The 57,671-nt window shown below is 43.0% G+C and carries 57 protein-coding genes and 2 tRNA genes (1 of these 59 running past the window's edge); 38 read left to right on the top strand and 21 right to left on the bottom strand.

What is annotated here, in order from left to right; genetic code table 11:
• The 4 genes in view from rpsF to rplI are tightly spaced (at most 37 nt apart) and all read left to right on the top strand, a layout consistent with a single transcriptional unit that may run on beyond the window.
• Positions 1–103, top strand: partial view of a 30S ribosomal protein S6 gene (gene rpsF, locus PR808_RS14500; protein WP_206083778.1) — the 3' portion only. The gene continues 293 nt to the left of window position 1, outside the view; only the last 103 of its 396 coding nucleotides appear in the window; the start codon falls outside the window, past its left edge; its stop codon occupies positions 101–103.
• An 8-nt stretch (positions 104–111) separates the two neighbouring features.
• A complete protein-coding gene (gene priB / locus PR808_RS14495; RefSeq protein WP_206083171.1) occupies positions 112–429 on the top strand; it encodes a primosomal replication protein N in 318 nt (105 codons plus the stop codon).
• A 4-nt stretch (positions 430–433) separates the two neighbouring features.
• A complete protein-coding gene (gene rpsR / locus PR808_RS14490) occupies positions 434–661 on the top strand; it encodes a 30S ribosomal protein S18 (protein ID WP_000135199.1) in 228 nt (75 codons plus the stop codon).
• Positions 662–698: 37 nt separating this feature from the next.
• A complete protein-coding gene (gene rplI, locus PR808_RS14485; protein WP_206083173.1) occupies positions 699–1,148 on the top strand; it encodes a 50S ribosomal protein L9 in 450 nt (149 codons plus the stop codon).
• Between the two features lie 109 nt (positions 1,149–1,257).
• Here the strand turns inward: rplI and PR808_RS14480 are convergent, their stop codons facing one another.
• Positions 1,258–1,839 (bottom strand): LysM-like peptidoglycan-binding domain-containing protein, encoded by a 582-nt coding sequence (locus tag PR808_RS14480; protein ID WP_272539542.1) that lies wholly within the window; start codon positions 1,837–1,839, stop codon positions 1,258–1,260.
• Positions 1,840–2,058: 219 nt separating this feature from the next.
• Between PR808_RS14480 and PR808_RS14475 the strand changes: the two genes are divergently transcribed.
• Together PR808_RS14475 and cysQ are read left to right on the top strand one after the other, a co-directional pair.
• Positions 2,059–2,679: a peptidylprolyl isomerase gene (locus PR808_RS14475; RefSeq protein ID WP_206083177.1), complete on the top strand. Its 621-nt coding sequence runs from the start codon at positions 2,059–2,061 to the stop codon at positions 2,677–2,679.
• 129 nt (positions 2,680–2,808) lie between these two features.
• A complete protein-coding gene (gene cysQ / locus PR808_RS14470) occupies positions 2,809–3,549 on the top strand; it encodes a 3'(2'),5'-bisphosphate nucleotidase CysQ (protein WP_206083179.1) in 741 nt (246 codons plus the stop codon).
• 44 nt (positions 3,550–3,593) lie between these two features.
• Here cysQ and mqo read toward each other — a convergent pair whose 3' ends face one another.
• The 4 genes from mqo to PR808_RS14450 all read right to left on the bottom strand — a co-directional run bounded on the left by mqo (position 3,594) and on the right by PR808_RS14450 (position 6,970).
• Entirely contained in the window at positions 3,594–5,087 is a 1,494-nt protein-coding gene (gene mqo / locus PR808_RS14465) for a malate dehydrogenase (quinone) (protein WP_206083181.1), read from the bottom strand.
• A 10-nt stretch (positions 5,088–5,097) separates the two neighbouring features.
• Positions 5,098–5,487: a hypothetical protein gene (locus PR808_RS14460; protein ID WP_206083183.1), complete on the bottom strand. Its 390-nt coding sequence runs from the start codon at positions 5,485–5,487 to the stop codon at positions 5,098–5,100.
• 358 nt (positions 5,488–5,845) lie between these two features.
• On the bottom strand, positions 5,846–6,436 hold the full coding sequence (locus PR808_RS14455; RefSeq protein WP_206083185.1) for a GDP-mannose pyrophosphatase: 591 nt from the start codon (positions 6,434–6,436) through the stop codon (positions 5,846–5,848).
• A gap of 129 nt (positions 6,437–6,565) precedes the next feature.
• The gene (locus PR808_RS14450; protein ID WP_206083187.1) at positions 6,566–6,970 is read right to left on the bottom strand and encodes a YgiW/YdeI family stress tolerance OB fold protein; all 405 of its coding nucleotides are present in this window, start codon (positions 6,968–6,970) and stop codon (positions 6,566–6,568) included.
• 177 nt (positions 6,971–7,147) lie between these two features.
• Here PR808_RS14450 and qseB point away from each other — a divergent pair, with 177 nt between their 5' ends.
• The gene (gene qseB, locus PR808_RS14445) at positions 7,148–7,813 is read left to right on the top strand and encodes a quorum sensing response regulator transcription factor QseB (RefSeq protein ID WP_206083189.1); all 666 of its coding nucleotides are present in this window, start codon (positions 7,148–7,150) and stop codon (positions 7,811–7,813) included.
• Positions 7,810–9,162 carry a quorum sensing histidine kinase QseC gene (gene qseC, locus PR808_RS14440; RefSeq protein ID WP_272539541.1) on the top strand — a complete coding sequence of 451 codons (1,353 nt, stop codon included), beginning with the start codon at positions 7,810–7,812 and terminating at the stop codon, positions 9,160–9,162. Before qseB ends, qseC begins: the two co-directional genes overlap by 4 nt.
• A 157-nt stretch (positions 9,163–9,319) precedes the next feature.
• On the opposite strand, the gene PR808_RS14435 is transcribed toward qseC, so the two are convergent.
• Positions 9,320–9,877, bottom strand: coding sequence for a YtfJ family protein (locus PR808_RS14435; RefSeq protein WP_206083193.1), 558 nt, complete (start codon positions 9,875–9,877; stop codon positions 9,320–9,322).
• Positions 9,878–10,168: 291 nt separating this feature from the next.
• On the opposite strand from PR808_RS14435, the gene PR808_RS14430 reads away from it, so the two are divergent.
• On the top strand, positions 10,169–10,375 hold the full coding sequence (locus tag PR808_RS14430; RefSeq protein ID WP_047756348.1) for a DUF1107 domain-containing protein: 207 nt from the start codon (positions 10,169–10,171) through the stop codon (positions 10,373–10,375).
• 78 nt (positions 10,376–10,453) lie between these two features.
• Here the strand turns inward: PR808_RS14430 and PR808_RS14425 are convergent, their stop codons facing one another.
• Positions 10,454–11,821 (bottom strand): hemolysin family protein, encoded by a 1,368-nt coding sequence (locus tag PR808_RS14425; protein WP_206083195.1) that lies wholly within the window; start codon positions 11,819–11,821, stop codon positions 10,454–10,456.
• 342 nt (positions 11,822–12,163) lie between these two features.
• Entirely contained in the window at positions 12,164–12,805 is a 642-nt protein-coding gene (gene msrA, locus PR808_RS14420; RefSeq protein ID WP_206083197.1) for a peptide-methionine (S)-S-oxide reductase MsrA, read from the bottom strand.
• Between the two features lie 133 nt (positions 12,806–12,938).
• On the opposite strand from msrA, the gene tamA reads away from it, so the two are divergent.
• Genes tamA through PR808_RS14405 form a run of 3 tightly spaced genes read left to right on the top strand, consistent with a single transcriptional unit; the run spans position 12,939 to position 18,805 of the window.
• Complete coding sequence (gene tamA / locus PR808_RS14415) at positions 12,939–14,681, top strand: autotransporter assembly complex protein TamA (RefSeq protein ID WP_206083198.1); 1,743 nt, start codon at positions 12,939–12,941, stop codon at positions 14,679–14,681.
• On the top strand, positions 14,678–18,454 hold the full coding sequence (gene tamB, locus PR808_RS14410; protein ID WP_206083199.1) for an autotransporter assembly complex protein TamB: 3,777 nt from the start codon (positions 14,678–14,680) through the stop codon (positions 18,452–18,454). Before tamA ends, tamB begins: the two co-directional genes overlap by 4 nt.
• Positions 18,455–18,457: 3 nt before the next feature.
• The gene (locus PR808_RS14405; RefSeq protein WP_206083200.1) at positions 18,458–18,805 is read left to right on the top strand and encodes a gamma-glutamylcyclotransferase family protein; all 348 of its coding nucleotides are present in this window, start codon (positions 18,458–18,460) and stop codon (positions 18,803–18,805) included.
• A 130-nt stretch (positions 18,806–18,935) separates the two neighbouring features.
• Here PR808_RS14405 and ppa read toward each other — a convergent pair whose 3' ends face one another.
• Positions 18,936–19,466, bottom strand: coding sequence for an inorganic diphosphatase (ppa, locus tag PR808_RS14400; protein ID WP_206083201.1), 531 nt, complete (start codon positions 19,464–19,466; stop codon positions 18,936–18,938).
• Between the two features lie 211 nt (positions 19,467–19,677).
• On the bottom strand, positions 19,678–20,685 hold the full coding sequence (fbp, locus tag PR808_RS14395; RefSeq protein ID WP_272539540.1) for a class 1 fructose-bisphosphatase: 1,008 nt from the start codon (positions 20,683–20,685) through the stop codon (positions 19,678–19,680).
• Positions 20,686–20,850: 165 nt separating this feature from the next.
• Here fbp and mpl point away from each other — a divergent pair, with 165 nt between their 5' ends.
• Positions 20,851–22,233 carry a UDP-N-acetylmuramate:L-alanyl-gamma-D-glutamyl-meso-diaminopimelate ligase gene (gene mpl, locus PR808_RS14390; protein WP_206083202.1) on the top strand — a complete coding sequence of 461 codons (1,383 nt, stop codon included), beginning with the start codon at positions 20,851–20,853 and terminating at the stop codon, positions 22,231–22,233.
• Between the two features lie 41 nt (positions 22,234–22,274).
• Here the strand turns inward: mpl and PR808_RS14385 are convergent, their stop codons facing one another.
• Both PR808_RS14385 and argR read right to left on the bottom strand, forming a co-directional pair.
• Positions 22,275–22,697: a DUF6122 family protein gene (locus PR808_RS14385; RefSeq protein WP_272539539.1), complete on the bottom strand. Its 423-nt coding sequence runs from the start codon at positions 22,695–22,697 to the stop codon at positions 22,275–22,277.
• An 85-nt stretch (positions 22,698–22,782) separates the two neighbouring features.
• A complete protein-coding gene (argR, locus tag PR808_RS14380) occupies positions 22,783–23,253 on the bottom strand; it encodes a transcriptional regulator ArgR (RefSeq protein ID WP_272539538.1) in 471 nt (156 codons plus the stop codon).
• A gap of 495 nt (positions 23,254–23,748) precedes the next feature.
• Between argR and mdh the strand changes: the two genes are divergently transcribed.
• Positions 23,749–24,687, top strand: a complete 939-nt coding sequence (gene mdh / locus PR808_RS14375) for a malate dehydrogenase (RefSeq protein WP_047756324.1) — start codon at positions 23,749–23,751, stop codon at positions 24,685–24,687.
• A gap of 77 nt (positions 24,688–24,764) precedes the next feature.
• Here the strand turns inward: mdh and PR808_RS14370 are convergent, their stop codons facing one another.
• Positions 24,765–25,739 (bottom strand): LysR family transcriptional regulator, encoded by a 975-nt coding sequence (locus PR808_RS14370; RefSeq protein WP_206083207.1) that lies wholly within the window; start codon positions 25,737–25,739, stop codon positions 24,765–24,767.
• A 172-nt stretch (positions 25,740–25,911) separates the two neighbouring features.
• Here PR808_RS14370 and PR808_RS14365 point away from each other — a divergent pair, with 172 nt between their 5' ends.
• Both PR808_RS14365 and metC read left to right on the top strand, forming a co-directional pair.
• A complete protein-coding gene (locus PR808_RS14365) occupies positions 25,912–27,198 on the top strand; it encodes an amino acid permease (RefSeq protein WP_442960065.1) in 1,287 nt (428 codons plus the stop codon).
• Positions 27,199–27,223: 25 nt separating this feature from the next.
• Complete coding sequence (metC, locus tag PR808_RS14360) at positions 27,224–28,396, top strand: cystathionine beta-lyase (RefSeq protein WP_272539537.1); 1,173 nt, start codon at positions 27,224–27,226, stop codon at positions 28,394–28,396.
• Between the two features lie 88 nt (positions 28,397–28,484).
• Here the strand turns inward: metC and PR808_RS14355 are convergent, their stop codons facing one another.
• The gene (locus tag PR808_RS14355) at positions 28,485–28,757 is read right to left on the bottom strand and encodes a helix-turn-helix domain-containing protein (RefSeq protein ID WP_206083213.1); all 273 of its coding nucleotides are present in this window, start codon (positions 28,755–28,757) and stop codon (positions 28,485–28,487) included.
• A gap of 514 nt (positions 28,758–29,271) precedes the next feature.
• On the opposite strand from PR808_RS14355, the gene PR808_RS14350 reads away from it, so the two are divergent.
• Both PR808_RS14350 and PR808_RS14345 read left to right on the top strand, forming a co-directional pair.
• Positions 29,272–29,634: a DNA-binding protein gene (locus PR808_RS14350; RefSeq protein ID WP_206083215.1), complete on the top strand. Its 363-nt coding sequence runs from the start codon at positions 29,272–29,274 to the stop codon at positions 29,632–29,634.
• 119 nt (positions 29,635–29,753) lie between these two features.
• Positions 29,754–30,116 (top strand): DNA-binding protein, encoded by a 363-nt coding sequence (locus PR808_RS14345; RefSeq protein ID WP_206083217.1) that lies wholly within the window; start codon positions 29,754–29,756, stop codon positions 30,114–30,116.
• 34 nt (positions 30,117–30,150) lie between these two features.
• Here PR808_RS14345 and ispB read toward each other — a convergent pair whose 3' ends face one another.
• On the bottom strand, positions 30,151–31,122 hold the full coding sequence (gene ispB / locus PR808_RS14340) for an octaprenyl diphosphate synthase (RefSeq protein ID WP_206083219.1): 972 nt from the start codon (positions 31,120–31,122) through the stop codon (positions 30,151–30,153).
• Between the two features lie 335 nt (positions 31,123–31,457).
• On the opposite strand from ispB, the gene rplU reads away from it, so the two are divergent.
• The 3 genes from rplU to cgtA all read left to right on the top strand — a co-directional run bounded on the left by rplU (position 31,458) and on the right by cgtA (position 33,383).
• Entirely contained in the window at positions 31,458–31,766 is a 309-nt protein-coding gene (gene rplU / locus PR808_RS14335) for a 50S ribosomal protein L21 (RefSeq protein ID WP_004905925.1), read from the top strand.
• Positions 31,767–31,785: 19 nt separating this feature from the next.
• The gene (rpmA, locus tag PR808_RS14330; RefSeq protein WP_004905922.1) at positions 31,786–32,043 is read left to right on the top strand and encodes a 50S ribosomal protein L27; all 258 of its coding nucleotides are present in this window, start codon (positions 31,786–31,788) and stop codon (positions 32,041–32,043) included.
• A gap of 164 nt (positions 32,044–32,207) precedes the next feature.
• A complete protein-coding gene (cgtA, locus tag PR808_RS14325) occupies positions 32,208–33,383 on the top strand; it encodes an Obg family GTPase CgtA (protein WP_272539536.1) in 1,176 nt (391 codons plus the stop codon).
• 60 nt (positions 33,384–33,443) lie between these two features.
• On the opposite strand, the gene dacB is transcribed toward cgtA, so the two are convergent.
• A complete protein-coding gene (dacB, locus tag PR808_RS14320; protein ID WP_206083223.1) occupies positions 33,444–34,892 on the bottom strand; it encodes a serine-type D-Ala-D-Ala carboxypeptidase in 1,449 nt (482 codons plus the stop codon).
• Positions 34,893–35,137: 245 nt separating this feature from the next.
• Here dacB and greA point away from each other — a divergent pair, with 245 nt between their 5' ends.
• Positions 35,138–35,614, top strand: coding sequence for a transcription elongation factor GreA (gene greA / locus PR808_RS14315; RefSeq protein WP_206083224.1), 477 nt, complete (start codon positions 35,138–35,140; stop codon positions 35,612–35,614).
• A 118-nt stretch (positions 35,615–35,732) separates the two neighbouring features.
• On the opposite strand, the gene yhbY is transcribed toward greA, so the two are convergent.
• A complete protein-coding gene (gene yhbY, locus PR808_RS14310) occupies positions 35,733–36,026 on the bottom strand; it encodes a ribosome assembly RNA-binding protein YhbY (protein ID WP_047755891.1) in 294 nt (97 codons plus the stop codon).
• A 135-nt stretch (positions 36,027–36,161) separates the two neighbouring features.
• On the opposite strand from yhbY, the gene rlmE reads away from it, so the two are divergent.
• The 16 genes from rlmE (at position 36,162) to PR808_RS14230 (ending at position 54,338) form a co-directional block, all read left to right on the top strand.
• Entirely contained in the window at positions 36,162–36,791 is a 630-nt protein-coding gene (rlmE, locus tag PR808_RS14305; RefSeq protein WP_004905912.1) for a 23S rRNA (uridine(2552)-2'-O)-methyltransferase RlmE, read from the top strand.
• 57 nt (positions 36,792–36,848) lie between these two features.
• A complete protein-coding gene (gene ftsH / locus PR808_RS14300; RefSeq protein ID WP_206083779.1) occupies positions 36,849–38,834 on the top strand; it encodes an ATP-dependent zinc metalloprotease FtsH in 1,986 nt (661 codons plus the stop codon).
• 66 nt (positions 38,835–38,900) lie between these two features.
• A complete protein-coding gene (folP, locus tag PR808_RS14295) occupies positions 38,901–39,737 on the top strand; it encodes a dihydropteroate synthase (protein WP_272539535.1) in 837 nt (278 codons plus the stop codon).
• A gap of 4 nt (positions 39,738–39,741) precedes the next feature.
• Positions 39,742–41,079 (top strand): phosphoglucosamine mutase, encoded by a 1,338-nt coding sequence (gene glmM, locus PR808_RS14290; RefSeq protein ID WP_206083226.1) that lies wholly within the window; start codon positions 39,742–39,744, stop codon positions 41,077–41,079.
• Positions 41,080–41,299: 220 nt separating this feature from the next.
• Complete coding sequence (secG, locus tag PR808_RS14285) at positions 41,300–41,644, top strand: preprotein translocase subunit SecG (RefSeq protein WP_206083227.1); 345 nt, start codon at positions 41,300–41,302, stop codon at positions 41,642–41,644.
• Positions 41,645–41,759: 115 nt separating this feature from the next.
• Positions 41,760–41,849 (top strand) — tRNA-Leu (locus tag PR808_RS14280).
• Between the two features lie 59 nt (positions 41,850–41,908).
• Positions 41,909–41,985: transfer RNA gene (locus tag PR808_RS14275), tRNA-Met, on the top strand.
• Between the two features lie 260 nt (positions 41,986–42,245).
• The gene (gene rimP / locus PR808_RS14270; protein WP_206083228.1) at positions 42,246–42,698 is read left to right on the top strand and encodes a ribosome maturation factor RimP; all 453 of its coding nucleotides are present in this window, start codon (positions 42,246–42,248) and stop codon (positions 42,696–42,698) included.
• Positions 42,699–42,721: 23 nt separating this feature from the next.
• Positions 42,722–44,230: a transcription termination factor NusA gene (nusA, locus tag PR808_RS14265; protein ID WP_206083229.1), complete on the top strand. Its 1,509-nt coding sequence runs from the start codon at positions 42,722–42,724 to the stop codon at positions 44,228–44,230.
• Positions 44,231–44,253: 23 nt separating this feature from the next.
• Positions 44,254–46,992, top strand: coding sequence for a translation initiation factor IF-2 (gene infB, locus PR808_RS14260; RefSeq protein WP_206083231.1), 2,739 nt, complete (start codon positions 44,254–44,256; stop codon positions 46,990–46,992).
• A gap of 86 nt (positions 46,993–47,078) precedes the next feature.
• Complete coding sequence (gene rbfA / locus PR808_RS14255; RefSeq protein ID WP_047755882.1) at positions 47,079–47,489, top strand: 30S ribosome-binding factor RbfA; 411 nt, start codon at positions 47,079–47,081, stop codon at positions 47,487–47,489.
• Positions 47,489–48,442 (top strand): tRNA pseudouridine(55) synthase TruB, encoded by a 954-nt coding sequence (truB, locus tag PR808_RS14250; protein WP_206083233.1) that lies wholly within the window; start codon positions 47,489–47,491, stop codon positions 48,440–48,442. The genes rbfA and truB overlap by 1 nt, the downstream gene beginning before the upstream one ends.
• A 112-nt stretch (positions 48,443–48,554) precedes the next feature.
• Positions 48,555–48,824: a 30S ribosomal protein S15 gene (gene rpsO / locus PR808_RS14245; protein WP_004905890.1), complete on the top strand. Its 270-nt coding sequence runs from the start codon at positions 48,555–48,557 to the stop codon at positions 48,822–48,824.
• A 275-nt stretch (positions 48,825–49,099) separates the two neighbouring features.
• Positions 49,100–51,226, top strand: a complete 2,127-nt coding sequence (pnp, locus tag PR808_RS14240; protein WP_272539534.1) for a polyribonucleotide nucleotidyltransferase — start codon at positions 49,100–49,102, stop codon at positions 51,224–51,226.
• A 94-nt stretch (positions 51,227–51,320) separates the two neighbouring features.
• Positions 51,321–52,238: a lipoprotein NlpI gene (gene nlpI / locus PR808_RS14235; protein WP_241016799.1), complete on the top strand. Its 918-nt coding sequence runs from the start codon at positions 51,321–51,323 to the stop codon at positions 52,236–52,238.
• Between the two features lie 171 nt (positions 52,239–52,409).
• On the top strand, positions 52,410–54,338 hold the full coding sequence (locus PR808_RS14230) for a DEAD/DEAH family ATP-dependent RNA helicase (RefSeq protein ID WP_206083237.1): 1,929 nt from the start codon (positions 52,410–52,412) through the stop codon (positions 54,336–54,338).
• A gap of 81 nt (positions 54,339–54,419) precedes the next feature.
• Here the strand turns inward: PR808_RS14230 and PR808_RS14225 are convergent, their stop codons facing one another.
• From PR808_RS14225 to PR808_RS14210, 4 genes are all read right to left on the bottom strand, one after another.
• Entirely contained in the window at positions 54,420–54,764 is a 345-nt protein-coding gene (locus PR808_RS14225) for a type II toxin-antitoxin system RelE/ParE family toxin (protein ID WP_272539533.1), read from the bottom strand.
• A 15-nt stretch (positions 54,765–54,779) separates the two neighbouring features.
• Positions 54,780–55,049, bottom strand: coding sequence for a hypothetical protein (locus PR808_RS14220; protein ID WP_094961647.1), 270 nt, complete (start codon positions 55,047–55,049; stop codon positions 54,780–54,782).
• Between the two features lie 153 nt (positions 55,050–55,202).
• The gene (btsR, locus tag PR808_RS14215) at positions 55,203–55,919 is read right to left on the bottom strand and encodes a two-component system response regulator BtsR (RefSeq protein WP_206083240.1); all 717 of its coding nucleotides are present in this window, start codon (positions 55,917–55,919) and stop codon (positions 55,203–55,205) included.
• A gap of 18 nt (positions 55,920–55,937) precedes the next feature.
• Positions 55,938–57,623: a sensor histidine kinase gene (locus tag PR808_RS14210; RefSeq protein WP_206083781.1), complete on the bottom strand. Its 1,686-nt coding sequence runs from the start codon at positions 57,621–57,623 to the stop codon at positions 55,938–55,940.
• Positions 57,624–57,671 lie beyond the last annotated feature (48 nt).

Here is a 57,671-nt window from a genome sequence, read left to right as displayed (position 1 = left end):
AGCTTCTCCAATGGTTAAAGCTAAAGACGAACGTCGTGGCCGTGACCTTTCTGATGAATATCAGGATGAAGAAGTAGAAGAAACTGGGGATTCTGAAGAGTAATTGCGCAGGTGTCCACTAATCGTTTGGTGCTAACAGGCACAGTCTGTAAAGCATTGATTCGAAAAGTGAGTCCGTCAGGCATTCCACATTGTCAGTTTGTTTTAGAACATCGTTCACAACAACTGGAAGCGGGATTGTCAAGGCAAGCATGGTGCAGAATGCCCATTATTGTTAGCGGACAAACCTTACAAGCTCATACTCACAGTTTAACGGTCGGCAGTTGGATTACAGTTAGCGGTTTCATTAGTACCCATCAAGGGCGCAATGGAATTAGCAAAATAGTCCTCCATGCCGAGCAGATTGATTTGATAGATTCTGGAGACTAGCCATATGGCACGTTATTTCCGTCGTCGCAAGTTCTGCCGTTTCACAGCGGAAGGCGTTCAAGAGATCGACTATAAAGATATCGCAACGCTGAAAAACTATATCACTGAAAGTGGTAAAATTGTACCAAGCCGTATCACCGGTACTCGTGCAAAATATCAGCGTCAGCTCGCTCGTGCTATCAAGCGCGCTCGCTACCTGTCTCTGTTACCATATACTGATCGTCATCAGTAATTGGTACAGTCCATTAACGACTTAAGAGGATAAGGTAATGCAAGTTATTCTGCTTGATAAAGTAGCTAACCTAGGTAGCCTGGGTGATCAGGTTAACGTTAAATCGGGCTATGCTCGTAACTTCTTAGTTCCACAGGGTAAAGCTGTTCCTGCAACTAAGAAAAACATCGAATTCTTCGAAGCTCGCCGCGCTGAACTGGAAGCTAAATTAGCTGACGTTCTGGCAGCAGCACAGGCTCGTGCAGCAGCTGTTACTGCACTGGGTTCTGTTACTTTAGCTTCTAAAGCTGGTGACGAAGGTAAACTGTTCGGTTCAATCGGTACTCGTGACATCGCTGATGCAGTAACTGCAGCTGGCGTTAAAATCGCGAAAAGCGAAGTTCGCCTGCCAAACGGCGTTCTGCGTACTACTGGTGACCACGAAGTTCACTTCCAGTTACACAGTGATGTTTTCGCAGAGCTGAACGTTATCATCGTTGCTGAGTAATCAATAATGATGGTAGGTATTGTCGACTTATCGGCAATACCAATAAAAAACACCGGCTAAGTCCGGTGTTTTTTGTTTTCTAGTATTCCATTTTAGCGATGATTAGCGCCTAAGGTGTACGATAGTAACTGCCGTCGCTTAACCGTGCAAAACTATATGTTTTTCCATCAGAAGCCGTAGTTTCCAGCAACTGAACTTCCCCTTTCTCATTTGCTTTTAAGCGAATTTTTTGCCCCTGACGTAAATTACTTAGCGGTTTTTCAACCCCTTCAACGCGAGCCATGATAAAGGCATCGTTAGCCTGTAAATTATTATCACGGAATAATTGCGCCAGTGTTTTCCCTTTTTGAACGCGGTAATTTTGCCACTTATTTGCCGATGGGCTTGTGACCTGAGGCTCTTGTGTCTTTGGTGTTGTTGTTGGTGGCTCTGTTGGCACAGGTTCTATGGGCTCAGGCACAATTTCAGGTTCTGTTGGTATTTCCTCTATATTACCTTCAGGTTCTTGACCAGATGGCGTCTGAATAGGATCAGGAATGATCTCAGGTGTTGTTGGTGGGGGAATGACAATAGGCTGATTTTGCGGCGTATTATTCAAAGGTTTATCGCCTGTTGGCCAAAACAGGGCAACCACAACAATCAGTGCTAATACGGCGATACCATAGCGATGAAATTTAGACAGTTTAACCATCACTCCTCCTTGATGAGGCAATGCATTAACTTGGGCGTATTTATACGCATACTAACACTGTTTTTGGGTAATTTAAGTGCTTGATATGATTTTTCGGAGAACACTGAGCAAATTTATACGCTATCGGGATAATTTATTATTTAGATTGACGGTTTGGGTTTACCCATAGCAGGGGGGCTGTTATTCTTGGTTTTTATCAAAAACCATATGGGTATTTTAATGGCAAACCAAAATTTTGATTCAGTAGAAGCTCAAGCGAGTTACGGTATTGGTCTACAAGTTGGCCAACAATTATTAGAGTCAGGGCTAGAAGGCTTAGTACCAAACGCAATTTTAGCGGGTCTGGTTGATGCTTTAGAAGGCAACATGCCATCAGTGCCTGTTGAAACCCTGCACAAAGCATTACGTGAAGTTCATGAGCGTGCAGATGAAGTCCGTGTTGCTCGCCAAGCTGCAATGGCAGAAGAAGGCCAAAAATTCCTCGATGAAAACCAAAAACGTGAAGGCGTTTCAACGACTGAATCTGGTTTGCAATTTTCTGTGATCAACCAAGGCGAAGGTGCGATCCCATCTCGCTCTGATCGTGTCCGTGTTCATTACACTGGCCGTTTAATTGATGGTTCTGTGTTTGATAGCTCTGTTCAACGTGGCCAGCCAGCTGAATTTCCAGTTAGCGGCGTGATCCCTGGTTGGATTGAAGCATTAACGCTGATGCCTGTTGGTTCGAAATGGGAGCTGTATATCCCTCATGAATTAGCTTATGGTGAGCGTGGTGCAGGTGCATCAATTCCACCATTTAGCACACTCGTTTTTGAAGTTGAGCTGTTAGAAATCTTATAAGAATAGCGGTTTTAATCACTATTTGAATTGATGCCTTGGTGTTTTTATTCACTAAGGCATTTTTTATGGCGTAAATTTTACACACTTGCTACTCTTGCTGTAAAGGTCAACGGGAGAGAGGTGAATAACATGCTACAACAAATTTGCGAACTTGCTCAAGAAGCGGGTTATGCCATTATGGAAACCTACAATGCGCAAGAACCGTTGCGGGTTGATCATAAAAGTGACAACTCCCCTGTCACGGAGGCGGATATTGCCGCACACCATATTATTGCAGCTGGCCTCACCCGCATTGCCCCTGATATTCCACAACTTTCTGAAGAAGATCCTCCGGAGTGGTCAGTAAGACAGCACTGGCAACGCTATTGGTTGATTGACCCTCTTGATGGCACCAAAGAATTTATTAACCGCAATGGGGATTTTACCGTTAACATTGCGTTAATTGAAAATGGGGTACCCGTTATGGGGGTCGTGTATGCTCCTGCAAAAGGGTTGCTTTATTATGCAGAGGGAAACCAAGCGTGGAAAGAAGAAGGCGGTCATAAGCAGCAAATCCATGTGTATGATGGAAAACCTCCTGTCATTGTGATAAGCCGTTCTCATCAAGACAGCGAGTTAATGGATTACTTGGCGCAAATGGGGGAGCATACGACCGTAGAAATTGGTTCATCACTGAAATTCTGCTTTGTCGCGGACGGAAAAGCGCAGCTTTACCCACGTTTTGGACCGACGAATATTTGGGATACTGCAGCGGGTCATGCGATTGCGATTGGGGCAGGTGCGAAAGTGGTTGATTGGAATGGAAAAACTTTAGACTATACACCGAGAGAGTCATTTTTGAACCCTGGCTTTCGAGTGATTTTATTCTAATAATCAGATAAGGTTGGGAAGTCATTTCCCAACCTTATCTGTAGCTAATTATCTAATTGCAGCACTTTAGCGGTTGCAGTACGAATATCTAAACACGCTTTTGCGTCCTGTTTTAAATCAATACCATAAGTTGGAATAATGTCTTTTAACTTAGTTTCCCAGCCATCCGCTTTAAGTTGATTGGCAAAACAATCTTTTAGGACATTTAGCGCAATAAAGGCGGCGGTTGATGCCCCTGGCGAGGCTCCCATCAATACAGTAAATGACTTATCTGCACTGGTAATCAGCTCGGTACCAAATTCTAAAATACCTTTTTTATCATGATCAGGTTTGATAATTTGCACACGCTGGCCTGCAACGACTTCTTTCCAATCCTCATGTTGTGCATCTGGGTAAAATTTTTGCAGTGTGGCAAATTGGTGTGCAGAGGTTTGCAGCACTTGCCCGACAAGGTACTCAGCTAACGACCAATTATCTTTTGCGATAGCCAGCATCGGCTCAATATTATTGAGGCGAATAGATTCAAACAGGTCTAAATAAGAGCCGTGTTTTAAAAATTTACTGGAAAAGCCTGCATATGGGCCAAACAGTAAGGAGCGTTTGCCGCCAATAATACGAGTATCTAAATGTGGAACTGACATCGGTGGAGAACCTTTGTCTGCTTTGCCATACACTTTTGCATGGTGCCTTGCAGCCACTTTTTCATCATCGCAACGTAGCCAAATTCCACTGACAGGGAAGCCGCCATAGCCTTTTCCTTCAGGAATACCTGATTTTTGCAGTAATTCAATAGCACGTCCTCCTGCACCGACAAACACAAATTTTGCGGATGTGACGTGTTTTTCATGGGTCAATAAATTTTTGACTTCCACATTCCAGCGACCATCAGAGGTTTGAGTGACATCAACGACTTCATGTTTATAGTGAAGAGTAAAACCAGACTGTTCGCTGAGTTGTGCCATTAATAAATGCGTCAATGCACCATAATCGACGTCTGCCCCTGTAACTACACGGGTGACAGCAATATTTTTGTCATCGTCACGACCTTCCATCAACAACGGTGCCCAATCATTAATTTGTTTTGGGTCATCACTGTATTCCATGTTGTGGTAGCAGTGGTGAGCTGACATTTGCTTAAAGCGTTGTTGTAAGAATTTGACATTGTCGGCGCCCCAAACAAAGCTCATATGGGGGCAAGGGTGAATAAAATCGCGTGGATTTTTAATTTTTCCTTTCGTGACAAGGTATGACCATAACTGGCGAGATAAATCGAATTCTGTATTAACTTCAAGGGCTTTGCTGATATCGACCGTGCCATCAGGATTCGGCGGGGTGTAGTTCATTTCACAGTTTGCAGCGTGGCCTGTTCCTGCGTTATTCCACGGATGTGAACTTTCTTGTGCACAATCATTTAAGCGTTCAAAAACCGTAACCGTCAGTGATGGGTCGAGTTCTTTTAATAAAGTACCGAGTGTCGCACTCATAATCCCTGCACCGATCAGCGCAATATCAACGTTTTCTGCTATAGGTTTAGTCATAAAAAAGCCTCTATTTTTTGGTCGGTATGAAGCACAGATCAGTGCCTTCTTGATAGACAACATAAGCACGTCGCCATGGGTCGTCACCGATCAATCGCCACTTATGGCCTGTTCCAGTATTATCCTGTGCGAGTAAAATATCACCTGGATTAATGATAAATTTTGAACCATCTTTGGTTTCAAATTCTAAGGTGCCAGTGAGGGTGATCACATAACGAGGGACAGGATCTTTATGCCAATCCCAAGATCCACCTGAGACAGTTTCACGGAAAGTCAGTTCGCTGACTGAAATGGCTGGGGTTTGACTATCTCCACGGGCAACACTATCCAGTTCCAGTGTGCCTTCTTCAAACAGGGAATTTCCATCTTCACCTGTCCACATACGAACACAACGTATCATCTTATTTAGCTCCTTAATGAAAATGGTATGACTTGAAATTAATTTAGATTCATTAGTGATAAAATTAGGGTTCGTAAAATGACAATATTAAAACGGCGAAAATATATAATGTTTTTAATTTAAGGTTTTTTAAGTGGCAGGTCAAAGTTAAAGTGTCTTTATTTATAGTAAAGATGGAATGTTTGTATTTAATTGAATTATAAGGTTTATTTTTCTCTTGTTTTGATTGTCGTTTATTGATTGGCGTGAGCCAAATACCTCTTTTAATGAAGGAAATAAATAATTAGGTTGTTAAAATAGAGAATATAAAATAAAACTCACCGTAATGTAGTTCAATTACAGTGAGTCGATAAAATAATTAGCTTTTAAGAATTGAATTTAAGGCGAGGTGCTGTATTAACATAATTGTCTTACCATCGACGATTTCTCCTGTTTTGATAGCTTCGAGTGCTTTAGGGAATGGCCACTCTAATACTTCAATATCTTCGCCCTCTTCTACCAGCCCTCCGCCTGCATTGCTACGGTTATTATCGTTATACTCGGCGATATAAAAATGCAGTTTTTCTGTGACAGAGCCTGGACTCATAAAGGCTTCAAAGACTTTTTCCAGTTTATCAACTTTAAAGCCCGTTTCTTCTTCTGCTTCGGCAATAATACGTGCATCTGGAGAGGCATTTTCAAGTAAGCCTGCGGCAGCTTCGATTAAAAATTTCGGGTAGCCACTGACATACATCGGCATACGGAATTGGCGGATGAGAATAATGCTGTTTTTAATTTTGTTGTATAACAAAATAACGGCGCCGTTTCCTCTGTCATACACTTCGCGTTCTTGTTGTTGCCAACTTCCATCGCGTCTTTGTAATTCATAGGTGTATTTTTTTAAAATATACCAATTATCTGAAAGGAGTCTTTCTTGAATATTACGCAGTTTCGGTTGTTTAACAGTCATTGTATAGCCTTAGCGACAATTGTATTTAAGGCTAATTTAGCACTGTTAAAAATAGCAAGAAATAAGATTTTGAGGAAAGCCAGCTTTTTGCTAAGGGCTGAAAGCTGGCGATATAACTGGTGAGCTCAATTATTTGATTAACTGGATTTGTTTAACTTCAACTTCCCTTGAGTTCCAATCCTTATCGATTTTACCGCGAATTTCGATTTTATCTTTTGGCGTGACATTAATGCCATTCCAGCGTTTTTCGCTGATCTCAAGGTTAATGGTGCCTGTACCGTCAGTGAATTCATAATGTTTATGATCAAGCTGTTTAACAATATTACCGCGTAGGATAACCCAGCTATCATCTGACATATCAAGTGCTTTTGCGACAGTCATTTCCCCGCTATTTGGGCCAATAAAGCCACCTGCTTGGGTATTCTGTGTGGCTGTATTGGCAACAGCACCTGGGCCATCAAAACCGCCATTAGCAGCAAAAACAGGTGCAGAAGCAAGAGCGGCAACTAAAGCAATTAAAGGTAATTTTTTCATCGTCGTTATCTCCAAATAAAGCATTAACTGGTTCGTATGGAGGGTATTAAAGCAGGTAAATCTTAACAGGATCTTAAGAAATTCTCATAATGCATTATATTTTTAATTTGCTTAATAATAGCTAGTCATCTTATTGCGTATGGGATAAATATAATAATATTCCGATATGGGGGAATTATGCGTATTTTATTAATTGAAGATGACAGACTCATTGGTGACGGGCTAAAAGTCGGTTTAACGCAGCTTGGGTTTACGGTTGACTGGTTTATGGACGGTAAACAGGGGCAACTTGCGTTATTTGATGCGCCTTATGATGCAGTCGTTCTGGATTTATCCCTACCAAATATTGATGGTATGGATATTTTAAAGTACTGGCGTACAGAAGGGCGGGATGAACCCGTGTTAATTCTGACCGCGCGAGATGCCCTTGACCAACGAATTCAAGGCTTGCAACAAGGTGCAGATGATTACCTATGCAAACCTTTCGCATTGATGGAGGTGATGGCGCGTTTGCAAGCATTGATCCGCCGTAGAAGTGGACAACTCACTCCCAAACTTAGCCATGGTGTGGTTGAAATGGACCCTGTTGCGATGACAGTGACGGTGAATGGCGAATCCGTTCAACTCAAAGGCAAGGAACTGGCGTTATTGTCCCTCTTTTTACACAATCCAAACAAAGTGTTGTCCCGCGCGTTGATTGAAGAAAAGCTTTATAACTGGGATGAGGAAGTATCGAGTAATTCCGTCGAGGTACATATTCATCATTTAAGGCGCAAATTGGGGAATAAGTTTATTCGAACAATTCACGGTGTCGGTTATCGATTAGGTGATAATGAACAATGAAAACGTTTAGTTTGCGGCTAAAACTCACCTTAACATTATTATTTCTTGCGTTGCTGACGTGGGGAGTTGCCAGCTCGTTAGCATGGTACCAAACCTATAAAACAATCAATGAGTTATTTGATACACAGCAGATGGCTTTTGCCAAGCGGTTATCGGTATTGCCTTCAGATCTTGAGTTAACGAAACCCTCACTAACCAAAACAAAAAAATTATTACGGAAGAACCGCGGGTCTCAAGACGATGATGCGCTGGCGTTTGCTGTGTTTACTCCTGAAGGGGAACAGGTGCTCAATGATGGCGATAATGGTCGTGATATTAGTTTTGAGTTCACACGAGAAGGTTTTTCAGATGGCATGATGAAGGGGAGTGATGACCCTTGGCGATTTGTCTGGTTAAAATCTCAGGATGGACAATATGTGATTGCAGTAGGGCAAGAGTGGGAATATCGCCAAGAGATGGCGACAGATATTATGGTTGCCCAATTTATGCCATGGTTAGTGGCATTACCTGCGATGTTATTGATATTTTTATGGTTATTAACTCGTGCTTTGCGCCCGCTTAAAGATGTTGCCAACCAGTTGTATCGTCGAAAGCCCAATGAGCTAACACCAATACAAGTGACACGGATCCCCAGTGAGGCGAGGCCTATTATCGACTCAGTGAATGGGTTGTTTGGTCGCATTAACCAAATGTTTATGCGCGAACGGCAATTTACGTCTGATGCAGCCCATGAGTTACGTAGCCCTCTTGCTGCGTTAAAAGTACAGGCAGAAGTTGTTCAAATTGCAGGAGATAACCGTGAAATACGTCGTCATGCTGTTGAAAATTTAACGGAAGGTATTGATAGAGCCACTCGGCTTGTCGACCAATTGCTGACCTTATCACGATTAGAATCTTCTGCGCAGCTAGAAGATGCCAATGAACTTACGTGGGAGGCATTAATTAACGCGGCAGTGAAAGAGATTGAGCCAGATGCGATGCGCCACGAAACTCACATTATTCAAACAGTTGTTTCAACGCCAAAGCCTTTTCAAGGGCAAGCACTGCTCCTGAGCGTGTTATTACGCAATTTACTTCATAATGCCATTCGTTATGGTAAAGAAAAAGGCGAAGTTAAACTTTCATTATATGCGGATCGCCTTGAAATCCAAGATGATGGTGAGGGTGTAACCCCAGATGTGTTACAGCGTTTAGGGGAGCGTTTTTATCGCCCGCCAGGGCAAGAAAAAACAGGAAGCGGGCTGGGATTGTCTATTGTTAAGCGCATTGCTGAGCTGCATAATCTGCACGTTATTTTCACCCATAGTGAACTGGGTGGTTTCTGTGTCAAAATTCGTTGGGCACACTAAAATACCCTTAGTTAGAGTGATTGATTATTAGCAAAATGAAAATAATTATGCATATTTACTATAAGGGCATTTTAGAATAACTCACTATTTTTGAAAAATACCATGATAAGTTAATCCCTTCATTTATCTGGGCTAAGTGAAGGGATTAATTGCGCGACTATTTTAAAGCGGAAATGAGTAAGCCAATGACTTTCTCAATTTCTTGCGAATTTAACTCACCATCTTTGAAAAATAGCACTTTTCCTTGGTTATCCAATAGGATAATCGCAGAACTTTCAGGTTTTAATCCCCATGCTGTTTTGACTACACCATCGCTATCGACAATAAATTGAGAATAGGGAAACTCTTTTTTGCTGTCTTCGACACTGTTTTTAACGAAAACGCCCGTTCCAAAAATTGCATCATCCGTATTAATAATCGTCGTGGTTTGATAGGTATCGTGCGGAAATCTAGCATTTTTAATGGCTTCGATGAGAGGTGCGTTGAGTTCTTTTGCGGATGAACGCCCAGCAATATGCTGAATAGTGCGCACTTTACCCACTAATTGCTGGCTTTTCCATGGCTGGTAATCGAGTTTGTTTTCTTTATTAAGAATTAGTTCGCCTTTATCTGTGACTGAAACTGCAGGAACAGATTGATTTATTTGAATATTAGCAGCTGCCGCTAGCGTGGATAAGCTGAGTAAGCAAATGGAAATGAAGACGTTTTTAAACATAAAAGCCCCTTGAATTGTAATGTGGTTTGAGCCCGAAGATTATTTTTCTTCGTGTATTTATAGCATAGCTCATCGGATGAGTTTCAATGTGAAATTTAACAATTTTTTAAAATTCAGAATAAATACACCGTTTAAAGGGGATTTAACAGTTATTTGACAGTGTCATGTTATGTCAGCAAATTGAATAAAACTGCAATTTTAGAACCAAAGTCGAAATTTCTGGTCTATGATTATTGTACGGTATGCATTATGAGATGCCGTACGTAAGAACAAAGGGGAGGAAAAGTTCTAATGAAAATTTTTAACCGTTATAACCCATCTAAAATTGCTCTTTATGTTAAAACACTTTTCAGTGGTCGGCTCTATATAAAGGATTTTGGGGCATTCGAGTTTAATTATGGGAAGATTTTACCGCCAAAAGTCAGTGATAAACGCCATTACAGTGTGATGAGTGAGGTTAACAAACACGTTTTATTACTACAGGCTGAATTAGGATAGGTTAATCAATATTGTTTATTGATTAACAAAGCGCCACAGAAGGTGGCGCATTGAAAGAAACGGCTTCGCGAGTAAGCACTAGTGGCCAGTATTTTTTGTTTGCTGTTTTGCGTCAGCCGTTTCAATGGCACTTTTTCCTGGCTGTACAACGACGGGGGAAGGGGTAGAAGTAATCCGTGTGACAAGCAACTGGTCAATTTTGTAGTTGTCGATATCCACCACTTCAAACTTATAGCCTGCGTATTTCACGTAATCCGTACGTTTTGGCATTCTTCTCAAACGGTACATCATAAAACCAGCGATAGTTTCATAATTACTAAAGTCTGGAAAATCATCAATATCTAAAATACGTTGTACATCTTCGATAGGGGTTCCCCCATCGACTAGCCACGAGTTTTCATCACGAACGACGATTTGTTCTTCCTGTCCTGATCCGACTAAATCCCCCATTAGGGTAATCATAACGTCATTGATGGTAATGACCCCCATCACTAAGGCATATTCGTTGAGAATAACAGCAAAATCGACACCGTTATTTTTAAAGGCTTCTAGTGTATCTGATAGCGAGAGTGTATCTGGCACCATCAGAGTGCTACGGATATGTACGCCATCATTTAAGTTTAAACTTTGCCCATTCAGTACACGATTAAGTAACTCTTTGGAATCGACATAACCAATAACATGGTCAATATCCCCTTCACAAACGAGGAACTTTGAATGTGGCTGAGTGGAAATTTTATGTTTAATACTGTCTTCAGTTTCGTTTTTATCGAAGTAAATAATGCTTTCACGCGGTGTCATTGCCGATGGTACGGTGCGCGATTCTAATTCGAACACATTTTCAATTAATTCATGCTCTTGTTTACGCAAAACACCTGCAACGGCACCCGCTTCTACCACCGCAAAAATATCATCAGAAGTAATATCTTCATTACGTGCGATAGGTAGTTTGAATAGTTTAAAAAATAGGTTAGCTAGGCCATTAAAGAACCAAACAAGGGGGCTTAATACCACTAAACAAAAGCGCATTGGATTAACAATGCGGATTGCGATGGCTTCTGGTTTCACCATACCAACGCGTTTTGGGGTTAAATCAGCCACTAAGATAAATAGGCTGGTCACGATAGTAAATGAGAGGACAAAGGCAATTTTTTGTGCCCACTCAGGGGATAAAAACTGAATGAAAACATCATATAAAGCAGGGGAAAATGCAGACTCGCCAACAATACCAGCAAGGATGGCAACTGCATTTAAGCCAATTTGCACCACGGTAAAAAACATACCAGGCATTTCTTGTAATTTCAGAACACGAGCCGCATTAATGTTACCTTCATCGGCCATTAACTTGAGTTTTATACGGCGGGAAGCAGCCAGTGAAATTTCTGACAAAGAGAAAAATGCGCTAATAGCACATAATAAAAGGACGATCAGTAAACTGTTGAGCATAAGTTATCCAGCCTTTCAAAGGGTGAATTTATAAAATTCAGAAATCTTTAAAGGCATAGTCTCGAATATTAAAATATATTGAGTAAGCAAATATACGGTGCGCGACATGCGCAAATTGTTGATATGTGTCGTTAGTATAGATGGCTGGCGAGATATTCGTCAATATTCTTCATTCTTCGCGCTGTAGGGGGGGTTGGCTTCTCTCAGCTACTCGGGTCACATACTTGTGTATGCTCCCCGAGATATCTTCGTTTGCCGCCGACCTACAGCACGAATAATTTTGAATATATTTATTGTTGCGGCATTAATTAAAGAATAAATAAAAGATAAATCAGTTATGTGCTAAATAGTTAAAGACGGTGGCATGCAAACACCGATACCGCCTAAGCCACAATAACCATTTGGATTTTTATACAGATACTGCTGGTGGTAATCCTCAGCGAAATAAAAGGTTTCCAATGGCGTGATTTCTGTAGTGATTGGGCGAATATCGTTTTGTGCCTTCATGGCTTCTTGGTAGGCCTGCAACGTTTTCATCGCTTGCTGGTCTTGTTCTTCTGTTAATGTATAAATGCCTGAACGGTACTGGCTACCGATATCGCCCCCTTGGCGCATGCCTTGGGCGGGGTCGTGGTTTTCCCAAAATAGCGTTAATAGTTGAGCGTAACTGATAACTTGTGGATCAAAAACAACGCGTACAGCTTCTGCGTGGCCTGTTCGGCCTGAACAAACTTCTTCATAGGTTGGGTTAGGTGTCACCCCCCCGCAATAGCCTGCAGAGGTCGTGTAAACCCCCGGTTGCTGCCAAAATAATCGTTCTACTCCCCAAAAACAACCCATTGCAAAATAAGCTATTTCCATATTCTTAGGAATAATCTCAATCGAATGATGGCTAACAGCGTGATATGGTGAATAAGAAAGTGCGCTGGTTCTGCCATGCAGAGGCTGTGAAATATTTGCAGAGTGAAATTTATTAAAAGGCATAATGATTCCTATTGGTCTTGACCACACAAATAAGCTAAAAATTAGGATAAAAACTTGTGTCTCGCGCTAATTTTACTCAAAATAAATTGATATGAAGCCTTTAGTCAATCTTTTTACCACCTTAGGAGCAGGCGTGTCGAAATACCCTCTAATCTGTTTTCTCTGCTTAACTGCGGCTGTGCCAGTGGTATATGCAGCTAATCTTCGCCTTAATATAGAAGGACTTGAAGGACAACTGAATCAAAACGTTCGAGTACAGCTTTCTAATATATCCCAAGACGAAGTGGTGCCCAATGGCCGTTTTCGAGCGCGTGTCGAGAAAGCAATTCAGGAAGGTTTAAAGCCGCTGGGTTATTACGAACCGACTGTTGAATTTAGTTATGAAGAAAAAACACCGCCCGCACGCTCGATATTAACCGCAAAGGTGAATCCAGGTGAGCCTATCTTACTGAAAGGCGTGAAGGTCGAACTTCAAGGTGGGGCAAAAACAGATCCAGATTTTAAAGAGATGGTGTGGAAATTCACACCAAGGCTCGATATCGTGCAAAACGATGGTCACTATGAAGATTTTAAAGGCCGCTTTAGTAGTTTAGCGATTCGTAAAGGCTATTTCGACGCAGTGATGGAAAAGAGCCAGCTAGGGATTTCCCTCGATCACCATGCCGCATATTGGGATTTTGATTTTAATAGTGGCGAACGTTATCGGTTTGGCTCTATTTCTTATCAAGGTTCGCAAATTCGCTCAGATTACCTCAATAACCTCGCACCCTTTAAAGAAGGGGAATATTACACGTCAGAGCAACTTGCTGAGTTTAACCGTCGCTTAGCGGAAACAGGTTGGTTTTCTTCGGCGATTGTGACGCCAAATATTGCTAAAGCACGCGATGATGGTTCAGATGTATTGCCAATGGAAGGGGTTATGGTGCCTCGAGCGAGGAACTTTATCGAGCTTGGTGGCGGCTATGCAACGGACGTTGGGCCTCGCGTGAAAGCGACATGGAATAAACCGTGGGTTAATTCACGAGGCCAAAGTTTAACGTCAAGTATCAGCTTGTCCCAGCCTGAGCAATTGATTGATGCTAGCTATAAAATTCCCTTAAAAGCCAATCCACTTGAGCAATATTATGCAGTGCAAGGTGGCTTTAAACGTACGGATTTGAATGATACCCAAGCGAATACGACGACGCTGAATGTATCTCGTAACTGGGAGTATTCATCGGGTTGGCAGTATGGCGTGAATATGCGCTGGATGCTGAGTAACTTTACTCAAGCTAACGTCACTAATACCACCATGCTGTTATATCCAGGCGCTTATGTTAGTCGCATTCGTCAGCGGGGTGGTGTTATGCCGACGTGGGGCGATAGCCAGCGTTATTCCATTGATTACTCAAATAAAATTTGGGGTTCTGATATCGACTTTGCAGTTTTACAAGCCAAAAATGTGTGGATCAGAACGCCGTGGGAGGGCCACCGTTTCGTTGTGCGTGGTAATGTAGGTTGGATTGAAACCAATGACTTTGACAAAGTGCCACCTGACTTACGTTTCTTCGCAGGGGGGGATGGTAGTGTTCGTGGTTATGGTTACCAAAAAATCTCACCAGAGGATAGTCGCGGTAAGCTCACAGGGGCATCAAAGCTAGTCGTTGGGTCAATTGAATACCAATATAATTTTACGGGAAACTGGTGGGGGGCGACCTTCGTGGATAGCGGCGAAGCCGTCAATGACATTAAAACCAGTGACTTCAAAACGGGGGCTGGTGTTGGTGTGCGTTGGGTTTCTCCTGTTGGGCCGATTAAATTTGACCTCGCAACACCGATTGGCGACTCCAATAATGACAAAATACAGTTTTACATCGGCTTGGGGACAGAATTATGAGGTGGTTGAAGTGGTTAAAATGGGTCAGTCTTGCCATTTTATTCATTCTGGTTCTGGTGATTGGTGCGCTTAGCTGGGTAATTGGCACAAAATCAGGTTTTCACTTTGCCTTAAATTCGGTAACACGCTTTGTCCCTGAATTAACTATTGATGGCATTGATGGTGATATTCGTGACCTCACCTTAACGGGTGTGAAATACCAAATGCCGGGTATAGATGTGAATGCAGGGAAACTGCATTTGGCCGTGAAACTAGGGTGTTTGACTAGTCGTGAACTGTGTATTAACACATTAGGTACGGAAAATGTCACGGTTAACGTTGATACCTCACAGCTTCCGCCATCGGAAGAGACTCCGCCTTCTGAGCCGTTGACAGAGCTAAAAGCGCCTTTAACTATCCGTTTAAGTCAGCTGTCATTTGTGGAAACGCATGTCATTGTGGATGGCATGGCTATCGATTTAGCAAAATTTACCACTGGGGCAACATGGGAAGGGAAGGCGATTACCCTCGCTCCAACGGATATTATTAATCTGGCAATTAATATTCCTGAAAGCTCGGATGTGAAGCCTGAAGAAGAAAAACAGCCAGACTTGACACCAATCAATGAGCAAAAATCCCTTGCGGATGAGCTTAAGGCGTTATTTTCGAAGCCATTACTAGCCGAATTACCAGAAGTTATTCTCCCTGTTGATTTAAATGTGGAAGGGATTAATGCCTCGAATTTCCAATTAACGGGCAGTACTGACGTTAAAATCAACCAATTGCACCTCAGTTTATCCAATCAAGGGCAGCAAGTATTGGTTAAACAGCTCAAAGTGGATGCGCCGCAAGGCAATGTGTCGTTATCGGGTACTGCAACGCTGCAAGATAAATGGCCAGTTTCATTGTCGGTTATTGGGGAAAGTCGTTTAGATGATTTGGATGGGCAGAAAGTCGATTTATCCCTTAAAGGTGGGTTGATTGATGAATTGAAATTGGCACTTAATTTACAAGGGCCAATTAATGCTACGCTTGATGCAGAAACTGACTTATCCCAAGCAGATTTGCCAATTTTACTCACCCTTGAAAGCGATAAACTTGCGTGGCCGTTAGTTGGGGATGCGCAATATCAATTAGATGGCACGCGCCTGCGTTTAAACGGTCGTCCATCAGCTTATGATTTGTCGTTGCGTTCTGCAATCACGGGGCAAGATTTACCCCCATCGACCTTGATGCTAGATGCAAAAGGTAACGAAGCGCAAATCAATTTAACGCGTTTACGCCTTGCCGCGTTGCAAGGAAATGCGGATATCACGGGTGTTGCTGATTGGAGCAAAGCCATTAGCTGGAATGCAATACTGACTTTGTCTGGGATCAATACAGCAAAACAGTATCCAGAATGGCCTGCAAAAGTGGACGGTAAGATTGCTACCCGTGGTAGTTTATACGGCGGTAGTTGGCAGTTAGATATCCCTGAAATTATGCTCGATGGTAATGTTAAAAATAACTTACTCAAAGCCCGTGGGCAGGCGAAAGGTAATGCCGCAGGCCAATGGGATATCCCTCATTTTAATTTAGCCTTAGGCAAGAATAATGTAGACGTTAAGGGCTCTCTTGCCGAGAAATGGAACCTTGATGCCAAAATTAGTGCGCCCGCACTAAACGGGTTATTGCCAGGGCTTGGTGGCGTGATTGCAGGGGATGTGAAATTACGCGGTAATTTACAAACGCCAGAAGCGTTGGTTGACCTGACTGCACGAGGCGTGAAATGGCAAAATGATCTCGCTATCGAAAATGTTGCTATCAAAGGTAATGTTGCGACTGGTGAGCAAATCAAAGGGGATTTATCTGTTGTTTTACGTCAGTTAAGACAAGGGGATTTAGTCGTTAGCAACTTGACGTTAGATGCCAAAGGTAGCGAAAAACAGCATACCCTGAAATTAAATATGAAAGGTGAACCTGTTTCTGGCCAGTTAGCATTAGCGGGTGGGTTTGATCGCCAAACTGAGGTGTGGAAAGGCACGTTATCAAATACGTTATTTGATACGGTGGTTGGCGAATGGCGCTTAAACCAAGCTATGTCACTCAATTATGCAAACCAAACGCAAGAAGTGACGATTGGCAGCCATTGCTGGGTAAATCCAAACGCGCGTTTGTGTGTGCCAAAACCTATTAAAGCAGGAAAAAGCGGCAGTGCGGACATTGTGTTAGAGCGTTTCGACTTAGCAATGATAAAACCGTTTATGCCAAAAGATACCCGTGTTAGCGGTGTGTTCAGTGGTAAAGCGAACGCGAGCTGGAAAGCGGATGGTAGCATGCCGCAAGTGCAGGTCGATCTACGTGGCAATGATGTGAAAGCGACCCAGTTTGTTGAAGGAACGCGTTTACCCATCGCATTCGATACGTTAACTCTCAGCGCCGCCTTGAAAAATGGTAAAGCAGACCTTAATTGGTTATTTGGCCTCGCCAATAACGGGCAGATGCGCGGAAACTTGCAAGTTTCAGATATTGAAAAACGCCGTTTGTTATCGGGAAATGTTGAAATCAACTCGATTACCTTGGATTTAATCAAACCGTTACTTGGTCAAAAAGAAGTGGCGAATGGCCGTTTAAATGCAAACCTTCGTTTAGGTGGTTCAGCGAATAACCCGCTGTTAAATGGGAACTTATCACTTTCTAGCTTAGAAATTAAATCTGCTATGATCCCGTTTGATATTAAAAGCGGTCATTTAGGCATTAATTTCAATGGCACGAGTTCGGTAATGAATGGGCAGATCAATACCCCTGAAGGGTATCTGAACATTGATGGTGATGCGGATTGGCGAAATATCAATGCGTGGCGTGCGAAAGTCATGGCGCGCGGGAACAACCTGCGTGTGTCCATGCCACCGATGATTAAAATTGATGTGCAACCTGATATTGTGTTTAATGCTTCGCCATCGCTCTTAACGTTAAGTGGTTCTGTGACTATTCCATGGGCAAGAATTACGGTTCAAGAGCTGCCTGAGTCAGCAGTTAGTGCGTCTTCTGATGTGGTGATGTTGGATAACAACTTGCAGCCGATAGAAGAAAAAGCGCCTTCTATTCCGATTCAAACCAATTTAGATATTAAAATTGGTAATGATGTACAGCTAGATGCATTTGGTCTAAAAGCGCGGTTAACGGGCTTACTGAAGGTATTGCAGAATAAGCAAGGGCTCAGCTTGAATGGGCAGATTGACATTCCTGCGGGGCGTTTCCGTGCTTATGGTCAGGACTTAATTGTCCGTAAAGGGCAAATTCAGTTCTCAGGACCTGCGGATCAACCGTTCTTAAATTTAGAGGCGATTCGTAATCCAGAGAACACGGCAGATGATGTTATTGCAGGTGTTAAGGTCACAGGGCTTGCAGACAAACCGAAAGTCGAGATATTCTCTGAGCCAGCCAAGACACAACAAGAAGCGCTTTCCTATCTGTTAAGAGGGGAAGGCTTAGAAAGTGGTGACGCAAATGGCTCCCAAATGACATCGATGATTATCGGCTTAGGTGTGGCTCAAAGTGGGCAACTGGTAGGTAAGATAGGTGAAACATTCGGGGTTTCTGATCTGGCACTCGATACTCAAGGTGTGGGCGATGGTTCCCAAGTTGTGGTGAGCGGTAAGATAACCAATGATTTACAAGTGAAGTATGGAGTTGGTATCTTTGACTCATTGGCAACCTTGACCTTACGCTATCGGTTAATGCCAAAATTGTATTTAGAAGCTGTGTCTGGTGTGAACCAGGCCTTGGATCTCCTTTACCAATTTGAGTTTTAGATTATGCGTGTAATTGTTTATGGCAGCTTAAGACAAAAGCAAGGAAATCATCACTGGATGACTTATGCTCAATTGTTAGGCGAGCACAAGCTAGAAGGCTATGAACTGTATGATCTTGGATTTTATCCCGCTGTGGTGAAAGGCGATGGAGCCATTGAGTGCGAAGTGTACCGCATCAACCCATCGATTTTGACCGAGCTAGATGAGCTAAAGAAAAACTCCCAGGATTATGTAAGAGAGTTGATCCCAACGCCATATGGCAACGCTTGGATTTATCTGTATAAGCATTCGGTTGATGGCTTGCGCCAAATTAAAAGCGGCGACTGGCTCAAACGTGATGAAGAAAAATAACCACACACTATTTTGTTGAGTGGACAATGTGCAGTACGCCGGCAATATTGCCGGCGTTTTTACATTTAAAGGCATAAAAAAAGCTCTGGGGTTAACCAGAGCCTTCAATAATATTTCCTGAAGGGGAAAATTATTTTTTCGCAGCGCGCTCGAAAGAGGCGATAATTTCCGCTTTAGCAGCTTCTGCGTTATCCCAACCATCAACTTTAACCCACTTACCTTTTTCTAAATCTTTGTAATGTTCAAAGAAGTGAGTGATTTGTGCTTTCAGTAACTCAGGGATATCGTTCACATCTTTAATGTGGTCGTATTCTTTGCTCAGTTTAGTGTGTGGAACAGCCACTAATTTCGCATCTTCACCTGATTCATCGGTCATTTTCAGGACGCCAACTGGGCGACAACGAATAACAGAACCAGGTTGTAATGGGTATGGTGTTGGGACTAACACGTCAACTGGGTCGCCATCTAAAGACAGTGTGTTGTTGATGTAACCGTAGTTGCATGGATAGAACATTGCTGTTGACATGAAACGGTCTACAAACAGCGCGCCAGATTCTTTATCAACTTCGTATTTGATAGGATCTGCGTTAGCTGGAATTTCGATGATAACGTAGATATCTTCTGGCAGATCTTTACCTGCCGGTACATTGTTCAGGCCCATTTAAATGTATCCTTTGTGTGAATAATGAATTTACCCGTTTACTATTAACGTACTGATTAAATAGTGTTAGTTATCGACTTTCAAGCCGCTCACATTTTCGGGTAGATAGCGTGGGGGACATTATAGCCGCAAAAAGGGGAAAAACTCACTAGTTGGCGAAAAAAAGGGACAAAAAAGGCGGGAAATCCCGCCTGAGCATTAGTGAATTAGATTATTCAGCGTCTGGGAAGTCACGCATGAATGATTCAGCTTTTTCCACCATAGATTCGGTTCCGACGAAGAACGGAGCACGTTGGTGTAATTCACTTGGAATAATATCTAAAATACGGTTCGCACCATCGCTTGCTTTACCGCCAGCTTGTTCAGCTAAGAATGCAATTGGATTGCACTCATACAGTAGGCGCAGTTTTCCATTTGGGTGACTTGCTGTGCTTGGGTAGATATAGATACCCCCTTTGAGCAAATTACGGTGGAAGTCTGCCACTAAAGAGCCAATATAGCGCGTGGTATAAGGGCGGTTAGTTGCTTTATCTTCTTCTTGGCAGTATTTAATGTACTTTTTAACACCCATAGGGAACTTGATATAGTTACCTTCGTTAATGGAGTACATTTTGCCTTCCGATGGGAACATGACTTTCTCATGAGATAAGCAGAATACGCCTAATGATGGGTCGTAAGTAAACGCATGCACACCAACCCCTGTGGTATAAACCAACATAGTTGATGAACCGTAAACAACGTAACCCGCAGCAACTTGGCGGTTACCTGGTTGCAGGAAGTCTGCTTCAGTCACAGGTTGGCCAATTGGTGTAATACGGTGGTAAATTGAGAAAATTGTCCCGACGGAAACGTTTACATCGATATTCGAAGAACCATCTAGTGGGTCCATTAATACGACATATTTTGCGTTTTCTGCTCGGTCTCCTTCGAAAATGACAATTTCGTCTTCTTCTTCAGAGGCGATACCAGCGACTTCTCCGCGTGCTTTTAGGGCCGCTTTCAGTTTTTCGTTTGCATACAGGTCAAGCTTCATCTGGACTTCACCTTGAATATTCGAAACACCATTAGTGCCAAGAATATCGACGAGTCCAGCTTTGTTAATATCACGGTGGATAATTTTAGCGCCCAGTTTAATTGCTGACAGCAGTGACGTCAGCTCACCTGTTGCATGAGGAAAATCTTGTTGCTTTTCGACGATGAATTCGCCTAATGTTTTCATGACGAAGGTCCTGAATAAAATTGACAAAGGTTTTGCGGGACGATTATACCCCGCGCGGGGGAGAGTTTAACTAAATAAAAAAAAGATTAATAGGTTAATGCATTTATAAACCTGCTATTGATGGGTAGAATAGTGACAAACCTCATGCTAATTGGATGAAAAAGAATGCACATACATATTTTAGGTATATGCGGTACCTTTATGGGAAGTTTAGCAATATTGGCGCGATCTTTAGGCCATAAAGTGACGGGATCAGATGCAAATGTTTATCCACCAATGAGCACATTGCTTGAAAATCAAGGCATTGAGCTTATTCAAGGTTATGATCCTGCTCAGCTCGAACCGATCCCAGATATGGTGGTGATTGGCAATGCCATGACGCGTGGTAACCCGTGTGTTGAAGCTGTATTAGAACGAGGTTTACCTTATACTTCAGGCCCTCAATGGTTACATGACCACGTATTACCTGAGCGTTGGGTACTTGCTGTGGCGGGAACACATGGTAAAACCACGACAGCAGGAATGTTAGCGTGGATCTTAGAAGACTGCGGTTATAAGCCAGGCTTCTTAATTGGTGGTGTGCCAGGCAATTTTGATGTGTCCGCTAAACTTGGCGAAAGCCCATTTTTTGTGATTGAAGCCGATGAGTATGATTGTGCATTCTTCGATAAACGCTCAAAATTTGTGCATTACAGTCCAAAAACCTTGGTTTTGAATAACCTTGAGTTCGACCATGCGGATATTTTCGAAAATCTCGAAGCGATTCAAAAACAATTTCATCACCTTGTTCGTATCGTCCCTGCCAGTGGAAAAATCTTTACCCCAGACAATGACAATCATTTAAAACAAGTGATTGGCATGGGGTGTTGGAGTGAGCAAGAGCTGGTGGGCGGTGAACATGGCGAATGGCAAGGGGTGAAGCTAAACCACGATGGTAGCCACTTTGAAGTGTATTTTCAGCAAGAAAAAGTGGGCGAAGTCTCTTGGTCACAAGTGGGTAATCACAATATCCAAAATGGTTTGATGGCGATTGCAGCTGCTCACCATGTTGGTGTACCTGCTAAAGAGGCTTGTATTGCATTGGGTAAATTTATCAATGCACGTCGTCGCCTTGAATTGCGTGGTGTGGAAAATGGTGTCAGCGTTTATGATGATTTTGCGCATCACCCAACCGCAATTTTGGCAACACTCGAAGCGTTGCGTAGCAAAGTGGGTGGGACTTCACGAATTATTGCTGTGTTAGAGCCCCGTTCAAATACCATGAAAATGGGGGTGAATAAAAATGACATTGCGCCTGCTTTAGGCCGTGCAGATGAAGTCTTTTTATTCCAACCAACCAATATTCCGTGGATGGTCACTGACATCGCTGAAAAGTGCGTTCAGCCCGCTCGCTGGAGCGCGGATATTGACACACTGACGAACATGGTGATTGAAGCTGCACAGCCTGGTGACCATATACTTGTTATGAGCAATGGTGGCTTTGAGGGCATCCATGGGAAATTGCTAGCGGGTTTGAAAGCGAAAGCGGAAACTGAAGTAGATGAGTAATTAAGCCTACTGATAATAGTCTAGATAGACCCCAGTGTTCATTAAGATTGCTGGGGTTTTTTAATGTCTGATGTATCGAATGGGCATTGGTCTATCACCCAGCTTAATGTTACTGGGTTATTCATTTCTTTTTTTAGGCTGCCCATATAGCAATCGAGTGAATCGGTAAAAAGATGGAATAAGCACCCTACAGCCACAGCTTTAAGCTTCCAGGATGGCATAAACAGTAAAATGACATAGGCAATCGCGGCCCAAAGGGAATGAAGGGGATGGAAGCCAATGCCACAGCGATCAGGGTCAAAAATAGGGTCTGCTAATAAGTGGTCTAAATCGATAGCCATTGTTGCAATCATAATCAATGCGGCTAACTTCCAATTTTTTCGCCAAAATAGATAGGCGAACAAAATTGGCATCAAAAAATGAAAGCCGTAATGCACAATATTGCGAAAAATTTCGAATAGCACGGTAAAGCCCCTAATCTTTGGCTTAAATAAAAAAGGGAAAGTCGATACTTTCCCCCTTAGTTTGGCATCAAACGATTGATGTCAATTAGAGCTCTTGCTCGAACAACACTAAAATCGCTTCGTATAGCTCTTTCGTCGTGAAGTTATTCGCTGGTGTAGAGAAAATCGTATCATCCCCTGCAATACTCCCTAAAATACCTTCGGCTTTACCTAATGAGTCTAGTAAGCGAGCAATTAATTGAGCTGCGCCTGGGCTAGTTCTAATTACCACAACTGATGGGTTGTAATCGATATCCAAAACGAGGTTTTTCAATGGACTGGTGGCGGTTGGCACACCAGGCTCACTTGGCAAGCAATACACCATTTCCATTTTCGCATTACGAGTGCGAACAGCGCCAAACTTGGTGAGCATTCTGGAAATTTTAGATTGATTAATGTTTTCGTAGCCTTCTTCCTGCAAAGCCGTGACAATTTCAGCCTGAGAGCTAAATTTTTCTTCTTTGAGTAGGGCTTTAAAAGCCTTAACTAAGTCTTCTTGTTTAGACGGAGTACGCATAATTAACCCATTCATCGGCATTAAACTAAGTTGTATTATCCGTAAAAGTGCATTTTTATGCAACAAAATTGCGTTATGATGATTTAATAATCAATGATAATGGCATCTTTTAGGTTTTATGTTGTTTTATTTGCAGCGCTAAAAGTCAATTTATCTTAAATTGTTGGTGTGGAAAATTAGCATAATATATCAATGAATTTAGCTTATTAAAGTTGTAAGTTTATTGTTAATAAAAGGGTTTGTGCTTGAATAATGAACAGTAAAAACAACTTATTGTGCGAAAAGCAATAGTGAGAAAAACTATTTGTTAAAAAAGTGCCCGTTATCTCATTAACAGATAAGGAATTTGTTTAGAATAGGGGGAATTAGTCAACAAATTCTCTAGCGTTAAACTCTCTCTCTATCTGTTAAGAAATTGTTTTTTATACGTAATGCGTTTAGTGCATAACCAAATAAAGTCATATTTTTTTAAAGTACAAATTAAGGAGTTTCAGAATGAAAGTTGCAGTCCTAGGTGCAGCAGGTGGTATCGGTCAGGCTCTCGCCCTTCTTCTCAAAAATCAGCTTCCAGCTGGTTCAGAACTCTCCCTCTACGACATCGCACCCGTTACTCCAGGTGTTGCTGCTGACTTAAGCCACATCCCAACAGACGTTAAAGTGGCTGGTTTTGCTGGTGAAGATGCGAAACCTGCACTGAAAGGTGCGGATATTGTTCTTATCTCTGCGGGTGTTGCACGTAAACCTGGCATGGACCGTTCAGACCTGTTTAACATTAACGCAGGCATCGTTCGTAACCTTGTTCAACAAATCGCAGAAACTTGCCCGAAAGCATTAATTGGTATTATCACTAACCCAGTGAACACAACTGTTGCAATCGCTGCCGAAGTTCTGAAAAAAGCAGGTGTATACGACAAAAACCGTTTATTCGGTGTGACAACATTAGATATCATCCGTTCTAATACTTTTGTTGCGGAATTAAAAGGCAAAAACGTCAACGATATCGAAGTTCCAGTTATCGGTGGTCACTCTGGCGTGACGATCCTGCCTCTGTTATCACAAATTGAAGGTGTAAGCTTCTCTGATGACGAAATCGCAGCATTAACTAAACGTATCCAAAATGCAGGTACTGAAGTAGTTGAAGCAAAAGCTGGTGGCGGATCAGCGACACTGTCTATGGGACAAGCAGCAGCACGTTTAGGTTTATCTTTAATTCGTGGTCTGCAAGGTGAAAGCAACGTGGTTGAGTGTGTTTACACTGAAGGTGAAGGCCAACATGCACGTTTCTTCGCACAACCTGTTGTTTTAGGTAAAAACGGTATCGAAAAACACCTGCCAATTGGCAAATTAAGCGCATTTGAAGAAAAAGCGCTGAAAGACATGTTAGATGTCCTGAAAGCGGATATCGAATTAGGTGAAAAATTTATTAATGGCTAATGCTAATTAATTTTTCCTAATCGAAAAGGTTGAGTTTCTTTTTATAGAACTCAACCTTTTTAATTTCTATGAGACGACTACGAGGCATGCTGTCGCATCCAATGATCCCAGTGTGGATCTGACGGTATTTTTTCCACTAAAAAATCAATAAATGTTCTGATTTTCGGTGAGTGTGTATGAGCTGGGTGATATAACGCATACAGTGCAAATGGTGTCGATTTGGGGTCATAATCCAGCAAGACAGGGATCAGCTCGCCATTTTCAATATAATTGCCTAACATATATGTGGGTAAGCAAACAATGCCCTGGTGGCAACGTGCAGCTTCTAATAAACCTAAGCTACTATTCACCTCAATCATATTATTAATTTCCAAAGGATAAGCGCTACCATCTTTATCCGTCATTCGCCATGTGTCAGGAATATTCGGGTTAATTAAGCAATTATGTAATGCAATATCGGCGGGGGACTGAGGAATACCATAACGCTCAAAATACGTCCGACTACCACAATATACCCAGTTAATGTTGCAAATTTTTCGCAGCGCAAAATTCTCAGGCGGGTGACTAGTAATACGTAATGCAATATCAAAATCCACTTCATTTAAATTAATTAGCTCATCATTAAGGTCAACGGATAAACTGACTTTGGGATTCGTTTCGCGGTATTCACTGTAGATTTGCATTAAATGGCAGACACCAAATGCAATGGAACAGGTGATCTTTAATTGCCCTTGAGCATGTTGGTAGAAACTTGCGGTATTGATCAGAGAGTCATCAAGATCAGCCAATAAGTTTTGCGATCTCTGCAATAAATAGCGCCCGGCATCGGTCAAAATAAAATTTCGGGTTGTTCGTTTTAGCAAGACTACACCCAATTGATCTTCTAGCTGCTGTAGCCCTCGGCTGACGGATGACGGCGTTACATTCAGCTTCTTCGCCGCTAGGCTAAAGCTATTACATTCGACGATTTTGATAAATAACTCTAAATGTCGAAAAATCGCGTAGCTGTCAATTTTTGCTTTGAACGCAAAAGTGTTTTTATTTATTAGCATTGTCCCGCCCTATCAAACCCATTTATTCCAGCATACTATAATTGTGAATTTATCGCAGTTTGCTCGAGCCACACCAGTATTAAAAAACGGCGATAATGAAAAATTAACGCCTACAAATAATGTTGTTCCTAACTTTTTTAATAATTAAATCTATAACGTTGAGGAATAGACTATGTCTAATAGTATTCAGGCAAGTGCAGGTAATCCTATTGATACCAAAAAGATCCCTTTTACAAAATATGATGTAGGTTGGGTGATTTTATGTATAGGGATGGCGATTGGCTCAGGAATTGTATTTATGCCTGTGCAAATTGGTATTAAAGGCATCTGGGTGTTTATTGCCGCAACCATGCTTTCTTATCCAGCCATTTATTGGTTACAAAACTTATATCTTAGAACGCTATCTGAATCTGAAGAATGCAATGATTATGCGAGTGTTATTACGCAATACTTGGGTAAAAATTGGGGGATAGCATTAGGGATAGCTTACTTTTTAATGCTATTGCACGGTATGTTTTCTTATTCATTAGCCGTGACCTTTGACAGCGCCTCGTATATTAAAACCTTTGGATTAACCGAAGGGTTATTATCTGACTCTATTTGGTATGGGTTGATTATTATTTCCGTATTGGTCGCGATAGCGGCGCAAGGAGAGAGGCTACTGTTTAAAGTGTCAGGCCCAATGGTTATTGTGAAATTTGGGATTATTGTGCTGCTTGGTGTTGTCATGGTGCCATATTGGAACTTTGCGAATATCGCTGCCTTTCCTGATTTTCTCCCATTTATGCGAGATGTTTTCTTAACATTACCATTTACGTTGTTTTCTATTTTATTTGTGCAAATTTTGAGCCCAATGAATATTGCTTATCGTAAGTTAGAAAGCGATAAACGCATTGCGACTTACCGTGCAATACGGGCTAACCGCGTTGCCTATATTATTTTAGCCGTCGCCGTATTATTCTTTGCATTTTCGTTTACCTTTTCAATTAGCCATGAACAAGCGGTATCCGCTTTCGAGCAAAATATTTCTGCATTAGCGATTGCTGCGCAGGTGATACCAGGTGCTGTGGTGAAAGTGATGACGGCATTATTGAATATTTTTGCAATCTTAACGGCATTCTTAGGGATTTACTTGGGCTTCCAAGAAGCGATAAAAGGCATTGTGGTGAATATTCTCACTCGATTCATGCCTGAAGAGCGCATTAACCAAACGGTACTGCACTATGGCGTATGCTTAGGCGTGATTATCGCACTGTGGTTCTGGGTTTCAACACGATTCTCAATCCTGTTTTTTATGCAGTTAGGTGGTCCATTGTTTGGTATCGTTTCTTGTTTGATCCCATGTTATCTGGTTTACAAAGTCCCAGCACTGCACAAATTTAAAGGCCCAACAGTGTGGTTTATCATTTTCTTTGGTGTGCTGTTGTGTCTGTCACCATTCTTTAAGTTTTTCGAATAAATAATGATGTTGATGAGAGGATCTCATGAAGAAAAAAGTAGTTTCTGAGTTTCATGTTGATACACAAGTGACCCAGCTTGGAAGAGACCCTGCGAAGCAATCAGGGTTCGTGAATGCCCCAGTTTATCGTGGTTCGACGGTGGTGTTCCCAACGGTTGATGCCTTAATCAACGATAGAGCCGAATTTAACTACGGTACAGCGGGCACGCCAACCATTAAGCAACTTGAACAGGCGTGGTCTGTTCTCGCAGGGGCAGAGGGGACGGTGTTGTCACCGTCAGGATTAGGAGCAATAGTCCTAGCCTTGTTAACGACACTGAAATCGGGTGATCACCTACTGATGCCAGACAGTGTTTATCGGCCAACCCGTAAGTTTTGCCACGGGTTATTGGATAAAATGGGGATTGAGACCACTTATTACGATCCGATGATCGGTACAGAGATTGAAACACTTGTGCAGCCAAATACCAGCACCATTTTTTTAGAGTCTCCAGGTTCTCAAAGTTTTGAAATTCAAGATGTTCCTGCGATTGTTGATGTTGCGAAACGGCATAATATTGCCACCATCATCGATAACACATGGGCTACACCGTTGTTTTTTAAAGCGCATGAACTGGGCTGTGATATTTCACTCGAAGCAGGAACAAAATATTTAGGTGGCCACTCTGATTTGCTGATGGGGATTGTGTCTGCAAATCAAGCATGGTGGCCAAAACTACGTGAAACTTATGACTACATGGCGATGTTGCCTGGAGCGGAAGACTGTTTTCTGGCTTTACGTGGTATGAGAACGTTGCCTATTCGCTTAAAAGAAGCCCAAGAAAGAGCGCTAAATATTGCTCACTGGTTACAGCAACGCCCTGAAGTTATTAGAATTTTACACCCCGCATTTCCTGATTGTCCTGGGCATGAAATATGGAAAAGGGACTTTACAGGGTCATCAGGGTTATTTTCCATCGTGTTAGACCCGAAATACACCCAGACTGATATTGCGAACATGTTAGATGGGCTATCCATTTTTGGTATGGGCTATTCATGGGGTGGCTTTGAAAGCTTAATTATTCCATTTAATTGCGCTGAATACCGTACAGTCACACATTGGGAGCCAGGTGGCCCAACACTGCGACTTCAGATTGGTTTAGAAAATCTGGATGATTTAAAGCAGGATCTGTCTGACGGTTTTGCGCGTATGAAATAATATTTTCTTTATTGAGTAATGATAAAAAGATAAAGCCGTGGATCAATAAAGTTATTATTCACGGCTTTATAACTATTTTCATTCGATTTTAATCTTCCATTGGTGTTTTTTCTCTCACTTTCCTTTCTAATAAATTACCTGTTATCGGGTCGTAATATCGGCTTGGCCAGATTTCAGATGGGTGAATTCCTAAAAAATTGGCAATAATCCATTCTCCTTTAGGCCATGGACGTGAAAGGGCATTCGCGAGAGTTGAAGAGCTCAGCCCTGCTTCACGTGAAATAGCAGCAAGTGTTGTTCCACGCTTACGTAATGCTGCGATGATGTCTGCTGGGTGCCAGTCTGACTTCCGTAAAATCATTTTTTAGTCCTTTTTTCATTCAGAATCATGTAGAGTTAATGGTACGAGTAACGGGATATTGTGATACATTCAATACAATCTCCCTGTTATTGGAAATAAAATAACAGAAATTTTCCAAAATAATTTCTGGTTTTTTCTAAAAATTCTATTTTATGAAACTATCGTGGTTTTTGTGAAATTAAATGGAAAGTTAGAATTAATAACTGTGAATTAAGATAAAACTTTGAAAATAAAACTAACTCTTTCGAGTTAGTATTGGGAATGGCGTATTTACTGTTACCCGTTACTTGTATTGGTAATATATCTAAATTACTCAACAAAATTACTTAAATTATTAGCGAGTAAATTATTTAATTATCTGTTATTAAAAGAAATTAAAATGCAAATAACATATATGATTTGTATATTATTATTTCCTGTTATTAATAAAATGAATGATTTAACTGTTTTTAAGAAAGTATAGATAGTTTTCAGCAACTGAAAGTGCGTTGTCATCAGGACTAGGAGGGTCAGTATGTACAAGGAATGGCTAACAGCAAAAGAGTTAGTTGGGTTGCAAGGGCTTCCAATGACGACTCAGGGTATTAATGCCATGGCTAGGCGTGAAAATTGGACTTGTCGCAAAAGGAAAGGTATCCAAGGAAAAGCGTTGGAATACCACATTAGTTCGATATCGATAGATATTTTTGACGGTCAATTTGTTAGCGAAGCTTTGCCAAGCTATCAGGTAAAACGAAATGACAATTCGTTTATTTGGCAAGAAGCTTATAACCAACTCTCTAATGATGAGCGTGAGGTGATCTTGGCATTCATTATACGGGAAGGGGCTTTAGCACTAATTGATTTAATTAATAAAAAGTCGTTTACAAATACTTAAGTTGTGAATAATTAATTATATAAAAATAATATTATATTCAGTCTAAATCTTTTTTAACAGATGACGATTCGGTAAAGCTGCAATAGCAGGTTTCATAATATAAGCGTGAAAGTGAAGATATGAAAAAATTGTGGTTCACTGCGAAAGAGCTCGCAGGGCTAGAAGGACTGCCAACCTCGCCACAGGGTGTTAACCTGATGGCAAGAAGAGAGGGCTGGAAACATCGGCGAAAGCGAGGTGTCCAAGGTAAAGCTGTTGAATATTATATTGAAAGCCTACCAGGAGAGATCCAAGGCCAATTAAGCTTATGCGAGCCGTCAGTGCCTTATCAAAGCCAAAGAACAGATGCATTACAGATCTGGTCAGAAGCTTATTATCAACTGACAGAGACTGAACGTAATAAAATCGTAAAATACATTTTGCGTTATGGTCTATCTTCACTACTTGCACAGATAGCTGAAGACGAAAAAGGGGAAAAATAATTTTCCCCTTTTCTTAAACAGCCTATAGCGAGTTTTAGGAATGACGTTGGATGGCGATGTGAGCAAGTCCAATTAAAGCTTCTTTATAAATAGAATCATCAATGACATTTAGCGCATTAATCGCTTTTTGTACTTCTTCTTGTGCACGAATATAAGTGTACTCAAGTGAGCCACAGCGCTTCATCGTTGCTAAAACGGTCTCTAACAAATGGCGGCCGTTACCTTGTTCTATCGCTTGGCGAATCAATGCTGATTCTTCTTCATTCCCATTTTGCATGGCGTGAAGAAGAGGAAGCGTGGGCTTACCTTCATCAAGGTCATCACCTGTATTTTTGCCTAACTGGGCGTTATTAGCATCGTAATCCAGTAAATCATCGATCAGCTGGAAGGCTGTGCCGATATAACGACCATAATCTTGTAATGCCTTTTCTTGCTCAGGTGTTGCATTCGCTAAAATAGCGGATGCATGAGCCGCTGCTTCAAACAAACGTGCTGTTTTGCTGTAGATCACCTGCATATAGTTTTCTTCAGTAATATTAGGATCATTGCAGTTCATGAGTTGTAAAACTTCACCTTCTGCAATCACGTTAGTGGCTTCGGACATGAGTTTAAGGACTCGCATCGAATCAAGATCCGTCATCATTTGGAAGGATCGAGTATAAATAAAGTCACCCACCAATACACTTGCAGCGTTACCAAACACGGCATTTGCGGTTTGTTTTCCACGACGCATGTCCGATTCATCAACAACATCATCATGCAATAATGTTGCGGTATGGATGAACTCGATCAATGCCGCGACTTGGGTATGTTTATGCCCCGCGTAGCCTAAGGATCTTCCTGCCAGTATCGCGATCATTGGGCGGATCCTTTTGCCTCCACCACTGACAATGTAATAACCAAGCTGGTTAATTAGTGCAACATCTGAATTCAATTGACTGAGGATGGCTTTGTTTACTGCTGACATATCCTCAGTTGTTAGTTCAATAATAGATTCTAAATTCATCGTAATTTATTCATATTATTAGTTTTTGGTTCATTCCCTGAATAACAAAATGGGAGACCGAATAGAACACTTATACCATTAGCATAACATTATTAATAATAAGATTATCAGGTGTGATGCAAAAAATGTTTAAATAAGTAACAATTTGAGTAATTAGTACCAAATCAGTACTAAAAAGAGGTTGTTGAGAAAAAAGTCGTATTTTTTGTCATCTAACCGCATTATTGGCTTGTGTTCTGATGCTTTTTTGCGTAGAATTCGCGCCCTATTGTGAATATTTTATAGCGTGCTCTGGAATTGAAATATTTAGCGAGTACGCGGAAAGCGGAGTTAATATGTACGCGGTTTTCCAAAGTGGTGGTAAACAACACCGAGTTAGCGAAGGTCAAACTGTCCGCCTAGAAAAGCTGGACATCGCAACAGGTGAAACTGTTGAATTTGATCAAGTTTTAATGGTTGCTAATGGCGATGAGATCCAAATCGGCGCTCCTGTCGTTGAAGGCGTTAAAGTGAAAGCGGAAGTGGTTGCACACGGTCGTGGCGAGAAAGTAAAAATCGTCAAATTCCGTCGTCGTAAACATAGCCGTAAACAACAGGGTCATCGTCAGTGGTTCACTGATGTTAAGATCACTGTCATCGCTTAAGATTTAGGAGAGCAGATTAATGGCACACAAAAAGGCTGGTGGTTCGACTCGTAACGGTCGTGACTCAGAAGCAAAACGTTTAGGTGTTAAGCGTTTTGGTGGTGAAGCTGTATTAGCAGGTAGCATCATCGTTCGTCAACGTGGTACTAAGTTCCACGCAGGTAACAACGTAGGTTGTGGCCGTGACCACACTCTGTTCGCATTAGCGGATGGTAAAGTGAAATTTGAAGTTAAAGGTCCTAATAATCGTAAATTTATCAGCATCGAAGCTGAATAAGTTTTCTGATCTTTAATTCAGACTTAAAGCCCTGCAAAACTTTTTGCGGGGCTTTTTATATTCAGATATTTGATCTTTAATGAACTACACACATATTAAAGATACACCATCTCTGAGTAGAACAGCCATCCAGCGTTATGCGGCTCAGAAGCGGAGAGAGAAATATGAAATTTGTAGATGAAGCCAAAATATTGGTCGTGGCAGGAGATGGTGGCAATGGTTGTGTCAGCTTCCGCCGTGAAAAATATATCCCGAAAGGGGGGCCAGACGGTGGTGACGGTGGCGATGGTGGGGATGTTTACTTACAAGCAGACGAAAACCTCAACACGTTAATCGATTACCGTTTTGAAAAATCATTCCGTGCAGAACGTGGTCAAAATGGCCAAAGCCGTGAATGTACAGGTAAACGTGGTCAAGATATCACAGTGAAGGTGCCCGTCGGTACGCGTGTACGCGATCTTGGCACTAATGAAGTACTTTGTGATATGACGCGCCATGAACAGCGCCACATGGTCGCTAAGGGCGGTTTCCATGGCCTTGGGAATACTCGCTTTAAATCATCAGTAAACCGTGCTCCACGCCAACGTACTATGGGTACGAAAGGTGAGACTCGCGAAATACTGTTAGAATTGATGCTGTTAGCAGATGTTGGGATGTTGGGAATGCCTAATGCAGGGAAGTCCACATTCATTCGCTCTGTCTCCGCGGCAAAACCAAAAGTGGCAGATTATCCGTTTACCACATTAGTACCAAGCCTAGGCGTGGTGCGTATGGACAACGAACAAAGCTTCGTTGTGGCGGATATTCCTGGGTTGATCGAAGGCGCTGCGGAAGGTGCAGGGCTTGGGATCCAATTCCTAAAACATTTAGAACGTTGCCGCGTCTTGCTGCACCTGATCGATATTTGCCCGATCGATGAGTCAGATCCTGTTGAAAATGCGCAGATCATCATCAGCGAATTAGAAAAATACAGTGAAAAATTGGCAGCGAAACCACGTTGGTTAGTCTTCAATAAGATTGATATCTTAGGCGAAGAAGAATCTGCAATGCGTGCAGCCGAAATTGCCAAAGCAATGGGCTGGGAAGATAAATTCTACATGATTTCAGCGGTTAACCATGAAGGTGTGAAAGCACTGTGCTGGGATATCATGGAATTTATGAATACTCAACCTCGTGATATGGCAACGACTGAAGATGTCCAACAGCCAGAGAAAGTCGAGTTTATGTGGGATGATTACCACAAAGAGCAACTTTCAGGTGCTGAAGACGTTGACGATGACTGGGATGATGATTGGGATGAAGATGACGATGAAGGTGTCGAAATCATTTACCAAAAATAATTTATCTTAGAAATACAAAAAGGCGCAAAAGCGCCTTTTTTAATGAATGAAACTTAGCAATTAGTTGTTTTTATACAGGTCTTTATATAACCGGCTCTCGAAACGAACTAATGGTACTCGGCGGCTACGTTGCTGGCTTTGTGGAACCGCATAAGCAGAGATAAACTGCACAAATGCAACGCGTTGCCCGCTCGCGGTGGTAATAAAGCCTGCGAGGTTATACACCCCTTGTAATGCACCTGTTTTCGCTGAAACTTTTCCATTTACGCCTGCTTCATCGAAGCCTCCACGGTAGCGTAATGTGCCATCATGTCCAGCGAGAGGGAGCATGGAAATGAAATCAAGTTGTTGATCATTTTTGGCTATAAACTGAAGGATCTCCATCATCGTTGCTGGCGTGATCAAGTTATGGCGCGAAAGCCCAGATCCATCCACCATCACTGTATTACCAAGGTCGATCCCTGCCTTTTGTTTTAACACTTGTCTAACAGCATCGGATCCTGATCGCCATGTACCTGGAACGCCATAATATTCGCGACCAATCGTCCGAAAAACAGTATCGGCGATCATATTGTCAGATTTTTTAAGCATCACCTTGAGTAAATCATGAAGAGGCTTAGATTCCGTTTTAACCAACACTTGTGACTGTGTGGTTGGCTGCGTGCGTTTTTTCACATTACCAGTCAGTTCAATACCCGCAGTTTTTAATTCATTTTTAACAATTGCCCCTGAATAGCTCGCCCCATTTTGTACGGCAAAAGCAAGAGGAAGTGGTTCACTACGTTGAGTCAGGCAGCCTGTTAGTGTGTAGCGGTTTAACTCCCCAGGTACGACGTCCAACTCACAGTAGCGCGCCTCAGGTGAGCCTTTAGCGAGCGTTTTGACCTCACTAAACATATTCACAGGGTAAAAATTGGCAGTTTTGATAAACGCCATATCGCCAGCACGCTCAGCAGGGTAAAGGGAAACAGAAAAACAGTTTCGGTCAATAATTGCGGCTGCTGGAGGAGCACTAAAACACTGAGTCATATCATTCCACACCCAGCCAGGTGCTTTATCGTGGCTAGCGAATGCAGAAATATCGACAATTAAGTCCCCGTCAACTTTATGGATCCCAATTTGTTTCAATGCATTCGCCATATTGCGAATTTGTTGGCGGGTCAGTGTTGGGTCGCCACTAAAGCGAATGACTAAATCCCCCGACAATGTATTATTATTCAATTTGGCGCTGGTTTCGAAATTGGTGACAAAACGGTAATCAGGCCCTAATTGCAATAAGGCGGCGAGTGCAGTAACCACTTTTTGTGTACTTGCAGGGAGCGCCATTTGTTGTGCGTTATAATCAATTAATGGGGTGTTACTTCCCACTTTCTGCGCAACCAGAGCGAGGTTAGTGCCGTCTGGCAGGTGTTGCTTGTACTCATCAATGGGGATAGCAAGAACTTGACTACTGGCTAAGGTAATCCCGAAAGTGAGTATCCATTTTCTGGTTAAGTTAAGTAATGACATAGATTTCACGCATTAAAGTGGACATACTGCACATACTAAAGTGTAATGCCTTATAAAGTAAACGATGACCCGTTATTAAGTCTCAGTTAAAATAACGTACATTATGATAAGATAAATGAGTACATGAGTCTGATTGAGTTATTTACTTGGAGCCCCCCTGGTATTCAGAGGTGCTCGGTGTACTGTTGTTACAAAATCAGGAAGATACTTGTTTTTAGATAGGATTGAAACCGAGGTATTTATTAATGAAACAGATCCCGATGACGGTATTTGGTGCGGACAAACTAAGAGAGGAACTTGAGTTCCTGAAATCGGTCCGCCGTCCAGAAATCATTGCGTCAATCGCTGAAGCGCGTGAACATGGTGATTTAAAAGAAAATGCGGAATATCATGCAGCTCGTGAGCAGCAAGGCTTTTGTGAAGGCCGTATTCAAGAAATCGAAGGGAAACTTTCACACGCACAAGTCATTGATGTGACCAAAATGGTCAACAATGGCCGTGTAATTTTCGGTGCAACAGTAACGGTATTGAATGTTGATACTGATGAAGAGCTGACGTATCGTATTGTGGGTGATGACGAAGCGGATATCAAAGTGAATTTAATTTCTGTTAACTCACCAATAGCGCGTGGTTTGGTTGGGAAAGAGGTCGATGACGTGGTCTCAATCAAAACCCCAGGCGGAGACGTTGAGTTCGAAATTCTTAAAGTTGAGTATATCTGATTCCTATTTCCCTGAATTAGCTATATTATTTCCCTGATTTAACGAAAAAGGCCGCAGGCGGCCTTTTTCTTCATATAAAACGTGCTTTCAATGGCATTTTTATATAAATGATGGGTTATTATTTAGGTAAAATGATTTTGCGATCTGCCGACGGGCGATAGATAACAAGAATTTTACCGATAATTTGTACATTTACTGCACCAGTTTCGCGAACAATCGCATCAGCGATCAAATTTTTAGTATCACGATCTTCGCCTGCGATTTTGACTTTGATAAGCTCATGATGTGCTAGTGAGATTTCAATCTCAGCCAAGACACCTTCGGTTAATCCGTTGTTGCCAATCATAACAACAGGGTTTAAGTGGTGAGCGAGACTTTTAAGGTGCTGAATTTGTTTTTTATTAAGATTCATCGATTTTTTGCTTGGTTAGTATTGAAAATGGCTTATTCTACCGCCATCTGATATCTATCACCATCAATTATATCTGTTCGATGGTAAAGAAGCAGCAATATCGTTGTAGATCTTTTAGTATAGTTGGAAAGCACAATGGCCAATAAAAAACGTTCGGCAAGCTCAAGTCGCTGGTTGCAAGAGCATTTTAGTGATAAATATGTTCAGCAAGCACAAAAGAAAGGGTTACGCTCACGTGCATGGTTTAAACTGGAGGAAATCCAGCAAGGTGATAAAATTTTTAAACCAGGTATGACCGTTGTTGATTTAGGTGCCGCCCCAGGGGGTTGGTCACAATACGTTGTTAGTCAAATAGGTCATAATGGTCGAGTGATTGCATGTGACTTATTACCGATGGACCCAATCGTTGGCGTGGATTTCCTTCAAGGGGATTTTCGTGACGAAGCAGTGCTCGCCGCTTTGCTCGAACGAGTTGGCGACAAAAAAGTACAGGTGGTCATGTCTGACATGGCGCCAAATATGAGTGGGACACCGGCTGTTGATATTCCTCGCTCTATGTATCTGGTTGAATTAGCATTGGATATGTGCCGTGCAGTATTGGCACCTGGAGGAAGTTTCATTGTCAAAGTGTTTCAGGGAGAAGGCTTTGATGACTACCTTAGGGATATCCGTTCCCTGTTTACGAAAGTAAAAGTTCGTAAACCTGAATCTTCGCGGGCTCGATCGCGTGAAGTATACATTGTAGCGACAGGACTAAAACTATAGTACCCTGAGCGTTATTTGTTAACACAGTTGTAATATGAGGTTAATCCCTTGAGTGACATGGCGAAAAACCTGATTCTCTGGTTAGTCATCGCAGTTGTTCTGATGTCCTTGTTCCAGAGTTTTGGCCCAAGCGATTCGAATAGTCGCAGAGTTGATTATTCTACGTTTATCAATGAGTTAGCCCAGGATCAGGTACGTGAAGTTCGTATCACAGGTCGTGAATTGAACGTCAGAAAGGCTGATAATAGCCGCTATACAACTTATCTTCCTATGCAGGACGAGAAGCTGTTAGACACCATGCTGAATAAGCATGTGACTGTCGTTGGTGAACCACCAGAAGAACCTAGCTTACTGACATCTATTTTCATTTCCTGGTTCCCAATGCTTCTGTTGATTGGTGTCTGGATTTTCTTTATGCGCCAAATGCAAGGTGGCGGCGGCAAAGGGGCAATGTCATTCGGCAAAAGTAAAGCCCGCATGCTGACAGAAGATCAGATCAAAACAACATTTGCAGACGTTGCTGGGTGTGACGAAGCCAAAGAAGAAGTGGGTGAGATAGTCGAGTTCCTGCGTGAACCCGCTCGCTTCCAAAAACTGGGTGGTAAAATTCCTAAAGGCGTCCTGATGGTAGGCCCTCCAGGTACAGGTAAAACCTTACTTGCGAAAGCTATCGCAGGCGAAGCAAAAGTGCCATTCTTCACTATTTCGGGGTCCGATTTCGTCGAAATGTTCGTGGGTGTGGGTGCTTCTCGTGTTCGTGATATGTTCGAACAAGCGAAAAAAGCAGCGCCTTGTATCATCTTTATTGATGAAATCGATGCCGTGGGTCGTCAACGTGGTGCTGGTTTAGGTGGTGGTCACGATGAGCGTGAACAAACCCTGAACCAGATGCTGGTTGAGATGGACGGCTTCGAAGGCAACGAAGGGATTATTGTTATCGCGGCAACTAACCGTGCAGACGTTCTTGACCCAGCGTTATTACGTCCAGGTCGTTTTGACCGTCAAGTTGTGGTTGGTTTACCAGACGTACGTGGCCGTGAACAAATTCTGAAAGTGCATATGCGTCGTGTGCCTATCGACCCAAGCGTAGACACATTCATTCTTGCGCGTGCAACACCAGGTTTCTCTGGTGCTGAATTAGCAAACTTGGTTAACGAAGCAGCTCTGTTTGCGGCTCGTGCAAATATGCGTGTCGTTTCCATGGTTGAATTTGAAAAAGCGCGTGACAAAATTTGGATGGGTGCAGAGCGTCGTTCTCTGATGATGACCGAAGAGCAAAAAGAATCAACGGCTTACCACGAAGGTGGCCATATGATTATCGGTCATTTGATGCCAGAACATGACCCTGTTCATAAAGTAACTATCGTTCCTCGTGGTCAAGCATTAGGTGTGGCATTCTTCTTACCAGAAGGTGATGAAGTGAGCCGTAGCCGCTTGAAACTCGAAGGTATGATTGCAACAGCTTATGCAGGTCGTATTGCTGAAGAACTGATTTACGGTCGTGAAAAAGTCACCACAGGTGCTTCTTCCGATATTCAGTTTGCCACCAATACAGCACGTAACATGGTCACGCAGTGGGGCTTCTCAGACCGTTTAGGCCCAATGCAATACTCGAAAGAAGAAGGTCCTGCATTCTTAGGTCGTTCTTCTGGTAATGGTTCAGGAATTTCTGATGAAACAGCGCGTATTGTCGATGAAGAAATCAAGAAAATCTTAGATCACTGTTACCAATTGGCATACAAAACATTGGAAGACAATATTGATATTCTGCATGCAACGAAAGATGCATTACTGAAATATGAAACTATCGATATGCCAATGATTGATGATTTAATGAATCGTCGTCCAGTACGTGAACCTGCGGGTTGGGATGAGGACAAAAAAGTCAGCAATGTGACAGGAACATTTGGTAAAGGTCCATCAAATGTTGAGAAAACAGCTGAAAAACCTCAATCTGAAGAACCACAGAACAGTGCTGAAGAGCCAAGTAATAATTCTGGTGAATCAAACCCATCAGATAATAACGATAACAAGCCACAATAAGCTGTCGTTAAAATAAATCATAAAGCCCCAGTTCGCTGGGGTTTTTTTCGTTAAGGAAAAATAAATATGCATATCAAAGCCAGAGGCCGCCTCCTTGACTTATCTACTGTGCAAGTGATGGGGATTTTGAATGTTACTCCTGATTCATTTTCAGATGGTGGCACCCATAATCTTTATCATGATGCGCTAGATCATGTTGCTAAAATGGTACAAGAAGGTGCAACGATTATCGATATCGGTGGCGAATCAACACGCCCTGGTGCCGCTGAGGTATCAGTGAATGAAGAATTAGACCGTGTTGTTCCTGTTGTGGAAGCCATTGCTAAGCAGTTTGATGTATGGATTTCTGTTGATACTTCGAAAGCGCAAGTCATGGCTGAAGCAGCAAAAGCAGGTATGCATATCATTAATGATATTCGTTCACTTCATGAACCAGACGCATTACGCGTGGCGGCGCAAACGGGGTTGCCCGTGTGCATTATGCATATGCAAGGTCAGCCAAGAACGATGCAAGAAGCACCTAATTATGAAAATGTGGTACACGAAGTACAAACCTATCTTGAAGGCGAAATTGCCCGTTGTATGGCCGCGGGAATTGAGCGGCAGCAAATAATCCTTGATCCAGGCTTTGGATTTGGGAAGAACTTGTCGCATAATTACCAATTATTGGCAAACTTAGAACAATTTCATAATTTCGGACTACCGCTATTGGCAGGGATGTCACGTAAATCTATGATTGGACAATTATTGAATGTTCCACCGCAAGAACGCCTCGCGGGCAGCCTCTCTTGTGCAGTGATTGCAGCAATGCAAGGGGCACATATCATTCGTGTCCATGATGTGAAAGAAACCGTACAAGCGATGCAAGTGGTACAGATGACTCTGTCAGAAAAGGAAAAATAAGCGTATGAGCTCTCGTAAATATTTTGGTACTGATGGTATTCGTGGCAAAGTGGGTGACAGCCCAATTACCCCTGATTTTGTTTTAAAATTAGGTTGGGCTGCAGGAAAAGTGCTAGCTCGTCACGGTTCACGTAAGATTATCATCGGTAAAGATACGCGTATTTCTGGCTATATGTTGGAGTCTTCCTTAGAAGCAGGTTTAGCTGCCGCGGGTTTATCGGCCTCTTTTACGGGTCCAATGCCAACCCCTGCTGTTGCTTATTTGACTCGTACTTTCCGCGCTGAAGCGGGGATTGTTATTTCGGCTTCTCATAATCCTTATTATGATAATGGCATTAAATTTTTCTCTATTGATGGGACAAAACTTCCTGATGAAGTAGAGGAAGCTATTGAAGCCGAAATGGAAAAACCGATTACTTGTGTTGAATCTGCCGAATTAGGCCGTGCAAACCGTATCGTGGATGCGGCGGGGCGTTACATCGAATTCTGTAAAGGGACGTTCCCGAACGAACAAAGTCTCTCTAGTTTAAAAATTGTCATCGACTGCGCAAATGGGGCGACTTACCATATTGCACCAAACGTATTTCGCGAATTAGGTGCTGAAGTTATCACGATTGGTTGCGATCCAAACGGTATCAATATCAACGAAGAATGTGGTGCAACAGATGTTCGCCAGTTGCAACAAAAAGTGTTAGAAGAAAAAGCCCATGTTGGCTTAGCGTTTGATGGTGATGGTGACCGTATTATTATGGTTGACCACCTCGGCGAAAAAGTTGATGGCGACCAGATCCTCTTTATTGTTGCTCGTGAAGCACTACGCCAAGGTCAATTAAAAGGCGGTGTTGTTGGTACATTGATGAGTAATATGGGGTTAGAAATCGCCCTGAAACAGCTTGGCATTCCATTTGAACGTGCAAAAGTGGGTGACCGCTATGTACTCGAAAAACTACAGGAAAAAGGCTGGCGCATGGGGGCTGAAAACTCAGGCCACGTGATTTTGCTGGATAAAACGACTACAGGTGACGGGATCGTTGCGGGTTTACAGGTGCTGAGCGCCATGGTTCGCAATCATATGAGCCTTCACGACTTGTGCAGTGGTATGAAATTATTGCCACAGGTGTTAGTCAACGTACGCTTTAAAGGTAAGCACGATCCTTTACAAAGTGATGCCGTGGTTGCTGCTAATGAAGAAGTTGAAAAACAATTGGCAGGCAAAGGCCGTGTATTGCTGAGAAAATCAGGAACTGAACCGTTAATTCGCGTCATGGTTGAAGGCGAAAATGAAGCTGATGTCACTGCGATGGCAAATCGTATTGCTGATGCGGTAAAAGCGGCAGGTTAATTGCGGTTAAGTTAGGTTGAGCAATATTTCACTGATTTGTTGTTTTTTTCTGCAAATAAGCAAATGAGCTCAAAATAGACTTGCTTGTCGGCTCAGCTTTGGTTAGTATTCGCACCTGCTCAATCCTGTAAGGGCTTTCCTTTATCGCAGTGAATGAGTAGGTGTGCAGTAATAGAGGTCATAGCAAAGGCTATGCACCGCAACTGAATAGGTAACTCAAATGTACGTAGCTCTTTTAATTATCCTCTTGATAGCAGCTATCAGCCTAATTAGTCTGATTATGTTACAGCAAGGTAAAGGTGCTGACATGGGTGCATCATTCGGTGCGGGCGCTTCTGCAACACTGTTTGGTTCATCGGGTTCAGGTAACTTCATGACCCGTATGACTGGAATCTTGGCTGCTGTGTTTTTCATCGTCAGTTTAATACTTGGCAACATGACTGCGAATAAGTATGGAACTGGTAGTGGTAGTAAGTGGGAAAACATTAGTGAACCTACAAAAGTCGAGCAACCAACAGACGTTCCGGCAGCACCAGCTACACCAACGAGCGACATTCCTCGTTAAGTGTTAAAGATTCCGAATGAAGGCAATTATGCCATCATTAAGCAGTAAACTCAGAAATGAGTAAGAAGTTAAAAATTTGAGGTTATTGATGTCCCATTGGTAACCTCACCTCAGTGCCGAGGTGGTGAAATTGGTATACACGCTACCTTGAGGTGGTAGTGCCTACAAAACGGGCGTACGGGTTCAAGTCCCGTCCTCGGCACCATTATTTTAGATAGCTTGTGATTTACAGGTTATCTGTGTAGAATATGTCACGTTTTCGAACGCGGGATGGAGCAGCTTGGTAGCTCGTCGGGCTCATAACCCGAAGGTCGTTGGTTCAAATCCAGCTCCCGCAACCATTTCTTATTTAACATACCTTGTTAGTATCATAGTCAATAACAGTTATCCGATGTAGTCATCATGCAGTAATAAGGTTTATTATCAAACCTAGCGCTCAAATTTCTCATCGATTTCTCTAGACTTTAAAGGTATAATAAGAACATGGTGAACCCGTGCACTACAGGGTCCAGTTACAAAAGCCCCGAATTTCGGGGTTTTTTGTTATTTGACAATCGAATTAACTGGGCTATATGCCCTTTTTTTATGTCTGGGGGTGGGCTTGTCCACATTAGAACAGAAATTAACAGAGATGATTTCAGCACCGGTGGAGGCACTAGGCTTTGAATTTGTTGGCTTAGAGTTTGTCCGTGGTCGCACATCGACACTGCGTGTCTTCATCGATAGTGAAGAAGGCATCACTGTTGATGATTGTGCTGATGTCAGCCATCAGGTGAGTGCGGTATTGGACGTCGAAGACCCAATTTCCGTGATTTATAACCTGGAAATATCGTCACCAGGGCTTGAACGCCCATTATTCACCGTTGCTCACTATGAGCGTTTTATCGGTGAAGAGGTTGCTCTGGCTTTACGTATAGCGATGCAGAACCGCCGTAGATGGCAAGGTATTATCAAATCCGTAGACGGTGAAATGATTACGGTTACTGTAGATGGTAAGGATGAGGTGTTCGCCCTCGGCAACATCCAGAAAGCTAACTTGGTACCCCACTTTTAATAAAGTTCAATGAGGCAACTAGGATGAATAAAGAAATTCTGGCTGTTGTAGAAGCGGTTTCTAACGAAAAATCCCTCCCTCGTGAAAAAATCTTCGAGGCTCTGGAAACTGCATTAGCGACGGCGACCAAAAAGAAATACGAGCAAGAAATCGATGTCCGTGTTGAAATTGACCGTAAATCAGGTGATTTCGACACTTTCCGTCGTTGGTTAATTGTTGATGAAGTGACAATGCCAACGCGTGAAATCACGTTAGAGGCAGCACAATTTGAAGATCCAGAACTGCAATTAGGCGGTTATGTTGAAGATCAAATTGAATCTGTTGTGTTCGACCGTATTACGACGCAAACAGCAAAACAAGTTATCGTACAGAAAGTACGTGAAGCAGAACGTGCGATGGTTGTTGACCAATTCCGTGAGCATCAAGGTGAAATCATCACCGCTCAAGTGAAGAAAGTTAACCGTGAAAACATCACATTAGACTTAGGTAACAATGCTGAAGCGGTTATTTTGCGTGAAGATATGTTGCCACGTGAAAACTTCCGTCCAGGTGACCGCATCCGCGGAGTCCTGTATGATGTACGTCCTGAAGCTCGTGGCGCACAACTTTTCGTTACGCGTTCTCGCCCTGAAATGCTGGTTGAATTATTCCGTATTGAAGTGCCAGAAATTGGCGAAGAAATTATTGAAATTAAAGCTGCCGCGCGTGATCCAGGTTCTCGTGCCAAAATCGCAGTAAAAACCAACGATAAGCGTATTGACCCAGTGGGTGCTTGTGTTGGTATGCGTGGTGCGCGAGTTCAAGCCGTTTCAAGTGAATTAGGCGGCGAGAGAATTGATATTGTGTTATGGGATGATAACCCAGCTCAATTCGTTATTAATGCAATGGCTCCGGCTGATGTTGCATCTATCGTAGTCGATGAAGACAAATGTACGATGGATGTTGCCGTAGAAAGCAGCAACTTAGCCCAAGCAATTGGACGTAACGGACAAAACGTGCGTTTAGCGGCTCAGTTACTGAAGAAACACCGTGGTGATGACAAATGGGAACTCAACGTCATGACCGCAGAAGAGCTGCAAGCAAAACATCAGGCAGAAGCACACGCTTCTATTGACACATTCACCAAGCATCTTGATATTGATGAAGAGTTCGCCACTGCACTTGTTGAAGAAGGCTTCTCGACGTTAGAAGAACTGGCTTACGTGCCTATTAATGAACTTCTGGAAATTGACGGTCTTGATGAAGATACCGTTGAAGTTCTACGTGAAAGAGCGAAAGCGGCCCTCACCACCATTGAATTGGCTCAAAAAGAGAGTCTTGGTGATAATCAGCCAGCAGAAGAATTGTTGAATCTTGAAGGTATGGATCGTACTCTGGCCTATAATTTGGCAACTCGTGGTATCTGTACACTGGAAGATCTTGCTGAGCAGGGCATCGACGACCTGATTGATATTGAAGGTCTGGATAATGAGAAAGCAGGTACGCTCATTATGGCCGCACGTAATATTTGCTGGTTCGGTAACGATGCGTAAACACTGTAGCAGGAAGGAACGGCATGACAGAAACTGTAAAATCATTGGCAACGGAAATTCAAACTACTGCTGATCGCCTGGTACAGCAATTTGCTGAAGCAGGGATCACAAAAAGTGAGAATGACTCTGTTAGTCAGTCTGAAAAAGAAGCTTTACTGAACCACTTAAACCGTGAACAAGGCGGAGCAGCGGGTCAGCCAAGCAAATTGACACTACAGCGTAAAACTCGTAGTACGCTGAGCGTCCCCGTCACCGGTGGCAAAAGCAAATCGGTAAATGTTGAAGTCCGCAAAAAACGCACTTATGTGAACCGTGATGCTGAAGAAGCTAAAGCGGAAGAACAGGCGCAGCGTGAAGCGGAAGAGCAGGCACAGCGCGAAGCTGAAGAACTGGCACAACGTGAAGCACAAGCTAAACGTTTAGCAGAAGAGACTGCAAAACGCGAAGCGGATGAATTGGCAAAACGTGACGCCCAAGAGAAAGCAAAACGTGAAGCAGCAGATAAAGCGACGCGCGAAGTAGCGGAAAGAGAAAAAGTGAAACCAAGCGAAAATCAACAAAAAGCAGGCAAAGCGCCAGAAAGCAATGCCGACAAACAACGCCGTGAAGCCGAAGCTGCGGAATTAAAACGCAAAGCGGAAGAAGAAACTCAGCGTAAAGTTGAAGCAGAAGCGCGCCGCGTTGCTGAAGAAGCTCGTAAAATGGCTGAAGAAAACGGCGAAAAATGGACGGCTGAAACGAAAACTGAAGAAGACAGTGATTATCACACAACCACCTCTACGCACGCTCGTGCCGCAGAAGATGAAAGTGATGAGAAAGAAGAAGGCCGTCGTTCACGTAACCGTACAGCGAAAGCACCTCGTCAGAAAAAAGGTAACAAACTTTCTGAGAAAGCTGATCGCGAAGAAGAGCGTGCAGCAGGTCGTTCTGGTCGTACGAAAGGTAAACAGCGTAAAGGGAGTTCTTTACAGCAAAGCTTTACTAAACCAGCCGCTGCCGTAAACCGCGATGTCATTATCGGTGAAACCATCACTGTTGGCGAATTGGCTAACAAAATGGCGGTTAAAGGTTCTCAAGTCATCAAAACGATGATGAAGATGGGTGCAATGGCAACCATCAACCAAGTTATTGACCAAGAAACTGCACAATTAGTGGCAGAAGAAATGGGTCATAAAGTTATTCTGCGTCGTGAGAACGAGTTAGAAGAATCGGTAATGAATGACCGTGACACTGGCTCTGCGGCACAAGAACCACGTGCACCCGTTGTGACCATCATGGGTCACGTTGACCACGGTAAAACCTCTTTACTTGACTACATTCGTTCAACGAAAGTGGCATCAGGTGAAGCGGGTGGTATTACTCAGCACATTGGTGCTTACCACGTTCAAACTGACAAAGGTATGATTACCTTCCTAGACACCCCAGGTCACGCCGCGTTTACATCTATGCGTGCTCGTGGTGCTCAGGCAACAGATATCGTTGTTCTGGTTGTTGCAGCGGACGATGGCGTAATGCCACAAACTATCGAAGCTATCCAACACGCGAAAGCAGCGGGTGTGCCGATCGTTGTTGCTGTGAACAAAATTGATAAGCCAGAAGCTGATATTGACCGCGTAAGAAATGAACTGTCTCAGTACGGTGTTATTTCTGAAGAGTGGGGCGGCGACACCCAATTTATCGGTGTCTCTGCGAAAGTGGGTACTGGTATTGACGATTTACTTGATGCGCTGTTACTGCAAGCAGAAGTTTTAGAGCTGAAAGCGGTTTATACAGGCATGGCAAGCGGTGTGGTTGTTGAGTCATACTTAGACAAAGGTCGTGGCCCAGTGGCAACAATCCTTGTTCAAGAAGGGACTCTGAATAAAGGTGACATCGTACTTTGTGGATTTGAATATGGCCGTATTCGTGCAATGCGCAACGAACTCGGTAAAGATGTTCAATCTGCAGGTCCATCAATGCCTGTTGAGATTTTAGGTCTGTCTAGCGTTCCTTCTGCTGGTGACGAAGCGACTGTTGTTCGTGACGAGAAAAAAGCGCGTGAAGTTGCTCTGTATCGTCAAGGTAAATTCCGTGATGTTAAATTAGCACGTCAGCAGAAATCTAAACTGGAAAACATGTTTGCTAACATGGAAGATGGTAAAGTTTCTGAACTGAACATCGTACTGAAAACGGATGTTCAAGGTACGTGTGAAGCGATCACTGACTCTCTGATGAAACTGTCAACAGATGAAGTTAAAGTGAAAATCATCGGTTCTGGCGTTGGTGGTATCACCGAAACAGATGCAACACTGGCTGCGGCATCTAATGCAATTATCCTTGGCTTTAACGTTCGTGCAGATGCATCGGCTCGTCGCGTCATCGAAAGTGAAAGCGTTGATTTACGTTACTACTCCGTCATCTATAGTCTGATTGATGAAATCAAACAAGCGATGAGCGGTATGCTGGCGCCTGAATACAAACAGCAAATCATTGGACTTGCAGAAGTTCGTGATGTGTTTAAATCACCGAAGTTTGGTGCAGTTGCTGGTTGTATGGTTACAGAAGGTACCATTAAACGTAACAACCCAATCCGTGTCCTGCGTGATAACGTGGTTATCTACGAAGGTGAGTTAGAATCTCTGCGTCGCTTTAAAGATGATGTCAGTGAGGTTCGTAACGGTATGGAATGTGGTATCGGCGTTAAGAACTACAACGACGTCCGCGTCGGCGATATGATCGAAGTCTTCGAAGTCATTGAAGTTAAACGTTCTATCGACGGTTAATTTTGTGAGAGCCCACGAAGTATCGTGACTACAAAATAGTGTTAATAAGGGGGCGATTGCCCCCTTTATTGTCAGGAGACATAACGATGGCAAAAGAATTCAGTCGTTCTCAGCGCGTTGCGCAAGAGATGCAAAAAGAAATTGCGATCATTTTACAACGTGAGATTAAAGACCCACGTATTGGCATGGCGACCGTTTCAGGTGTCGAATTATCTCGCGACCTTGCATACGGTAAAGTCTTTGTCACTTTCTTCAATATCGCTAATGATAAAAGCGAAGAGGAAATGGTGGCAGATGGTATTAAAGCATTAAATGAAGCCGCTGGTTTTATTCGTTCGTTAATTGGGAAAGCAATGCGCTTACGTATTATTCCTGAATTAACGTTTGAATATGACAACTCCCTTGTTGATGGCATGCGGATGTCTAATTTAGTGTCAAACGTGATCCGTGATGATGAAAAACGTCGTGCGGATGTTAGTGATAAAGAGGAAAAATAATGGGGCGTCGTCGTAGCGGCCGTAATATTGACGGCGTAGTGCTGCTGGATAAACCCACGGATATTTCTTCAAATGATGCGCTGCAAAAAGTGCGGCGCTTTTTTAATGCTAACAAGGCTGGACACACGGGGGCACTAGACCCACTTGCGACAGGTATGCTGCCTGTTTGCCTTGGTGAAGCAACGAAATTTTCCCAATTTTTACTCGATTCAGATAAGCGTTATCGCGTGATTGCTCGTCTTGGGCAACGTACTGACACGTCGGATTCACACGGCGAAATTATCAGTGAGCGTAACGTAGAGTTTACACAGCAGCAACTGGATGATGCCTTAGAATTTTTCCGTGGTGATACATTGCAAGTTCCTTCAATGTATTCGGCGTTGAAACACCAAGGTCGTCCATTATATGAATATGCACGTAAAGGCATTACTGTCGAACGTGAAGCGCGTCCAATTACCGTCTATGAATTACTGTTTATTCGTTTAGAAAATAATGAGTTAGAACTTGAAGTTCATTGTTCGAAAGGCACGTATATTCGCACTATCATTGATGATTTAGGTGAGATGTTAGGTTGTGGTGCGCATGTCACTTATTTGCGTCGATTACAAGTGGCGAACTACCCTTACGAACGCATGGTAACATTAGAACAATTGGCGGCATTGAGAGCGAAAGTGGATGCAGAAGAAGGGTCATTTGAATCCTTGCTGGATGCCTTATTGCTACCGATGGATACCGCAGTTGTTCATTTTCCCGCGGTGAATATTACAGAGGAAACAGCGGCTTATTTCAAGCAGGGGCAACCTGTGCGAGCTGCAGTTCAAGGCCTTGAAGCTGGTTGCATGATTCGTGTCACTTGTGGTGAAGAGCAACGGTTTATTGGTATTGCGCTTATCAGCGAAGATGGCCGCCTTGCACCGAAGCGTTTGGTCGTGGAAAATGAACAATCCGCATAGTGGCTCTTATTGCTTTGCGGCGTTAAGCAGCGTAGAATAGCGGCGCTTAATCTTGAGATGCTAAATTAGAGATTGGCTCTCATCACTTACATTAATCATTTTGGAGTTTATTATGTCTCTAAGTAATGAAGCGAAAGCTAAAATCGTTGCTGAGTTCGGCCGCGGTGAAAATGACACTGGTTCAAGCGAAGTTCAAATCGCTCTGCTGACTGCACAAATCAACCACCTGCAAAGCCACTTTGCAGAGCACAAAAAAGATCACCACAGCCGTCGTGGTCTGCTGCGTATGGTTGCTCAGCGTCGTCGCTTACAAGCTTACTTGAAAGGTAAAGATATCGCACGCTACACAGCTCTGATCGAGCGTCTGGGTCTGCGTCGTTAATCTTGTCAGTTTCAGAGGAAAGGGGCCAAATGGCCCCTTTTCTTCTAAAAGTTATTTTGAAAGTTGAAGTAATACTCGAATTGTACTTAACTTAAATGTTAAGCTATAAGTCGTAATTAACTGTTTTAGTATGCCTCTTCGCTACATCCGATTCGCGCGGCTAATGAGAACGTTGATGACTGGAATATCAATCTTCTCATTAGTCGCGAGGCTGTAGGAAGAATAAGCCAATGCTACCCGAGATGCTCAGGTAGCCTTACAAAAAGGGTATTATTGTGTTAAATCCTATTGTTCGTAAATTCCAGTACGGTCAACATACCGTCTCGATTGAAACAGGCATGATTGCTCGTCAAGCATCAGCCGCAGTTATGGTTAACATGGATGACACCGCAGTATTTGTGACTGCCGTGGCACAGAAAAAAGTTAAAGAAGGCCAAGATTTCTTCCCTTTAACGGTTAACTATCAAGAGCGTACTTACGCTGCCGGCCGTATCCCAGGGAGTTTCTTCCGCCGTGAAGGTCGTCCTGGTGAAGGTGAAACGTTAATCGCTCGTTTGATTGACCGTCCACTGCGTCCTCTGTTTCCAGAAGGTTTCTTGAACGAAATCCAAATTATTGCAACCGTTGTGTCTGTTAATCCACAAGTTAACCCAGATATCGTTGCGATGATCGGTGCATCTGCAGTATTAGCACTGTCAGGTGTTCCATTCAATGGCCCAATCGGTGCTGCGCGTGTTGGTTTTATCGATGACCAATATGTTCTGAACCCAACGGCTGATGAACTGAAAAAAAGCCGCTTAGATTTAGTCGTTGCAGGTACTGACAACGCAGTATTGATGGTTGAATCTGAAGCTGAGCTGTTAAGTGAAGAGCAAATGTTAGGTGCAGTGGTATTTGGCCATGACCAACAGCAAGTTGTTATTCAGAACATCAATGAATTAGTTAAAGAAGCGGGCAAAGAGAAATGGGATTGGCAGCCAGAGCCAGTTAACCAAGCCCTGCATGATCGCGTGGCTGCATTAGCAGAAAGCCGCATGGGTGATGCTTATCGTATCACTGAGAAACAAGAACGTTACGCACAAGTTGATTTAATCAAAGAAGAAGTCACTGCAGTATTAGTTGCGGAAGACGAAAACGTTGATGTATCTGAAGTGTCAGCTATTTTAGCTAACTTAGAAAAGCAAGTTGTTCGTACTCGTGTTATCCGTGGTGAGCCGCGTATCGATGGTCGCGAGAAAGACATGGTTCGTGCACTGGACGTTCGTACGGGTGTTTTACCACGTACTCACGGTTCCGCACTGTTTACGCGTGGTGAAACTCAGGCGCTGGTAACGGCAACCCTGGGTACTGAACGTGATGCGCAAGTTATCGACCAATTAATGGGCGAATACACTGATCGCTTCTTGTTCCACTACAACTTCCCTCCATACTCTGTTGGTGAAACAGGCATGGTAGGTTCACCTAAACGTCGTGAAATCGGTCATGGTCGTTTAGCGAAGCGTGGTGTGTTAGCGGTGATGCCAGATCACGCTGATTTCCCATACACAGTCCGTGTTGTTTCTGAAATTACTGAATCTAATGGTTCATCATCAATGGCGTCTGTTTGTGGTGCATCATTAGCACTGATGGATGCAGGTGTACCAATCAAAGCCGCTGTTGCTGGTATTGCAATGGGCCTGGTGAAAGAAGGTGACGATTTCGTTGTTCTGTCTGACATCTTAGGTGACGAAGACCACCTAGGTGATATGGACTTTAAAGTTGCAGGTAGCCGTGAAGGTATCAGTGCACTGCAAATGGACATCAAAATCGAAGGTATCACACGTGAAATCATGCAAGTTGCTCTGAACCAAGCAAAAGGTGCGCGTCTGCACATTCTTGGTACAATGGAACAAGCGATTAATGGTCCACGTGAAGAAATCTCTGAATTTGCACCACGCATTTATACAATCAAAATTAATGCAGACAAAATCAAAGATGTCATCGGTAAAGGTGGTTCAGTGATCCGTGCATTAACGGAAGAAACTGGCACAACGATTGAAATCGAAGATGATGGTACTGTGAAGATTGCAGCAACTGATGGCCTGAAAGCGAAAGAAGCAATTCGTCGTATTGAAGACATCACCGCTGAAGTTGAAGTCGGTCGCATTTACCCAGGTAAAGTGACGCGTATCGTTGATTTCGGTGCATTTGTTGCAATCGGTGGCGGTAAAGAAGGTTTGGTACATATTTCTCAAATCGCGGATAAACGCGTAGAGAAAGTGACTGATTACCTGCAAATGGGTCAAGAAGTTCCTGTTAAGGTATTAGAAATCGACCGTCAAGGCCGTATTCGCCTGAGCATGAAAGAAGCCGTTGCACCAACTGAAGAGTCAGGTGCACAGCCACAGGACTCAGCAGAGTAAGCTGACCTAAAAAACAGCACCCTACATTGTAGGGTGCTATCGGCCAATTGGCTGAAACCATAATTTGTAAAGCGTGGTAATGTAAGGACGGAGTATGCTGAACAGTATCTGTCTTCGGGTGAGAGATTATCGCACGCTCCCGCGTGTGCTCTTGGCGCTTATCTTTTTTGTTATTATTGGATGTAGTAGCAAAGATTGGCGAAAGAACGAGGTATTTGCCGTTCCTCTTCAACCTTCATTACAGCAAGAAGTGATATTGGCTCGTATGGAACAAATCCTTGCGAGCCGATCTTTAACCGATGATGAGTACGCACAGCTTTTATATGAGCGCGGTGTGTTGTATGATAGTCTCGGTTTAAGGGCGCTGGCACGTAACGATTTTTCGACTGCGTTAGCCATACGTCCTGATATTCCTGAAGTTTTTAATTTTTTAGGGATATATTTTACGCAGGCAGGCAATTATGATGCTGCCTATGAAGCGTTTGATTCTGTTTTAGAGCTTGATCCAACTTACAATTTCGCGCGGATGAATCGTGGCATCGCATTATATTACGGTGAACGGTACAAACTAGCGCAGGATGATCTGCTGGCGTATTATCAGATAGATCCAAATGATCCTTTTCGTACTCTGTGGCTTTATCTCGTCGAGAAAGACATAGACCCGCGTATGGCGCAAGATAATCTTGCTGCCCGCTACAACCAAGCGGAGAAAGGGCAATGGGGCTGGAATATCGTAGAATTCTATCTTGGCAATATCAATGAAAATACATTGATGGCGCGTTTGAAAGAAACATCTACGGATAACACTTCGCTCGCTGAGCATCTCAGTGAAACTAACTTCTATTTAGGTAAACATTACCTAAGTCTGGGGGATAAGGATAGCGCACTTGCGTTATTCAAACTGACGGTAGCTAACAACGCTCACAGCTTTGTTGAACACCGCTATGCATTGTTGGAATTGGCGCTGTTAGGCCAAGAACAAGACGACCTTTTAGAATCGGGCCAGCAATAGCTGACGAACATTTCATTGAAAAATTTTTAAGTCATCATCCCTCGGGGTGAAGGCCTATTTGTTCGTTTAATAAACACAATTTGAGCCAGTTCACATTTTAAATGAAAATGACCGAAATGATTTTCCGATGGTTATGTAAACTGGCTGCCACTATGTATGAGGCACCTTTACATGACTACTGAGACCGATATTTCTTTTGCTGAGTTAGGTTTATCAGCATCTATTTTGACAGCACTGAACGACCTGGGATACGAAAAACCCTCTCCAATCCAGCAACAATGTATTCCATTGTTAATGGATGGCAACGATGTATTAGGTATGGCACAAACGGGTAGTGGTAAAACCGCTGCATTTAGCTTGCCATTACTGCAAAACATTGACCCAGACTTGAAAGCTCCGCAAATTTTAGTGCTTGCACCAACTCGTGAGTTGGCTGTACAAGTTGCTGAAGCAATGAGCGATTTCTCTAAACATATGAACCGCGTGAACGTTGTTGCCCTGTATGGTGGTCAACGTTATGACGTGCAATTACGTGCATTGCGCCAAGGGCCACAAATTGTTGTGGGTACACCAGGTCGTCTGCTTGATCACCTGAAACGTGGCACGTTAGATTTATCTAAATTAAAAGGCTTAGTCTTAGACGAAGCTGATGAAATGCTGCGTATGGGCTTCATTGAAGATGTTGAAAACATCATGAGCCAAATTCCAGCAGAACACCAAACTGCGCTGTTCTCTGCAACAATGCCTGAGCCAATTCGTCGTATTACACGTCGTTTTATGAAAGACCCGAAAGAAATTCGTATTCAGGCTAGCATTACAACTCGTCCAGATATTGCTCAAAGCTATTGGACTGTGTACGGCATGCGTAAAAATGAAGCGTTAGTACGTTTCTTAGAAGCAGAAGACTTTGACGCAGCGATTATTTTCGTGCGTACCAAAAATGCAACATTAGAAGTCGCTGAAGCGTTAGAACGCAATGGCTACAACAGTGCGGCACTAAACGGTGACATGAACCAAGCACTGCGTGAACAAACTTTAGAACGCTTAAAAGATGGCCGTTTGGATATCTTGATCGCGACTGACGTTGCAGCGCGTGGTCTGGACGTTGAGCGTATTAGCTTAGTGGTTAACTACGACATCCCAATGGATGCAGAGTCTTACGTTCACCGCATCGGTCGTACTGGCCGTGCAGGTCGTGCAGGTCGTGCATTACTGTTCGTTGAGAACCGTGAGCGCCGTCTGCTGCGTAACGTTGAACGTACCATGAAGCTGACTATTCCTGAGGTTGAGCTGCCAGATGCTGATCTGCTGAGCCAACGTCGTCAGGCGAAATTCGCTGAGAAAATTCAACAGCAATTAGAAAGCAGTGATTTAGACCAATACCGTTCACTGTTAGCGAAAATGTCTCCATCAGAAGATGTGGATATGGAAACGTTAGCTGCGGCGTTATTGAAGATGGCTCAAGGTGAACGTGCTCTGATCCTGCCACCAGATGCACCGCGTCGTCCACGTCGTGAATTCAATGACCGTGATGACCGCCGTGGTGGTGACCGTCGTGACCGTAATAGCAATGGCAACGGTTTTGACCGTGCAGAGCGTGGCGAACGTGGTGGCCGTCGTGAGCGTCGTGATGTTGGTGACATGGAAATGTACCGTATCGAAGTTGGTCGTGATGATGGTGTGGAAGTTCGTCACATTGTTGGTGCGATTGCTAACGAAGCGGATATCAGCAGCCGTTATATCGGTAATATCAAATTGTACGGAACTCACTCGACAATTGAATTACCAAAAGGTATGCCAACAGATGTGCTAACTCACTTAAGCCGTGCGCGTATTTTGAATAAACCAACGCAAATGCAACTGATCGGTGATGCACAGCCATTCGAACGCCGCGGTGGCGGTGAGCGTCGTGGTGGCCCACGCCGTGAAGGTGGTAGCGAAGGTGGTTTCGGTGCAGGTCGTCGTAATGACCGTGGCGGTGAGCGCCGTGGTGGTGGTGAACGTCGTGGTGGTGGTAACCGTGACCGTGGTAATTCCGCTCCACGCCAAGATGGCCCGAATGCGGCACCTCGTCGTCGTAGCAGCAGTCATAACGCGTAATTGCTAGGTTTTAGGGAAGTTATTCCCTAATAAAATGAAAACCCGCACTTCTTGGAAATGCGGGTTTTTTGTTAGCCATTTTTACCTAAGTATGTAGTAGCGATAAAGCGTTTTTTCTAAATCTTGTGCTGTGCTGATAAAAAGTAGGATAACAACGTGATTTGTTTGCATATCAAATTCATATAAACAACGATACTGGCTAGTTATATCGATTCGCTCCCGAATTAGTAGACCATTATCGGCTAACATTTGATTTGGGCGATAACACTTAGGATCTTCTGATATTGCTCTAACGGATGATAAAAGTAGCTCATCAACAAACGCGGCTGCTTGAACACTGCTCATAAAATTGATTTTAAACGATTCTACATCCTGTAGTGACCATAATGCAGTTTCTGCGAGGGTGACCGTATAGGGGTGTTCCATCACAATTTCCTTTCATTATTTTCTTGCTGCACGTAATTTTTCTAGCGCTTCTTCTGGTGATAAGGTTCTTTTATTTTTAACATCATCTTTTGCTGCCATCACCAATTTTAGCAGCGCATTTGCTTGGCGCTCTCTTTCCCTTTCTTTTAGCTCTATTTCACGTTCTTCACTTGTTTGGATAAACAGCTCAGATTGCCCATTTTTTGTTACAAAAACGCCGCCCTTAAAGAGCTCAGGGTTACCAAGGCCTTCACGTGCTGCTTTTTGCGACATTGTATTAGACATATTTTGTTCCTATAAATAGTGAACACACAACCCAGAATAACGTATTGTGTATTTTTTGAACTTATATTTCTGATTATAGAAAAAATCAGTTAGATGTACAAATTTATTATTAATTTATACACCAAGTTTGTGCGTAGGAAGTTGAAGCGTCACTCAAACCAACCCCAGTGCCTCTTTTAGTGGCTTGAGGTAACGGCGGCTGACAGGAATATGTTCACCAGAGCTGAGCACCAACTCGGCTTGCCCGCTATCACCAAACAAAATTTCATTCAGTTGGGTCATATTCACCAAATATTGTCGGTGGCAGCGCACCAGCGGGGTACGCATCTCTAATGTGCGTAGTGTCAGCTCAGTAAAACCTTCTTGTCCTTGTGTGCTCATCACATAAACACCGCTCATACGCGATGTGACATACAAAACTTCATCAAGCTTCATCAAGTAAATACGGCTATGGCCTGTACACGGGATAAATTTCAGCGGCTCATTGTTGCCCAGAAGTTCAAGGTTCTGCTTTTGCTTACCTTGGCGTAAGCGATTTAAGGTTTTTTCGAGTCGTTCAGGTTCAAGGGGTTTTAACAGGTAATCAAACGCATGTTCTTCGAATGCTTGGATGGCAAATTCATTGAAGGCGGTCAGAAATACAATATAAGGGCGGTCTTCGGGATCCAACATGCGCACCATTTCTAAGCCTGTTAGTCGCGGCATTTGGATATCAAGAAAGACCACATCAGGCTTTTTTTTATGAATGATGCCTATTGCCTCGATGGCGTTCGCGCATTCACCAATAATGTCAATATCATCGTGTTCTTCGAGTAAGCAACGGACGTTTTCCCGCGCAAGGGGTTCATCATCAACAATTAATACATTCATAGGGTTACATTATCATTATTAGGGTGCCGCCAAGTACGGCAGACGGATTTTCATTCGGGTAAATTTTTCTGGTTCATGTTCTACGTTAATGCCATATTGTTCGCCATATTTTAAGCGCAGGCGTCTATCGACCAAGCCCATCCCAAGGCCATCACTTTGTTTTGCTGGTTTATATAACCCCGCATTGTCCTCTATTTCGATATATACATGTTCACTGCCGATATAGCTGCGTATTGTAATATATCCTGTCTCTAATAACTGTGAGGTGCCGTGTTTAATTGCATTCTCAACAAGGGGTTGCAAGGTAAATGCGGGCAGTTCGACGTGTTTAGCTTCTTCTTGAATTTCAATATGGATTTGCAAGCTATCTTGAAAACGCGCTTTTTCTATCTGTAAATAGGCATTGATATGTTCGATTTCCTCACCCAAGGTAGCGCTTTGTTCTGGACGTTTGAGGTTATTACGGAAAAAGGTCGAAATATATTGAACCAACTGCCCCGCTTGTTGGCTGTCTTTGCGGATCACGGCCTGCAACGTATTGAGTACATTAAACAAAAAGTGAGGATTCACTTGGGCATGGAGTAGTTTCACTTCCGATTGCAGTAGTGACTGTTTATTGCGTTCGTATTGACCCGCTAAGATTTGTGCAGAAAACAAGCTGGCAATACCTTCGCCTAATGTACGGTTAATTGAGCTAAATAAGCTATTTTTGGCCTCATAAAGCTTTATGGTGCCAATGACTCGGTCATTTTCACCCCGTAAGGGGATGACGAGAGCAGAGCCGAGTTTACACGTTGGGCACAGAGAACACTTATAGGGTGTTTCATTGCCATCAGCATAAACAACTTCGTTATTATCAATGGCTTGTCTGGATTGATTGGATGAGATTGGTGTGCCAGGTCGGTGATGGTCTGCACCGATACCAATAAAGGCGAGTATTTTTTCTCGATCCGTAATTGCAACCGCGCCAATTTCGAGTTCTTGATAAATAATTTTGGCGACCTTCATACTGTTATCTGCATTGAAGCCTTTGCGTAAAATACCCTCAGTGGTTAAGGCGATTTTAAGGGCTTGTGCAGAAAAGGCTGTGGTGTATTTTTCCACAATCGCACGTCTGTCGAGCAGAATACGAATAAACATGGCAGCGCCAATGGTATTCGCGACCAGCATTGGTGCGACAATACTTCTCACCAGTTCAACCGCTTCATCGAAGGGGCGAGCCAATAACAGGATAATGAGCATCTGAAGGACTTCAGCAACAAACGTGGCACAACTGGCGGTAACAGGGTTAAAAATTTTATTAATTTCACCGCGTTTCATATAGTAACGATGCACCAACCCACCAATTAGCCCTTCCACAATCGTCGAAACCATACAGGCAAATGCACTCATTCCCCCTAATGAATAGCGGTGGATCCCACCTGTAAAACCGACAGCAAATCCAACAGCAGGGCCACCAAGTAAGCCGCCTAATACCGCACCAATAGCACGAGTGTTAGCGATGGAGTCATTGATATGCAGGCCGAAATACGTCCCAATAATACAAAACACAGAGAAAATCAGGTAACACATCACCTTATGAGGTAAGCGGATGGTGACCTTTAATAATGGAATGACGAGCGGAGTGCGGCTAAGGGCCCAAGCAATAACCAGATAGACGCACATTTGTTGGAGTAATAATAAAATTAAATCAAATTCGTACATGCTTGTCATATGCTCGTCATATTTCACATTGTGGGGGTGTTGACTGCG

Source organism: Providencia sp. PROV197 (genome assembly GCF_028479625.1).
Classification (GTDB): Bacteria; Pseudomonadota; Gammaproteobacteria; order Enterobacterales; family Enterobacteriaceae; genus Providencia; species Providencia vermicola.
The sequence above is the reverse complement of the archived record's forward strand: the minus strand, read 5'-3'. Positions and strand labels throughout refer to the sequence as shown.

What these genes read in the sequence shown, in the direction of transcription:
- rpsR (WP_000135199.1), top strand. Translation starts at nt 434, where the DNA reads ATGGCACGTTATTTCCGTCGTCGCAAGTTCTGCCGTTTCACAGCGGAA.
- rplI (WP_206083173.1), top strand. Translation starts at nt 699, where the DNA reads ATGCAAGTTATTCTGCTTGATAAAGTAGCTAACCTAGGTAGCCTGGGT.
- PR808_RS14480 (WP_272539542.1), bottom strand. Translation starts at nt 1,839, where the DNA reads ATGGTTAAACTGTCTAAATTTCATCGCTATGGTATCGCCGTATTAGCA.
- PR808_RS14475 (WP_206083177.1), top strand. Translation starts at nt 2,059, where the DNA reads ATGGCAAACCAAAATTTTGATTCAGTAGAAGCTCAAGCGAGTTACGGT.
- cysQ (WP_206083179.1), top strand. Translation starts at nt 2,809, where the DNA reads ATGCTACAACAAATTTGCGAACTTGCTCAAGAAGCGGGTTATGCCATT.
- mqo (WP_206083181.1), bottom strand. Translation starts at nt 5,087, where the DNA reads ATGACTAAACCTATAGCAGAAAACGTTGATATTGCGCTGATCGGTGCA.
- PR808_RS14460 (WP_206083183.1), bottom strand. Translation starts at nt 5,487, where the DNA reads ATGATACGTTGTGTTCGTATGTGGACAGGTGAAGATGGAAATTCCCTG.
- PR808_RS14455 (WP_206083185.1), bottom strand. Translation starts at nt 6,436, where the DNA reads ATGACTGTTAAACAACCGAAACTGCGTAATATTCAAGAAAGACTCCTT.
- PR808_RS14450 (WP_206083187.1), bottom strand. Translation starts at nt 6,970, where the DNA reads ATGAAAAAATTACCTTTAATTGCTTTAGTTGCCGCTCTTGCTTCTGCA.
- qseB (WP_206083189.1), top strand. Translation starts at nt 7,148, where the DNA reads ATGCGTATTTTATTAATTGAAGATGACAGACTCATTGGTGACGGGCTA.
- qseC (WP_272539541.1), top strand. Translation starts at nt 7,810, where the DNA reads ATGAAAACGTTTAGTTTGCGGCTAAAACTCACCTTAACATTATTATTT.
- PR808_RS14435 (WP_206083193.1), bottom strand. Translation starts at nt 9,877, where the DNA reads ATGTTTAAAAACGTCTTCATTTCCATTTGCTTACTCAGCTTATCCACG.
- PR808_RS14430 (WP_047756348.1), top strand. Translation starts at nt 10,169, where the DNA reads ATGAAAATTTTTAACCGTTATAACCCATCTAAAATTGCTCTTTATGTT.
- PR808_RS14425 (WP_206083195.1), bottom strand. Translation starts at nt 11,821, where the DNA reads ATGCTCAACAGTTTACTGATCGTCCTTTTATTATGTGCTATTAGCGCA.
- msrA (WP_206083197.1), bottom strand. Translation starts at nt 12,805, where the DNA reads ATGCCTTTTAATAAATTTCACTCTGCAAATATTTCACAGCCTCTGCAT.
- tamB (WP_206083199.1), top strand. Translation starts at nt 14,678, where the DNA reads ATGAGGTGGTTGAAGTGGTTAAAATGGGTCAGTCTTGCCATTTTATTC.
- PR808_RS14405 (WP_206083200.1), top strand. Translation starts at nt 18,458, where the DNA reads ATGCGTGTAATTGTTTATGGCAGCTTAAGACAAAAGCAAGGAAATCAT.
- ppa (WP_206083201.1), bottom strand. Translation starts at nt 19,466, where the DNA reads ATGGGCCTGAACAATGTACCGGCAGGTAAAGATCTGCCAGAAGATATC.
- fbp (WP_272539540.1), bottom strand. Translation starts at nt 20,685, where the DNA reads ATGAAAACATTAGGCGAATTCATCGTCGAAAAGCAACAAGATTTTCCT.
- mpl (WP_206083202.1), top strand. Translation starts at nt 20,851, where the DNA reads ATGCACATACATATTTTAGGTATATGCGGTACCTTTATGGGAAGTTTA.
- argR (WP_272539538.1), bottom strand. Translation starts at nt 23,253, where the DNA reads ATGCGTACTCCGTCTAAACAAGAAGACTTAGTTAAGGCTTTTAAAGCC.
- mdh (WP_047756324.1), top strand. Translation starts at nt 23,749, where the DNA reads ATGAAAGTTGCAGTCCTAGGTGCAGCAGGTGGTATCGGTCAGGCTCTC.
- PR808_RS14370 (WP_206083207.1), bottom strand. Translation starts at nt 25,739, where the DNA reads ATGCTAATAAATAAAAACACTTTTGCGTTCAAAGCAAAAATTGACAGC.
- PR808_RS14365 (WP_442960065.1), top strand. Translation starts at nt 25,912, where the DNA reads ATGTCTAATAGTATTCAGGCAAGTGCAGGTAATCCTATTGATACCAAA.
- metC (WP_272539537.1), top strand. Translation starts at nt 27,224, where the DNA reads ATGAAGAAAAAAGTAGTTTCTGAGTTTCATGTTGATACACAAGTGACC.
- PR808_RS14355 (WP_206083213.1), bottom strand. Translation starts at nt 28,757, where the DNA reads ATGATTTTACGGAAGTCAGACTGGCACCCAGCAGACATCATCGCAGCA.
- PR808_RS14350 (WP_206083215.1), top strand. Translation starts at nt 29,272, where the DNA reads ATGTACAAGGAATGGCTAACAGCAAAAGAGTTAGTTGGGTTGCAAGGG.
- PR808_RS14345 (WP_206083217.1), top strand. Translation starts at nt 29,754, where the DNA reads ATGAAAAAATTGTGGTTCACTGCGAAAGAGCTCGCAGGGCTAGAAGGA.
- ispB (WP_206083219.1), bottom strand. Translation starts at nt 31,122, where the DNA reads ATGAATTTAGAATCTATTATTGAACTAACAACTGAGGATATGTCAGCA.
- rplU (WP_004905925.1), top strand. Translation starts at nt 31,458, where the DNA reads ATGTACGCGGTTTTCCAAAGTGGTGGTAAACAACACCGAGTTAGCGAA.
- rpmA (WP_004905922.1), top strand. Translation starts at nt 31,786, where the DNA reads ATGGCACACAAAAAGGCTGGTGGTTCGACTCGTAACGGTCGTGACTCA.
- cgtA (WP_272539536.1), top strand. Translation starts at nt 32,208, where the DNA reads ATGAAATTTGTAGATGAAGCCAAAATATTGGTCGTGGCAGGAGATGGT.
- dacB (WP_206083223.1), bottom strand. Translation starts at nt 34,892, where the DNA reads ATGTCATTACTTAACTTAACCAGAAAATGGATACTCACTTTCGGGATT.
- greA (WP_206083224.1), top strand. Translation starts at nt 35,138, where the DNA reads ATGAAACAGATCCCGATGACGGTATTTGGTGCGGACAAACTAAGAGAG.
- yhbY (WP_047755891.1), bottom strand. Translation starts at nt 36,026, where the DNA reads ATGAATCTTAATAAAAAACAAATTCAGCACCTTAAAAGTCTCGCTCAC.
- rlmE (WP_004905912.1), top strand. Translation starts at nt 36,162, where the DNA reads ATGGCCAATAAAAAACGTTCGGCAAGCTCAAGTCGCTGGTTGCAAGAG.
- ftsH (WP_206083779.1), top strand. Translation starts at nt 36,849, where the DNA reads ATGGCGAAAAACCTGATTCTCTGGTTAGTCATCGCAGTTGTTCTGATG.
- folP (WP_272539535.1), top strand. Translation starts at nt 38,901, where the DNA reads ATGCATATCAAAGCCAGAGGCCGCCTCCTTGACTTATCTACTGTGCAA.
- glmM (WP_206083226.1), top strand. Translation starts at nt 39,742, where the DNA reads ATGAGCTCTCGTAAATATTTTGGTACTGATGGTATTCGTGGCAAAGTG.
- secG (WP_206083227.1), top strand. Translation starts at nt 41,300, where the DNA reads ATGTACGTAGCTCTTTTAATTATCCTCTTGATAGCAGCTATCAGCCTA.
- nusA (WP_206083229.1), top strand. Translation starts at nt 42,722, where the DNA reads ATGAATAAAGAAATTCTGGCTGTTGTAGAAGCGGTTTCTAACGAAAAA.
- infB (WP_206083231.1), top strand. Translation starts at nt 44,254, where the DNA reads ATGACAGAAACTGTAAAATCATTGGCAACGGAAATTCAAACTACTGCT.
- rbfA (WP_047755882.1), top strand. Translation starts at nt 47,079, where the DNA reads ATGGCAAAAGAATTCAGTCGTTCTCAGCGCGTTGCGCAAGAGATGCAA.
- truB (WP_206083233.1), top strand. Translation starts at nt 47,489, where the DNA reads ATGGGGCGTCGTCGTAGCGGCCGTAATATTGACGGCGTAGTGCTGCTG.
- rpsO (WP_004905890.1), top strand. Translation starts at nt 48,555, where the DNA reads ATGTCTCTAAGTAATGAAGCGAAAGCTAAAATCGTTGCTGAGTTCGGC.
- nlpI (WP_241016799.1), top strand. Translation starts at nt 51,321, where the DNA reads ATGCTGAACAGTATCTGTCTTCGGGTGAGAGATTATCGCACGCTCCCG.
- PR808_RS14230 (WP_206083237.1), top strand. Translation starts at nt 52,410, where the DNA reads ATGACTACTGAGACCGATATTTCTTTTGCTGAGTTAGGTTTATCAGCA.
- PR808_RS14225 (WP_272539533.1), bottom strand. Translation starts at nt 54,764, where the DNA reads ATGGAACACCCCTATACGGTCACCCTCGCAGAAACTGCATTATGGTCA.
- PR808_RS14220 (WP_094961647.1), bottom strand. Translation starts at nt 55,049, where the DNA reads ATGTCTAATACAATGTCGCAAAAAGCAGCACGTGAAGGCCTTGGTAAC.
- btsR (WP_206083240.1), bottom strand. Translation starts at nt 55,919, where the DNA reads ATGAATGTATTAATTGTTGATGATGAACCCCTTGCGCGGGAAAACGTC.
- PR808_RS14210 (WP_206083781.1), bottom strand. Translation starts at nt 57,623, where the DNA reads ATGTACGAATTTGATTTAATTTTATTATTACTCCAACAAATGTGCGTC.